This is a genomic window from Mesorhizobium sp. WSM4837, from assembly GCF_055811435.1.
Genome location: NZ_JBVVQE010000012.1, coordinates 1 through 56167, shown reverse-complemented (window position 1 = coordinate 56167; position 56167 = coordinate 1). Strand labels below are relative to the sequence as shown.

Here is a 56167-nt window from a genome sequence, read left to right as displayed (position 1 = left end):
ATTGCCCCGTTCGCTTGCGCCGGCGGTCTTGACGGCGTCGCGGAGCGGCGTCCCGTTGGCGATCGCCTTGCGAATATCGCGCGCCAGAATCTCGAAATAGCGCCGCTCTCCCGTCAGCGCCGCCGGCCAGTCGGCCGGCACCGGGCCATGACCCGGCACGACGCGCGTGGCGCCAATCGCGGCGAGCCCATCCATCTGGCGGAGCCAGCCGAGCAGCGATCCGTCGAGCGTCGGCAAGGAACCGATGAAAACCAGATCGCCGGCAAACAACGTGCGGGTCGCGCTGTCGAAGACGGTCAGGTCGTTGTCGGTGTGAGCCGCCTTCCATGCCTGCAATTCGAGCACGCGTCCGCCGAGGTCGAGCTGCAGGCGATCGTCGACCAGCATCGTCGGCGGTATGATCTCGATCCCTTTGATAAGCGCGTCGCCGATCTGTTCGCGAAAGCTCTGCAGGTAGAAGGCACCGCGCGCCTCGAGGGCACGCGGCAGATTGTGGTGGCCGACGATGGTGGCGCCGATCTGCCGGAACGCCGCGTTGCCGAAGACATGGTCGGGGTGCATATGGGTGTTGATCAGGTAGCGAACCGGCTTGGCGCTTATCTTGCCGATCGCGGCGATGAGGGCGTTCGCCTCAATCAGGCTGCCGCCGCTGTCGATGACGGCGTCGTCGTCGGCGCCGAGGTTGGAGATCGCGCCCTGGTTGGCGGCGCTCATCAATTCATCGACGCCCTGGAAAGCGAAGACGCCGTCGGCGACTTTCCTGAGCTTGAATTCAAGGCCGTAGGCTGCGGCGACAGCGGCCCGCCCGAGGCAACAGGGCAGCATCGCGGCGCTGACCGCGGTGCAGGCGAAGCCGTTCACAAGCTTGCGTCGTATCCTGTCGATCGGCATGGCTTCCTCCCAATTCCGAACTGTAAGGCGATCAGGCCACGCCCGGAAATTTTTGCTGGAACGACCGCAAAAGGTCGCTCATCACCTGTGGATTGCGATAGTGCCGCGGCAGCCTTACGTCGAACATGCCGAGCACATGGGCCGGCCGCTGCGCGAGCACGATGATGCGGTCCGACAGCATCAGGGCCTCGCGCAGATTGTGGGTTACCATCAGGGCGGTCGTGGGCCGCGCCGACCACACGGTCAAAAGCAGGTGCCGAAGCCGCTCGGCGGTCCGTTCGTCGAGTGAGGCAAAGGGTTCGTCCAGGAACAGCACCGCCGGTTCGGTGGCGAAGGCCCTGGCAAGCGCTGCCCTGCGTGCAAGGCCGAGCGAAAGCTCGGCCGGATAGAGCGAGCGCATGCCGGCGAGGCCGAGCGTGTCGAACAGCCCGTCGAGGTTCTTCGTTCTCAGGCTTTTCGGCAGCGCCAGCCTGACATTCTGCTCCACCGTCCGCCACGGCAGCAAGACCGGCTCCTGGAACACGGCGGCGATCCGGTCGGAGCCGCCTTCAGGCAGCTGGAACGAGCCGGAAAAGTCCTTGTCCAACCCAAGCAGGATGCGCAGCGTCGTGGTCTTGCCGCAGCCGGACGGCCCCAGTAAGCAGGCGAATTCGCCTTGCCGGACCTCGAAGGAAAGGTCCTGGAGCGCCGTGATCGAGACGCCTTGCGCGGACCTGAAAGTCTTTTCGGCGATGTCGACCCTAAGCGGGACGACGGCGCCAACGGGTTGCATGTCGTTCAACGGGCTGCACCAGAAGGAGTTCGATGACAAGCATCACCGCCACGAAAGTCAGGGTGTAGGCAAGGATGGCGGCGACGTCGAAGAGCTGGAAATAAAGATAGATCTGGAAGCCGACGCCGTTGGAGCGGCCGAGCAGTTCGACCACCAGGACGATCTTCCAGATGAGAGCGATGCCGGATCGTGAGGCGGCGGCAAGATAGGGCTGCAGTTGCGGCAGCAGGACATGGCGGGCGCGGTCGAGGAGACCGAAGCGGTAGACGGCGGCCATTTCGGCGTAACTCGGATCAAGCGCTCTGGCGCCCTCGCGCATCGTCACCACGACATTCGGGATCTTGTTGACGGCAACCGCGCCAATGGCCGCCGCTTCGTTGAGGCCGAACCAGATGTAGGCGAGCACGATGACCACCAGCGCGGGAATGTTGAGGAACAGGACCACCCAGGGAGCGAAGAACCGGTCTGCGCTGCGGTGGCTGCCGAGGAGGACGCCGATGACCGAGCCAACAACCATCGCGACGACATATGCCGCGGCAACCCGGCCGAGCGTGGCGCCGAGATGGTAGAAAAGATCGCCGTTCGCCGCCTCTGCGAGCAGCACCTGCCAGACCTGTCCCGGCCCTGGAAAGGCACGGCTCGGCCAGGCATTTGCCGCAAGGCCCCACAGCAGGCCAAGCCCGAGCAGAGAGACCGCGACCGTCAGCACCGGTGTCAGCGCCGCTGCCAGGCCGACTTGGCTGGACATGCCGGCCGCAGCGCCAGGCGGGCGATCGCCGGTATCAGGTGCGCTCATTGCTTGGGTACCTGCCAGAACGTGCCGGGCGCCATCTCCGGCGCGCGGCCGACCAGCTTTTCGCCGCCGATCTCGGCCAGCACACGATAGAGCTTGCCGGCGTCGGCCGCATCCTCGGCGACCGGGCGTCTGGGAATGCCTTCGCGATAGCGGTCACGCAGTCTTGCCAGTTCCTCGCCTTGCGCGCGGATATCAGGCGCAAGGCGCAGCCACTCATCGTCGGATCTGGCCAGCAAGTCCTTGGACTGCGCCGAAGCCTTGATGAAGCCGCTGATAGCGTCCGGATGGTCGTTCGCCCATTTGTCATGAAAGACATAGCCGAGCGCCGATACGGCGCCCGCGGCCCCGAGCGCTTTCGCCGCAGCGTCGGCGCCGATCAGCCGACGAAAGCCGTTGGCCTCGAGCCGGGCGCAAAAATGCCAGAAATTGAGCACCGCATCGAGCTCGCCCTGCATCGCCTTTTCCGAAATCAGCGGCGGCGCGCCAAAGACGATGTCGCTGGTTGCCGCCAGGTCGAGGCCGTGATCGCGTCTGGCCAGCGCCTGGATCAGCAGCCAGCTTTTATCGAGAGGTCCGCCGGCGACGCCGAGCTTTTTTCCGCTGAGATCGGTGATCGTGCGGATCGGCGCTCCCTCCTTCACCATGATTGCCCCGACGGCGGTCGAATAGGGGACCAGTGTGAGGTCGACTCCTTCGGAGCGCTGGCGCGAGACCCACAGCCAGTCGGAGACGATCATGTCGATCGCGCCGGCCAGCATGGCGACGTTGGTTGCATCCTCGCCGGCGAAATCGAGGATCTCCAGATCGATGCCGTTGGCTGCGTCGAACCTGTGGTGCTTCATCGTGTCAAGCGCCCAGCTCACGGTGCCGAATTTCAGCACACCGATGCGAACCCTGTTCGTGGCGAAGGCGGGCGTTGTGGCGAAGGAGGGCTTTGGGACAAGTGCCGCGGCTGCTCCAAGAGCCGCCAGCCGGAGCGTTCCTCGACGCGAAATCATCATGATGTCTCCTCCCGGGGCCGCAACCGGCCGGGCGCCGATCAGATCGCACGGTCTTTGTTCGGGAACGCGCATTTCCAGCGCTTGACCTTGAGGGTCGGGTGTTCCTGCGACCATTTCGCGATTTCGGTGGGCGCCAGCATCATGCATTGGAACAGAGAGCCGCGGCTCTCGAAATAGAGATGTTCGTCTCGGCAATTGCCCGGATTGGCAATCAGGCAAACCGTCAATATGAGGTCGACCATATCCATTCAGCACCTCTTGCGCGCTTGAAGACGCCCGCTTTGACGAGTTCCGGCCCGATCCGCGAGCCTGGACAAAATCGCCAACTGCCGGAGTCCCGAGGTGCCCATGGAAAACCGGAATGGTTTGAGGCTACGCGCTCGCCCGATGGCCGTCAACAACGGGAATGGATTGGGTCTACCGGAGCCGAGCGCGCTCTGAACTTGGGGGGCGCCGATACCTGAAACAAAAAACCCGCCTCGATGCGGGTCATTGGCGCAGATCAGCGCAAAGACAATCGAGTCCGTTTGCGCTGCCCCTCATTGCCCTGCCGGGCATTTCTCCCCGTACAGTGACGGGGAGAAAGACGCCTTTGCAAAGGATTTCGCCAATCTCCAGCGTCGCAGAAAGGGCGCCGACGTTGCGGCCAGCCCCCCTTCGCCCCGTCCCTATACGGGGAGAAGGTGCCGGCAGGCGGATGAGGGGCAGCGCCGTCGTCGACAGTCGCCAATACGACTTGGACGCGCTCCTTTGTCCGAAACGATTGCCTGGTGCGAACCGCTGCATGGTTGACATCGCTCATCTGCCGGGTAGCTTCCAGGGTGCAGGCGCTGCAACTCCACAGGGGAGACGTTTTCGCTCTGCATAAAACGATGCATGCCGATGATCAGACAAAGGCATGCGCTAATCGTCCAGGGCACCTTGACGATCAATGAGGAAATGCCATGCGTGCAGTCGCATTTTTCGCCGTCGTGTCCGTTGCGACGTTTATTACAAACCAATCGCAGGCACAGGATGCCGCCGCGGGTGAGAAGGTCTTCGCCAAATGCAAGGCCTGCCATGTCGTCGACGAGGACAAGAACAAGATCGGTCCGTCGTTAAGCGGCGTTATCGGCCGGACGGCCGGCACGCATCCGGGGTTCAAATATTCCAAACCGATGGCCGAGGCGGGCAAATCCGGCGTCAAATGGGACGAAGCCACGCTGACGAATTATCTTCGCGACCCGAAGGGCATGATCAAAGGTACGAAGATGGCGTTTCCCGGTCTCAAGAAGGACGAGGATCTCGCCAACGTCATCGCCTATCTGAAGCAATACTCCAAATAACCCGGTTTTTCCGCAGGAGTAACGCGACTTCGCCGGCCGTTCGCAAACTGCGTGCGGCCGGCGCCCGCACTGGTTGGCGCCGGTCAAGCGGCGTCTTGCAGCCTGCGCATGGCGGAAGGCAGGTCGAGCAGGCCGTCGCAAACCAGGTCGGCGCCAAGCGCTTCAACGGCAATTTGGGTGTAGCCGCCACGCAGCAGGATAGCCGGCATGCCGGCGGCGCGGGCGGCGGCCACGTCGGCGCCGCTGTCTCCGACCATCAGTGCGTCACGAGGCTCGACCTGAAGCTGGTCGAGCGCCAGCAGCAGAGCGTCGGGCGCCGGTTTCAGGCAAGTTACCGCGTCTCCGCCGACGATCGCGCCGAGATGCTCCGTCAGCCCGAAATGCAGCAGGATTTCGCGAGCCGCCAGCTGCGGCTTGTTGGTCACCACGCCCATCGCTATTCCGCTCAAGTGGAAGTGGGTGAGAACCTCCCTGACGCCGGGCATCAGCGTCGTCAGGCCGGTCAGATGCCTGCGGTAGATCGGCGCCATGGCACGGTTGGCTTCATCGAGCGCGCTGCCGAGGAGCGGCGCGCCGGATGCCGCGAAGGCTCGCTCGATCAGTTTCCTGACGCCGCCGCCGATCATCGCCCTGACCTGTTCCAGGCGCAGCGGCGACAGATCGCGGCCGGCCAGCAGCTCGTTGACGGCGGCGGTTATATCGGGCGCCGAATCGACCAGCGTGCCGTCGAGATCGAACAGGATCGCCTTTGGCGATCGAAACGGCCTACTCATGCCGACGTTCATGCAGCATCCTTCCACTTGATCGAGCAGCCGATCGAAGCGATCTGGTCCAGCGGTCCGTCGCCGGTCCGGGCAGTTTGTCTCATCGCCTCGAAAAGGTCGCGTCTCAATCCGGGCGGTCCAGCGTCGCGCCGCGCCGCGTCCAGCCGGCCGCGATATTGCAGCGTCAATTCGCTGTTGAACCCGAAGAAATCCGGAGTGCAAACGGCTCCATAGGCACGCGCCACCGTCTGGCGCTCGTCGTGGAGGTAGGGGAAAGTGAAGCCGTTCGCCCTGGCGAAGAGCTTCATGTTGTCGAAGGAATCATCGGGATAGGCGTCGGCATCGTTGGAGCTGATCGCGACAAAGCCGATGCCTTCGGGCTTGAGGTCGCTGGCATCGCGGACGATGCGTGAAATCACCGCCTTCACATAAGGGCAGTGGTTGCAGATGAAGGCCACCACCAGCCCGTTCGGGCCGGCATGGCTGAAGATCGAATGCGATTTGCCGTCGACACCGGGCAAGACGGCATCGATGGCTTGCCAGCCGAAATCGCAGACAGGTGGGATTGCCCCCATGTCGTCCTCCGATGAAATGGTTTACGCGGCTTTCCGGATCGCGCCGTCGGCTGCCTGCCTGATGGCGCCGATATTGGCGCGATAGGCCGCCTCGCTGCCGCCCTTGAAGATAGCCGAGCCGGCGACCAGCACATTGGCGCCGGCCGCGGTGACCAGCGGGGCGGTCTCGGGGGTGATGCCGCCGTCGATCTCGATGTCGATCGGGCGATTGCCGATCAGCGCCTTGACCCGCCTGACCTTGTCGACGACCGCCGGAATGAAAGCCTGGCCGCCGAAACCCGGATTGACCGTCATCAGAAGCACCAGATCGAGCCGGTCGAGCACATATTCGATGACGCTTTCCGGCGTCGACGGGTTCAGCGACACGCCGGCCTTCTTGCCGAGATTCCTGATCGCCTGCAGCGAACGGTCGAGATGCGGCCCGGCCTCGGCATGCACGGTGATGATGTCGCAGCCGGCCTCGGCGAAGGCGGCGAGATAGGCGTCGGCCGGCGCAATCATCAGGTGACAGTCGAAGACCTTGTCGGTTCGGTCACGGATCGCCTTGATCACCGGCGGGCCGAACGTGATGTTGGGCACGAAATGGCCGTCCATCACGTCGAGATGGATCCAGTCGGCACCCGCCCGGACGACTGCTTCGACCTCGTCGCCGAGCCGCGAGAAATCCGCAGAAAGCACCGAGGGGGCGATGATTGTCTTGGTACCCATGGTCGGCTCCCATTCTGTCTTGCGTTCGATCGCTGCACGCCAACCGGCGTCTTGTCAGCGCGGCTTCGTCTCCGGTTCGCCTTCGAGCTTGCCTTCCGCGAACACGCGGCTGCCGCGAATATCGGATTCTTCAATGGTGATAAGGTCGGTCTTCGTCAATGCCCGGTCGCGCGACGTGAAAAGCCGGTTGGCCTGGCGAAGCCGCGCCCGGTCGAGCCCATTGCGGACCGAGCGAGCGTTGGAGAAATGCGGCAGCCGCATGCGGATCGGCAGATACTCTTCGAGCGCCTTGGCCGCCGCCTCGCTGAGACGGTAATTCTGTTCCGCCAGCATGATCTCGGCGATCGATTTGAGCTCGCCGACGCCGTAGTCGGGAAAATCGAGGTGGTGGGCGATGCGCGAGCGCATACCGGGATTGCTATTGAAGAAGCGGTCCATCTTGTCCTTGTAACCGGCAAGAATCACAACCAGATCGTCACGGTTGTTTTCCATGCATTGCAGCAGGATCTCGATCGATTCCTGGCCGTAGTCACGTTCGTTCTCGGGCTTGTAGAGATAGTAGGCCTCGTCGATGAAAAGCACCCCGCCCATGGCGCGCTTGATCACTTCGCGGGTTTTGGGCGCGGTGTGGCCGACATACTGGCCGACGAGATCGTCTCGCGTCACTGCGACCATGTGGCCTTCGCGGACATAGCCGAGACGATGCAGGATTTCGGCCATCCTGAGCGCCACGGTGGTCTTTCCGGTGCCGGGGTTTCCGGTGAAGTTCATGTGCAGGGTCGGCGCGCCCGAGGTCAGGCCGAACTTGCGGCGAAGCCGGTCGACCAGGAGCAGCGCCGCGATCTCGCGGATGCGGGTCTTGATGGGCTTCAGGCCAACGAGTTCGCGGTCGAGCTTGCCCAGCACCTCATCGATGTTGGACGCCTCGAACTCGGCCTGCAGATCGACCGGCGCGTCCGGCGCGGCAGTGCCCTTTGCTATCGCGTCCAGCATGGTTTCGGCTAGCTCCGCTCGCCTTCGGGCCTGTCGGTCGCATAAGGCACGATCGAATAGCCCTGGCTGCGGCCGTCGCGCTCCTGGCGCAGCAGCCGGAACCCGGGTTCGTTGGGCGGCCGGTTGACGATGAACGACATGCGCGGCGCTTCCCAGCCCTTGCTCGAATCGAAGGCGGTGACCCGGACATACATGTTGGGCATGGCTTTCCGGCAATTGTTGACTTCAAGCAGGATGCCCGCCGGGTCCTTCAGGTCGAACATCGGGTTGCCGTACATTTCCCAATAGGTGTTTCGCGGATGCGGATCGTCCGTGTACTCGACGCTGACCGCCCAGTGGTTTTTCAGCGCGTATTTGATCTGCGCCGAAATCTGCTCATCGGTCAGGTCGGGCAGGAACGAAAACTGTCCCTGCGTGACCTTGTTTCCCGGATTGGTCATCATGGCGACGGTTCCTTTCGTCTAGAAGCTGGGCGTTGCGGTTGGCACGAAGTCGGCCGTGTCGGTCGATTCGTAGTTGAAGGTGACGTCCTTCCATGTCTCCAGGGCAGCTTTCAGCGGCGTGCACCATCTGGCCGCCTGTTCGAGGATTTTGGTGCCCTCGCGCAGATAGTCGCGGCCCTCGTTGCGGGCGAGGATCATCGCCTCCAACGCGACGCGATTGGCCGTCGCGCCGGCCTGGATGCCGTCCGGATGGCCGATCGTGCCGCCGCCGAACTGCAGGACGACGTCCTCGCCGAGATAATGGATCAGCTGGTGCATCTGGCCGGCATGGATGCCACCCGAGGCGACGGGCATCACCTTGTTGAGCGAGGCCCAGTCCTGGTCGAAGAACAGCCCGGTTTCGAGGTTCTGCGGCGTGCGCTCCTCGCGCAGCGTGTCATAGAAACCCTTGATCATCAGCGGGTCGCCTTCCAGCTTGCCGACAACGGTACCGGCATGGATGTGGTCGACGCCGGCCATCCGCATCCATTTGCAGATGACGCGAAAATTCATGCCGTGGTTCTTCTGGCGCGAATAGGTCGAGTTGCCGGCGCGGTGCAGGTGCAGGATCATGTCGTTGCGGCGTGCCCATTTGGCCATCGACTGGATCGCCGTGTAGCCGATGACCAGGTCGATCATGACGATGCAGGAGCCAAGCTGTTTTGCGAATTCGGCGCGCTCGTACATCTCCTCCATCGTGCCGGCGGTGACGTTGAGATAATGGCCCTTGACCTCGCCGGTGGCGGCCGACGCCTTGTTCACGGCCTCCATGCAGTAGAGGAAGCGGTCGCGCCAGTGCATGAACGGCTGTGAGTTGATGTTCTCGTCGTCCTTGACGAAGTCGAGGCCACCCTTCAGCGCCTCGTAGACGACGCGGCCATAGTTGCGGCCTGACAGGCCAAGCTTCGGCTTCGTCGTCGCGCCGAGCAGCGGCCGGCCGAACTTGTCGAGCCGCTCGCGTTCCACCACGATGCCGGTCGCCGGGCCCTGGAAGGTCTTCAGGTAAGCCACCGGGATGCGCATGTCCTCGAGCCGCAAGGCCTTGACTGCCTTGAAGCCGAACACGTTGCCGATGATCGATGCGGTCAGGTTGGCGATTGAGCCCGGCTCGAACAGGTCGAGGTCGTAGGCGATGTAGGCGAAGTACTGCTGCTCGGTCTTGGTGCCGGGACCGGTGTTCGGCACCGGCTCGGATCTGAACGCCTTGGCGCGGTAGAGCTCGCAGGCGGTCAGCCTGTCGGTCCACACCACGGTCCATGTCGCGGTTGAGGATTCACCGGCGATGGCGGCCGCCGCCTCCTCGTGGTCGACGCCTGGCTGCGGCGTGATCCGAAACATGGCGATCAGGTCGGTCTCCTTGGGCCGGTAGTCCGGCTCCCAGTAGCCCATCTTCTTGTAGGGGATGACGCCCGACTTGTAGCGTTCCTTGCCTTCCTTGAGCGTGCCAGCTGACGGCATGTCGATCTTGTTCATGACAGGTCTCCTGTTTGCCGCTCAGGCGGCTTTCGCGGTTGCGATTTGCGGGTCGAGTTTTCCCGCGGCATAACGTTTGGCCATCTCGTCCATGGCGATGACCCTGATCTTCGAGGCGTTGCCCGCGGTGCCGAAGCGCTCGAAACGATCGCGGCAAAGGTCGCGCAGGGCATCCATGGCGGGTTTCAGGAATTTGCGCGGATCGAATTCGCGCGGGTCCTCCGTCGCGACTCGGCGGAACTGCCCGGCCATGGCCATGCGGCAATCGGTGTCGATGTTGACCTTGCGCACGCCGTACCGGATGCCGCGCTCAATCTCCTCGACCGGAACGCCAAAGGTCTGGGGCATCTCGCCGCCATATCGGTTGATGACGTCCTGCAGTTCCTGCGGCACCGAGGAAGAGCCATGCATGACCAGATGCGTGTTGGGCAGCTTTTCGTGGATCGCCTCGATCACCTGCATGGCGAGGATGCCGCCGTCGGGCTTGCGGCTGAATTTGTAGGCGCCGTGCGAGGTGCCGCAGGCGATCGCCAGCGCGTCGACCCGGGTGGCGGTGACGAAGTCGACCGCCTGATCGGGATCGGTCAAAAGCTGGTCGTGGGAAAGCACACCTTCGGCGCCATGCCCGTCCTCGGCCTCGCCCTGGCCGGTTTCCAGCGAGCCGAGCACGCCGAGCTCGCCTTCGACGGAAGCGCCGACCCAATGCGCCATGCGTGCGACACGTTCGGTGATGGCGACGTTGTAGTCGTAGCTCGCCGGCGTCTTGGCGTCCGCCATCAATGAGCCGTCCATCATCACCGAGGTGAAGCCGTGGCGGATCGCCGAAAGGCAGGTGGCTTCGTTGTTGCCGTGGTCCTGATGGATGCAGAGCGGTATGGCCGGATGCATTTCGGTCAACGCCTCCATCATCTTGGCCAGCATGATGTCGTTGGCATAGGAGCGGGCGCCGCGTGAGGCCTGGATGATGACCGGCGCGTCGCAGGCCCTGGCCGCCTCCATGATGGCAAGGCCCTGTTCCATGTTGTTGATGTTGAATGCCGGAACGCCGTAGCCGTGCTCGGCGGCATGGTCGAGAAGCTGGCGAAGGGTGATGCGGGCCATTTTTTGGGGTCCTTCCTAGATGATGAGCTTCAGCGCCGCTGCAGCGATGGCTTCGGGCGTGATGTCGAAATGCTGGTAGAGATCCGGGGCAGGGGCGCTGGCGCCGAAACCGGCCATGCCGACGAAAGCGCCGGTGTCGCCGGTCCAGCGGTCCCAGCCGAGCCGTGCTGCGGCTTCGACGGCGACGCGCGGCGCCGAGCCGAGGACCGCCTTGCGGGTGTCGGCATCCTGTTCCTCGAACAGCTCCCAGCACGGCATCGAGACGACGGCGGCGGCGATGCCGTGCTCGGTCTCCAGCCGTTCGGCGGCGGCAACGGCGATCTCGACCTCCGATCCGGTGGCGATCAGCGTCACGGCGCGGTGCCCGGCCGGCTCGCGCAGGACATAGGCGCCCCGGCTGGACAGGTTCTCTTCGCTATCTGTGTGGCGCAGCATCGGCAGGTTCTGCCGCGAGAGCACCAGCACGCTCGGCCGGTTCTTGCTCTTCAGCGCCAGTTCCCAGCACTCTGCCGTTTCGATGATGTCGGCCGGCCGGAAGACGTTGAGGTTCGGCGTCGCCCGCAGCATCGCCAGGTGCTCGATCGGCTGGTGGGTCGGGCCGTCCTCGCCGAGGCCGATTGAGTCATGCGTCATCACATAGATGACGCGCTGGCCCATCAGCGCCGACAGCCGCATCGCGCCGCGGGCATAGTCGGCGAAGCACAGGAAGGTGCCGCCATAAGGCACGAAGCCGCCATGCAGCGCGATGCCGTTCATGGCCGCGGCCATGCCATGCTCGCGGATGCCGTAGTGGATGTAGCGGCCGGCATAGGCACCAGGCGCTATGCGATCCATGCCCTTGGTGATCGTCAGGTTCGAATGCGTCAGGTCTGCGGAGCCGCCGACGGTCAGCTCGGTTGCGGCGTTGATGGCGCCGAGCGCCATCTCGGAAGCTTTTCGCGTTGCGACCTTGGTCGCCTTTTCGACATGCTCTTTGCGGAAAGCGCCGAGCGCTTCGAAGACCGCGTCGGGCAGGGTGCCGGCGACCGCACTCTCGAAGGCCTGGCGCTGCGGCGAGGCGGCAAACCGCTGCTCCCAGGCGTGCCGCGCCGCTTGCCCGCGCTCGGCAATTTCGCGCCAGGCGAACAGGATGTCGTCCGGCACCTCGAACGGCGCGCAGGCCCAGCCGATGTTCTCGCGCGTCGCGGCGATCTCGGCATCGCCCAGCGGCGCGCCGTGCGTCTTTTCCGAGCCGCCCAGATTGGGCGCGCCCTTGCCGATCACCGTTCGGCAGGCGATCAGTGACGGCCGGTCCGACTGCTGCGCCGCTTCGATTGCCGCAGCGACGGCTTCCGTGTCGTGGCCGTCCACCGACTGGACATGCCATCCGGCGGCTTCGAACCGTCCCGGCTGGTCCATCGATGTCGACAGCGACGTCGGTCCGTCGATCGAGATCGCATTGTCGTCCCAGAAGACGATCAGCCGGGCGAGCTTCAGGTGACCGGCAAGGTCGATCGCCTCGTGGCTGATGCCTTCCTGCAGGCAGCCGTCGCCGGCGATCGCGTAGGTGAAATGGTCGACGAGATCGGCGCCGTGGCGGGCAGCAAGCATGCGCTCGGCCAGCGCCATGCCGACGGCGGTCGAAATGCCTTGCCCTAGCGGACCGGTCGTCGTCTCGATGCCAAGCGCATGGCCATATTCGGGATGTCCGGCGGTGCGGCTGCCCAGCTGGCGAAACCGCTGCAGTTGCTCGATCGGCATGTCTTCGTAGCCGAGCAGGTAGTGCAGCGCATATTGCAGCATCGAGCCGTGCCCGGCCGAAAGCACGAAGCGGTCGCGATCGGGCCAGTTGGGCGCCGACGGATCGATGTTGATGAAGCGGCTGAACAGCACCGTCGCAACGTCGGCCATGCCCATCGGCATGCCCGGATGACCGGAATTGGCCTTTTGGACGCTGTCCATCGCCAGTGCGCGAATGGCGTTCGCCATGTCGCGCTCCGAGACGGCGGCGACGGGCTTCAGGGCTGCTGCTTGGCTGTTCATGGCGTCCTCCTCACGACACACGGTTCTTGCGTTCGATCAATTGCAGGATGAGCGGCGTCAGGATCAGCTGCATGGCAAGATCGAGCTTGTTGCCTGGCACCACTATGGAATTCGGCCGCGACATGAACGAGTCGTGGATCATCGAAAGCAGGTAGGGGAAATCGATGCCGCGGGGATTGGCGAAGCGGATGACCAGCATCGATTCGTCGGGCGTCGGGATCCAGCGCGCGATGAACGGGTTTGACGTGTCGACGATCGGCACCCGCTGGAAGTTGATGGCGGTCTGCGAGAATTGCGGGACGATGTAGCGGACATAATCCGGCATGCGGCGCAGGATGACGTCCATCACCGCCTCGGTGGAATAGCCGCGGGTTGCCCGGTCGCGATGGATCTTCTGGATCCATTCGAGATTGATGACCGGCACCACGCCGATCCTGAGGTCGGCATGCCTGGCCAGGTCTATCTTGTCGGTGACGACGCAGCCATGCAGGCCCTCGTAGAAGAGCAGGTCGCTCGGCGGGAATTCGCGCCATTCGGTAAATTGCCCCGGCGGCGTGCCGTACTGCTTCTCCTCGTCCTCGTCATGGATGTAGGTGCGGGTCTTTCCGGTTCCGCGGCGGCCATATTCCTCAAACACCTCTTCGAGGATTGCGAGCTCGTTGGCCTCGGCATGGAAGTGGGTGAAGTTCGGATTGCCGGCCTTCTCCTCCTCGGCCACCTTGATCTTCATCGTGGCGCGGTCGTAGCGGTGAAAGGCATCGCCTTCGATGAAGGCGGCGTCGATGTTCTCACGCCGGAAGATCAGCTCGAAGATGCGCTTGACCGAGGTGGTGCCGGCGCCTGACGACCCGGTGATGGTGATGATGGGGTGCTTTGCCGACATGATGTTCAGGCCCTGAACAGGCCGCGGCGGCTGAACAGCGGCGCACGCTCGCCGATCGCGCTGGGCTCGGTGTGGTAGCGGGTGATGCGTGCGACTTCGCGCGCCGATCCGAATACCACGGGCACGCGCTGGTGCAGGCCCTCGGGCTCGATTTCGAGGATGCGGGTGATGGTGTCGGTGGCGGCGCCGCCCGCCTGTTCGATGAGATAGGCGATCGGGTTGGCCTCATAGACGAGGCGCAGCCGTCCCTGGCGGTAACCCTTGCGCTTGTCGCCTGGATACAGGAATACGCCGCCGCGCATCAATATGCGGTAGCAGTCGGCGACGAGGGAGGCGATCCAGCGCATGTTGAAGTCCTTTCCGCGTGGGCCTTCAGTGCCTTCGAGGCAGTCGTCGATGTAGAGCCGCACCGCCTCGTCCCAATGCCGGTAGTTGGCGGCGTTGATGGCGAACTCCTGGGTACGCTGCGGGATGATCCGGCTCTCGTAGGCCTGGACGAAGGTGCCGAGCCTGGTCGAGAGAACGAAGACATGCGTGCCGCTGCCGAGCGACAGGACCAGCGCCAGCTGCGGCCCGTAGATGAAGAAACCGGCGCCCAGCTGCTTCACGCCTGGCTGCAAAAAAGAGGCGGCCGGATTTTCGTCCGGCGCGCCAGTTGCAGGGAGGAGCGAGAAGATCGTTCCGATCGACACGTTGGTGTCGATGTTGGAAGAGCCGTCGAGCGGGTCGATGGCGATGGCGAGAGGCGCCTGGCTGTCGAGCAGGACCGGCTGCTCCAGTTCCTCGGAGGCGTAGAGCGCGACCGGAGCGTGGCGCATGGCGTCGAGGAAGATGTCGTCGGCGAAGATGTCGAGATCCTTCTGGATGTCGCCGTCGGCATTGGCGCTGCGGGTCCCGGCAAAGGCGGTGCCGAGCACCCCCTGATTGATGGTGTTGCGGACCTTGGTGGCGGCCTGCGTCAGCTGACGGACGGTCGCGACGACTGCCGAACGCAGTTCGTCGGGCGGGCCGAGATAGGAATTCAGAAATGCGTCGAGCGTTGCCGCTGGCATCGTAACCTCCCGATCCAGCCGCAACTCCTCCGGCCGGATTGGGGAATGAGAACAAACTGCCATGGATAAGTAAAATTCAATAACTTTACTTTCATGCTAAAAAAAATTTAGTATGGCGCATGAGAAACCTCACGCTCAGGCAATTCAAGACCGTCCAGGCCATCATCAGCCATGGAAAAATTGTTAGCGCGGCCAAGGTGTTAGGCTTGTCTCCTCCAGCGGTGACGATCCAGTTGCGGCAGGTCGAGGAGGAGTTCCAGCTGGCCTTGTTCGACCGGACGTCGGACGGCATGCGTCCGACTGCCGCAGGTCTGGCCTTCGTCGAGACGGCGCAGGCGATCGAGGAGCGGCTTCGCCTGCTCGAAGACAAGATGGATGCGATCAAGGGCGTGCGTATCGGCAGCTTGCGGCTCGGCGTCGTTTCCACCGCCAAATATTTCGCGCCGCGGCTGATGGCCGGCTTCATGAAGGAACATCCCGACATCGACATGCGGCTCGCCATCGGCAACCGCGCCGAAACCATCAACAGTCTGAAGAACCACGACATCGACATCGCGCTGATGGGACGTCCGGCGAGGGAAGTTCCGGTGCGTGCCTCGGTCTTCGGCGATCACCCGCTGGTCATCATCGCGCCGCCCGACCACCCGCTGGCGTCGGCGCGCGAGATATCCAAGGAGCGGATCGCCGAAGAGCATTTCCTGATCCGCGAGCCGGGCTCCGGCACGCGCATCTCGCTGGAAATATTCCTCAGCGACGTGCCCGGCCGCATCGACGATCTCGGCGTCGAGATGGGCTCGAACGAGACGATCAAGCAGGCGGTGATGGCCGGGCTCGGCATCGCCTTCATCTCTGCCCACACCATCGCCGCCGAAACCGAAGCCGGCCGGCTGGTCATCCTCGACGTGGTCGGCATGCCGATCCGCCGGCAATGGTTTTCGGTGATGCGCAGCGATCACGCGATCTCGCCGGCGATGGCGACGTTCCACGATTTCCTGATGCGCAAGGGCGCGATGTACCTGCCGCTGTTCGGCAAGCTCTATCCGCACGAACGACCGAACATTGGAGGTCGCGCCTGAATTGAGGGCGGAATGCGTCGCTGGCAGCCACCTGCCAGGGCGGCTAGTTCGATTTGCCGAGGGCTTTCAGGACAAAGCGAATCTGCGTGCGCAGGCCCGCTTCGGTGTCTTCGCCGTGTTGAACGCAGTGCTCGATCAGAATCGGGTGGAAGAACGGCGTGAACGCGGCGCCGCATCTGCCGGGTCCTCGACCTTGAGTTCGCCCGCCTCGGTCCCCTCACGAATGATCGCCTCAAGGATTTCCAACATTCGCTCGACATGCGCCTTGATGACCGCCCGATTCTCGCGCAGGGCGGCGACGATCAAGTCGTGCATGCTTCTTTCCTTGATCAATTTCGTCTTGTTGTGCTGGTGAACGGCGGTCAGGAGCCGGTCGAGCTTCTCCAAGGCCGGCGCGTTGGTGCGTGCGATCGCAACGGCGATGTCCGCGACCTCGTTCACGACCTGCCTGCACATGGATTCGTTGATTGCATCCCTGGAGGAAAAGAAACGGTAGACGTTCGCCCGGCTCATGCCGAGTTCGGAGGCGATGTCGGCTACCGACGTCTTATGGTAGCCGATGCGGCGAAAATGCGCCTCTGCCACCTCCAGGATGCGAGCCCGCACCTCGTCGGGATCCGTTCGCGTTCCGACCGGATGATTCATGGATGTCTCCAGAACTGATGATGGATCTGCCGGGCTCGCCCTGAACGATCATTTGCAAGCGGTAAGGTCGTGCGACTGGCCCTGCGTATATTCAGGCAAGGCCAGCGGCGAAATTTTGATCCGCCTGCTCGACAACAGGACCCTATTCAGCAGCAATTGCTGTTTGCTTTTCCAATTCATTCGTCGAGCCGGATGGTTCCTCACGGACCTCGTCAGCAGTCGGCTTGATGCCGAACCACGCGGCGTAGAGCGCGGGAAGGAAGAGCAGGATCAGCACCGTGCCAACCGCCGTGCCGCCGATCAGCGTATAGGCCATCGATCCCCAGAAGACGGAGTGCGTGAGCGGGATGAAGGCCAGCACAGCGGCGAGTGCCGTCAGGATCACGGGCCTCGTGCGTTGCACCGTCGCCTCGATCACGGCGTGATAGTCGTCAAGGCCGGCAGCACGGTTCTCCTTGATCTGTTCGGTCAGGATCAGCGTGTTGCGCATCAGGATGCCGGCCAGTCCTATCATGCCCAGAATGGCGTTGAATCCGAAGGGCTGGTTGAAGGTGAGCAGCATCGGCACGACGCCGACAAGACCAAGCGGCGCCGTCAGCATCACCATGGACATCGTTGAGAAGGATCGTACCTGCAGCATGATAACAATCAGCATGGCGGCTATCATTGCCGGAAAGACTTTAGCAAGCGCGGTGTTGGCCTTTTCAGCCTCCTCGATCGATCCGCCCAATTCGATGCGATAGCCGCCCGAAAGGGATGCAATCAGCGGCTGAAGGGCCTTCACGATCTCCTTGGAAACCTCTGGAGGCTGAGTCGCTTCGTTGATATCCGAGCGGATCGTGATGACAGGCGTGCGATCGCGGCGCTTCATGATCGGCTCTTCCAGACGGATTTCCGAATGGCCGATCTGGTCGAGCGGAATCGGGCGACCGTCCCGGCTCATCAGTGAGAAATCCGCCAACCGTGTCGGATCCAGCCGCTCGCCGCCGGCGCTGCGTGCGACGATGGGGACGTTGCGGATGTCCTCGCGAACCTGCGTAACGGGGATGCCGGTGAGCAAGAACTGGAGTTGCTGGCCCACCTCTGCCGGCGACAGGCCGATGAGGTTCAGTCGATCCTGATCCGGGACGAAGCGGAGCACGGGTGTGCGATTGCCCCAATCGCGGTTGGCCTGACGCACGTCCGGGACGCCCCGCATGATGTCGAGGGCCTTCTCGGATATGCTGTAGAGTTGCGCGGGATCAGGTCCGACAATCCGGAACTCGACCGGGAACGGCGTGTAGGGGCCGAACACGAGTTGCGTGACGCGGACATTGGCTTCGGGTGCAAGCCCCTCTGCCACCGCCTCGCGGAGGCGGTGCTTCAACACCTCACGCGCCTCGGCGTCCTGGGTCAGCACGACGATCTTGGCGAAGGCAGGATCAGGCAGTTCCGGCGCCATTGCGAAAAAGAAGCGGGGCGCGCCCTGACCGACATAGCTCGTGACGATCTTGGCTTCGGCTTGGTCGTCCAGCCAGCCTTCGAGCTTCTCGACCGTAGCGGTCGTCGTCTCGATGCTGGTGCCTTCAGGCAGGCGAATCTCCACCAGCACTTCGGGGCGGTCGGATGTCGGGAAGAACTGCTGTTTGAGAGAGCCCATGCCGACAACGGAAAGCACGAAGGCGATGCCAACGATACCGCTGATCATGAACTTGTGGCGCACGGCGAAGGTGATGAGCCGCCGCAAGCGCCGATAATTGGGTGTGTCATAGATCGCGTGGTGACCGCCTTCGACCGGTTTGATCGCGGGCAGCATCTTGACGCCGAGGTAAGGTGTGAAGACCACCGCGACGATCCAGGAGACGATGAGGGCGAACCCTACGACCCAAAAGATGTTGCCGGCGTATTCGCCGGCCGTCGAGCGCGCGAAGCCCACCGGCAGGAAGCCGGCGATCGTCACGAGCGTTCCGGACAGCATCGGCGCCGCAGTGTGGCTCCACGCATAGGCCGCCGCCTTGATGCGGTCCATGCCTTCTTCCATCTTCACCACCATCACCTCGATGGCAATGATGGCGTCGTCCACGAGAAGACCGAGCGCCAGGATGAGGGCGCCGAGCGTGATGCGGTCGAAGAACCGGCCGGTCTCCAGCATGATGAGGAACACGACGGCAAGCGTCAGAGGGACGGCAGCCGCCACCACGATGCCGACGCGCCAGCCGAGGCTCAACAGGCTCACCAAGAGCACCACACCGAGCGCCATCGCAAACTTCATCATGAATTCGTCGACCGCAGAGGTGATGTTGACGGCCTGGTCGGTCACCTTGTCGAGCGTCATCCCGAGTGGCAGTGTCTGTGCGATGGCTGCTGTCCTGTCCTCCAGCGCCTTGCCGAGCGCGAGACCATCCCAGCCCTCCTGCATGACAGCCGCGAGCATGATTGTGGGCTCACCCTGACGTCGAATGAGGTAGGTGGGGGGATCTTCATAGCCGCGCCGGACTTCGGCGATATCTGAGAGCTTCAGCGTCCGCCCCGCAGCGGCAATCGGCGTGTCGGCGATCGCCTGAACGCTGTCATAAGCGCCGTCCACCCGGATGAAGACCCGCGGCCCCTGGGTGTCGATGGAGCCTGCCGGCGTGAGGGTGTTCTGCCGCTGCAAGGCGGCGACGATGTCCTGTGCCGACACGCCGAGGGTGGCCAGCTTGGCGTAGGAAAATTCGACGAATATCTGTTCGGGACGTTCACCAAGGATGTTGATCTTCTTGACGCCGGGCACGTGCAGGAGGTCCTGGCGGATCGCCTCGGCCTGTCTCGCCAACTCACGCATCGGCATGCCCTTGGCCTTCAGCGCATAAAGGGCGAAGCTTACATCCGAATATTCGTCGTTGACGAAGGGCCCGAAGACGCCGGACGGCAGGTTGCGGGCTTCATCCCCGAGCTTCTTGCGAGCCTGGTAGAACTCCTCCTGCACGACAGATGGCGGTGTGCTGTCCTTCAGCGTGACCGTCATATACGCGTAACCCGGCCGAGTGGTCGTCTCGACCCGGTCGTACCAGGTCATCTCCTGAAGCCGCTTCTCCAACGGTTCGGCGACGAGGTCCTGCATCTCGCGCGCCGTTGCGCCCGGCCATGCCGTCGTGACCGTCAGGGTCTTGATGGTGAAGTTGGGGTCCTCCGCCCGCCCGAGCATGACGAAAGCGTAGGCGCCGGCGGCGACCAGCAGGAGTATGAAGAACAGGGTAACGGCGCGTTCGCGAACGGCGATCGCGGAAAGATTTAGGTTCATCATCAGTTGCCCCTGCTTTCGGACGCAGTCCTGACGCGAGTGCCCTCCTGCAGGAGATGGGCGCCGAGCGAAACAATCGGATTGCTGGAGTTCAGTCCGGAGACCACCGCGGTTTCGCTGGTCACACGAACAAGCTTGACGGGCTGAAACTTTACGGTCGAGGTGGCGTTGTCCAGGACCCAAACGCCTGTCTTCTCGCCGTCATCGAGCACGGCTCCCAGCGGCACCTGGACTTCCCGCTGGCGTGCCTGGCCTGCAAGCCGAATGGTTACCGTCGCACCAAGCGGTGCTGCCGCCGCCTCACCGTCGAGCACATAACGGGCCTCATAGGTACGGGTCTGGGCATCGGCGGAGTTCGATAATTGCCGGAGATGTGCCGTATAACGACGCCCTTCGCCGCCATACACGCTGGCCTCGGCCGCCGACCCAATCGCCGGCCGGATCGTTTCGGGAAGCGCGACCACCGCTTCGCGGGAGCCGGCCTTGGCGATCCGGGCCACTGTCTGGCCGGCGGAGACGACCTGCCCCGGCTCGCCAAGCGTTTCGACCACCGTTCCATCCGCGTCGGCCAGCAGGACCGCGTAGATCGCTTCGTTCTCGGCGACCCGTGCTTCGGCTTCGGCGGCGGCGAGTTGCGCCTCGGCCGTATCGACCGCGGCCTTCGCCTGCTCGTAGCGCTGTCGGGGGACCCATCCATCCCTGAGCAAACTGGCGTATCGCCGTTCATCCGGTTCCGTCTGAACGACTGTTGCGCGCGCTGCGGCAACGGCGTTGCGCTTCGCCGTGAGCGCGAGGCGAAGGTCGGTGTCGTCGATGCGCATCAGTGGCTGACCAGCCTTGACCTCCTGACCCACATCCACGAGCCGCTCCACGATTTTGCCGGGGACTCGAAAGCCGAGATCGCTCTGCACCCTCGCCCCGACAATACCGGTAAAGCCGCGTTCGGATCCGGTCACCGGCGCTGCCGTCACCAGTCTGACGATCGGCGGTTCCTGCCTCAGGTCGCCTACGGCGGAGGCTCCCTGCGTAGGAATAGCAAGTGTGGCAAATGCCGCCGCTCCTGACATCGCGATCAGCACGCCCCCCAGCACAACAGCGGGTCTCTTTTTCACGTTCGTCGCCTCTCAAGAAAGATTGCATTTGACCTTTACATCGGCCCGACGGACGCGAGCCCAGCAGCACGCAGGCTGCCGTCTGCAAGGCGGGTCGGTGCGCTGGCATCGGCGCGCATGCCGGTCTCGGACGATACCGTCACCTCCTCGCCGGACCGCGAGAACGCGTAGAGCGGGCCGCGGTGGCCCGGTATCGAAAAGGCCACGGAGTCGCCGTCGGCGAGGCCCATGACGACGCGCTGCGGATCGCCGCCGATCTTCGGCGCGAAGGTGGCGGTGACTTCCAGGCGGTCGCCCTCGACCGGGACGTAATAGACGACCATGTCGAGGTGTCCCTCGTGCAGGCTGCCGGCTTCGATCGGGCGTCCTATGGTGGCTTCTTCGGCAAATGCCGGGGCGGCAAGAAACAGCGCGGCCAGAACCGAGGCGCTCAGGGTTTTGCGGATCATCTCGTATCTCCTTCGTTTTAGATTGCGTTCGAACTCTATAACTGAGTTAGATTACGAATGCAATCTAAAAAATGAAAATTTATGATGCATGTGAGTCGCATGGCGCATCGCGCAGACAGAATGGAGGGCTGCCCGATTGACGTGCTCGGTTCGGATGCCGCCAGGCAGGGCGCCGACGTGAGGCATCATTCGAGGCCGGGGATCAGGGATTATTCTGGGACGCTCGGTAGCTGGGTTGGCGAGGGCAGGGGCAAGGAGCCCAGCTGCAAGGCCATTCTCTCGACAATATTCGGCGCGGTGCTCCTCTCGCGACCGTCAACGACGAGCGGCTGTCGAAGCGGTTCCCGCAAGCGGCCGCCGAGAGCGCGCGGTGCTCGAAACAGAACCAGTGCGGCGTCTGCCTTGCTTGGCAAAGCCCCATCCTGCATTCTTGTCCTTGTCGCAACCTGGATGCTCGCACTTATGGTGCTGAATGCCTGGGCGCGTGACGCTGGGCAAGGCTACCCGGCACAACATGCTCCTCAATGGCCGCCAAGACAGGTTGGTTTTATAGAGATAGATAGGAAATAGATGGCGCGAGCCTCTGAATTAAATTTTGCGATACCGCCAAATTGATAACCGCATCCGTCTTCTTCTACGTAATGTTTGCCGACGTCGTAAAAATTGAAATACAGTTTACAAGCATCGTGACTTACACATGGTGGCCCCGAAAATTCCCCGTCATTTAGGTTTGCTGTGAAGGTCGTTTCAATCGAACTTCTTACGCATTTCGCAATAGAGCCATACGCACAAGGCTCGGAGGATTCGAAAATTTTGTCGGGATATATTGTGCAAAACCTGTCGTTTTTTAACATCTCACTGCCATCTGCAGCCACGGACCGAGGCTCTCCGCCTTTTGATGAGCAATACTCTGTGATCCTTCGAATGTAACCGCCAGAGTCGCTCAAAGTGGAATGAGAGACAGTCGCGGGAAAACTCGTCCCGCTAGCCAGATGAGAGAGTGCGACAAGGATAACCCGGAACATTTGAGATATCCCTCTTCAGGCAGATAGTGCCACACATCTGGATGACAGAGCAAAATGTATTGAAGATCACGTTGCTCGAGGTTCACCCCGAGAATCCTCCTAAGCGGTAGATGATCCACAAGCCGATGAAGATCGACGGCAAGATCCGTTGGCACACCAAGCGATTCCGGGCTGACACGCAGACCCGAACCTGACCATCACATCTAAGCCCAAGAGCATGGGAGCAGCTAGGATATTTGGAATAGGTGTTTCGGTCGGGTAGGATGCCGCCCTTGACGATCAGGTCAAAAACTCATCTTTCGACCATAGACGTTCCAATCAAATTGCCGTTGCGCCGAGCGCCTATGTCCAATGCGGATTGCACTTCCCGATCGATCTGCTCCCGCCGCGCCATGAACCAATTCTTAGCGCCTGGATAGTCAGCCGCCGATACGCCGGAGTCCGAAAAACCTAGCGTATTTTGGGACAAGGCAAGGATACCTTGCTGCCCCAATACAACGAAAAGAGCGACACGTGTTTCGGCGGAATTGGTCTCAAGCCATCTGGCGACCCCGATACCGACCATATTGTTCTGTAGGTCTTTCATGATTTCCACGGTCGTGTCAGGCTTTCCGCGTTTCACGTAGAGTTCAGCAAATTCATTGACCAGTCCACACCGGACGACCACCTCTTCGGCCATTGCCTCCGAAAGCCCGAGAAGCCTCAGTCCGGAATAGAGATAGGAAGACGCTGAAGCATGCTTGAGGGCGTTGCGATAGGTCCCGTCAAGACCTTGCTCAGTCACGATCCGGCGGACGCTCACTTCGAACCAGCTGTAAAAAGCGAGCGGCGGCAAAGCGATCAGGAGCGCCAGCGCTAAGAGCTTCCTCATCCGTCAAAACTCATCTTTCGCCTTCTGGTAAGGGACCAACAGCGCTTTCGGATAGACGCGTGGCGCGCCAGGCTTAACGACCTCAACCCAGAGGCCTGGCTCACCGACGTGCTTGCCCGCATTCCCGACGGTCATCCAATCAACCGGATCGACGAACTGCTGCCGTGGAACCGGTCCCAGAGGCTCCCAGCTTGACGAGCTCATTCATCATTGGCTCGGCGCGAATGAATCAAGCGCGACACGCATCTGTTCCATCGACTGCGGTCCGCCATGCCCTTCGGATTCCAGTATGTTCAAGCGGCTTGCCGGCCATATCCGATGGAGACGCCAGGCCGTTATTGCTGGCCCGCTAATGTCGCGGCGACCATGAACCAGAACGGCGGGAATATGTCCAATTGCGGAGACGCCGCGGAGTATCTCCTTTCCATTCTGAAGAAATCCGTCGTTCGACCAGTAGTGCGTGACAAGGGTCGCGAAAGCCAAGCCCTGTTCTTCGTCAAAGCGACGGTCAATCGGCACCCAGTTCAGATCAAGCGAGATGTGCGTCGACTCCCAATCGTTCCAGGCACGTGCTGCCCGTAGCCGATCCTCAATGTCCCCAGTGGCAAGCCGTCGCGCATAGGCCTCCACGATGCGCTCCCCATCGCGCCTAGCGGAGGCCTGCTCAAACCGTTGCCAGGCTTCGGGAAAGATGCGCCCAACCCCCTCGGTGATCCAATTGACCTCCTCCCGGCTTGTCGTCGTTACTGCGACGAGCACCAATTCCGAGACTCTATCTGGATGCGCTTGGGCATAAGCGAGCGCAAGGGTCGTCCCCCAGGACACGCCCGACACTAGCCACGTGTCGATGCCGAGGTGTCTTCTGACCGCTTTGATGTCCCCGATGAGCGACTGTGTCGTGTTGCGGTGCAGTTCGCCGAGAGCGTCGGTGATACGGGGGCGGCTTCGGCCGCATCCGCGCTGATTGATCCCCACAATGCGATATTTTTGCGGGTCGAAGCGACGGCGATAGCTGCCCGAGCCAAGAGCGCTGCCGGGGCCGCCATGCAGATAGAGAGCGGGCTTCCCGTCGGGATTGCCCGATACTTCCCAATAAATTTCATTTCCGTCGGCGACGCTGAGAAGCCCAGTATCGAACGGATCGATCGGAGGGTTCATATTTTCGGTCATGGCGTGGTTCGATATACCAACACGAGAGATCTTCAACGGGGGCTAACTTTGCAACGTGTCCGAACCGGGCTTTTCACGATCGGTTCCTTTCGCGTCCGACGCCGAACGAAAAGAGAACATTTAGTCAAGCAGCCTGTCAGCACAGAACCTTGCACGCTATCTTGAATTGATCATCCGATTCGACGGGCGGGGAGATCCATGTGCAAGGATTACGAGCAGCATATCGCCTGGGCGGAATATTGCCGGATGATGCTATCGCTGGCACTCAACATCCCCAGCCATCAGACCGAGCTTGATCTGCCGCAGGCGGATGACATCCGGATCAACGATCCCGCCCCTGTAATGCGCTCCGCCGGCGACACTATTGAACTGGTTTCGATGACGTTCGGGCCAACGGGACCAAAGGGCGGACCCCTATTCAACTTCCGTTCTGAGGGCCGTCAATTCGGCGGCAGCAAGCATTGCGTTGCTCCGGCGTCTGCGTTCTTCGAATTCACGGGAACGAAGTATCCCAAAGCGAAACACAGGTTCGCGCTTAATGGCTCCCCGTTTATGGCGGTCGCTGCGTTATGGAAAAGAAAGCGCCGGCAACAAGCCGCCCACGTTCACCATGACGACTGAGCCGGGGCCGGACGTGGCTCCTTACCACAACCGACAAGTCGTTGTGCTCCAGCCGGAGGACTGGGCAGCCTGGATCCACCTAACAAAGCCCGAAGCTGAACTTTTGCGACCGTTGCCGAGAGGTCGCCTGACAAGCCCGCTGACTGCGCTTCTGCTAGCCTGCTATTGGTTCGGCGAAAGCTTCTTCAAGGCCAGTTGCCGCCTGGGCGGCAAGACCGCGGGCCGCTGCTTGTGAATCGTAGAATTCCTCAAGCGCATAGACCTTGCCCCACCGCAGCGTGAACACGTGGAGACCGCTGTTGACGTAGGATGCGTCGCCGTTGAGCAGCGTCGCGGTGCCGTCCCACTGGGCAAATACGGTGGTATGCCAGGGCCAGCCCGTCACCCAGACGCGGTTGACCGTGAGATGGAGATTGGGCAGGACGCGGCCGAGGCGCTCAAACCAGCGGCGCACGGCTTCCTTGTCGTGGCGCTCACCACCAAGCGCGTGGGCGCCGGAAACGCGGTGATGGACATGCGGCACGAGTGCTTTCACCGCCTCGTCCCAGCGATGGTTGTTGACGTGGTCGAAGCTCTGCCGGATCGATTTCTCGACGATATAACTGTATAGCATTTGACCTCTCCTCCAAATTTGTTCGATGCGTGGCCGGGCACCGTGTGCAGCCGAATTGGATTGCGTTCGTACGCTATACCTGCTATAGATGTCGAACGCAAGCTAAATAAGGAGGTCTACATGCGTGTGAGTCGCATTCAGGCGGCGGAAAACCGCGAAACCGTGATCAATGTGGCAAGCCGGCTTTTTCGGGAGCGCGGCTTTGACGGCATCGGCCTCAAAGACCTGATGCAGGCTGCCGGGCTGACCCAGGGCGCGTTCTACAAGCAGTTCGCCTCCAAGGACGATCTGGCGGTGCAGGCGTCGAGGCGGGCGATGGAGAGCGCCACGCTGCGCTGGTCGGCCGCGACTGCGGCAAAATCCGAGGATCCGCTTGGCGCGGTGATCGCATTCTACCTCAGTATGGGCCATCGCGGGGAAAAGATGGACGGCTGCCCGATTGTCGCGCTCGGTTCGGATGCCGCCAGACAGGGCAGCGAGGTGAAAGCGTCGTTCGAAGCCGGGATCAAGGAGCATCTCGAAATCCTCGGCCGTTTCATTGCCGACGCTAAAGCTGAGGAGCCCGACAGAAAGGCCATGGCCATTCTCTCGACGATGGTCGGCGCGCTGATGCTGTCGCGCGTCGTCAACGATCCGGATCTCGCCCAGGCCTTCCTGGACGCGGCGACCGGACAGGTTCGCGAAGCAGCCGGCGCTTGAACAGCGTGCGCAGCGCTGGCGACGCAGCCAACTCGATAGGAAAATAGATGCGACGGATTGTTGTTACAGGCATGGGAGCGGTCACGCCCCTTGCTGCCGATGTCGAAGCGTCGTGGTCGCGGCTGCTGTCCGGTCGCTCGGGCATCCGCAGGCTTCCGGACGATGTGGTGGCAGACCTCCCGGCCAAGATCGGCGGGGTGGTTCCCTCGCTGGAAGACGATCCGGAGGCTGGTTTCGATCCGAATACCGTCCTGGCTGCGAGGGACCAGCGCAAGGTAGACCGGTTCATCATCTTCGGGCTCGCCGCTGCACAAGAGGCCCTCGCGCAAGCAGGATGGACGCCCGCCTCGGAAGCGGATCGCCTGCGCACGGCCACGATCATCGCCTCCGGCATCGGCGGCTTCCCCGCCATCACCGAGGCGGTGCGCACGGTCGACCAGCGCGGCGTCCGCCGCCTCTCGCCGTTTACGGTTCCGTCCTTCCTGGTGAACCTCGCGGCGGGCCACATCTCGATCCGCCATGGCTTCAAGGGGCCGCTCGGCGCGCCGGTGACGGCGTGCGCGGCCGGCATCCAGGCGATCGGCGATGCGGCCCGCCTCATCCGCGCCAACGAAGCCGATATCGCCGTGTGCGGCGGGACGGAAGCCTGCATGAACATCGTCAGTCTCGGTGGGTTTGCTGCAGCACGCTCTCTTTCGACCGGCTTCAACTGGGCGCCGGCTCAGGCGTCACGGCCTTTCGACGTGTCGCGGGACGGCTTCGTCATGGGCGAAGGAGCCGGCGTGCTGGTCATCGAGGCGTTGAGCCACGCGCTGGCGCGCGGTGCGAAACCGCTCGCCGAGCTCGTCGGCTACGGCACGACGGCGGATGCGCATCACGTCACCTCCGGTCCCGAGGATGGCGACGGGGCGCGCCGAGCCATGCAGGTCGCAATTGCCCAAGCCGGCATTTCGCCGCGTGAGGTTCGTCACCTCAATGCGCACGCGACCTCCACGCCGGTCGGTGATCTCGGGGAAATCGCGGCGATCAAAACACTCTTCGGCGCAGATTCCACCATCGCCGTCAGCGCAACCAAATCGGCGACCGGACATTTGCTCGGAGCCGCCGGCGGGCTTGGAGCCATCTTCGCAATCCTGGCGCTCAGGGATCAGGTGGCGCCGCCAACCCTCAATCTGGGCTCGCCGGATCCAGCCGGCGACGGCATCGACTTCGTCGCAAACCAGGCCCGGCCGATGACAATGGACTACGCGATCTCAAACGGCTTCGGCTTTGGCGGCGTCAACGCCAGCGCGCTGTTCCGGCGCTGGACGGACGAACTCGCCGGTGCGAACGCCAGAGGCGTTCATAACTGATGCCTCCGACCTTTCGTGCTTCTCCCACGCCAATCCAAAATCAATCCAACCCCAGAGAAAGAGATGATTTCCATGAACAAGACCAATCCTGGCGTCGCCCTGGTGACGGGGGCGTCCTCCGGCATCGGGCGCGCGACGGCCATAGCGTTGCAAAGCGCCGGTTTCCGCGTGTTCGGCACCAGCCGTCGCGCAGCCGCCAAAAACTCTGACGGTCTGACCATGCTGTCCTGTGACGTGACCGATGACGCGTCGGTGGCGAAACTGGTCGATGACGTGCTGGCGGAGACCGGGCGCATCGACCTGCTCGTCAACAATGCCGGCATGGGTCTGTTTGGTGGCGCGGAAGAGTCGTCAATGGTCCAGGCTCAGGCACTGTTCGATGTGAACGTCTTCGGCGTGCTCCGCGTGACCAACGCGATCCTGCCGATAATGCGCCGTCAAGGCGAGGGTAGAATCGTCAATCTGAGTTCGGTGCAGGGGTTTATCCCAGCTCCCTATTTCGCGCTTTATGCGTCGACCAAACATGCCATCGAAGGCTATTCCGAATCGCTCGACCATGAACTGCGCCCGTTCGGGATTCGCGTTGCATTGGTCGAACCCGCTTATACCCGCACGTCCTTTGAAGATAATCTCGCCAGGCCGGACCAGTTGCTTGATATCTATGACGCTGCGCGCGCTGGCATGAACGCAGTCGTGCGGAAAGCAATGGAAAAAGGCGATTCGCCCGAATTGGTCGCCAAGACCGTTTTGGCGGCTGCGACCGATCCCGTTCCGAAGAGGCGCTATGCTGCGGGAAAAATGGCGCGCCAGGTCAGTCTCCTGCGCCGTTTCGTCCCCGCATCCGCATTTGACAAGAGCCTGCGCAAGCAGAACGGGCTGCCGGTCTGACGACATCGAAGACACTCCGTGAAAATCGGAATCATCGGCCCTGGAAACGTCGGCGCCGCATTGGCGCAGCGCAACCTGAAGCAATTGCCTAGAACGCCCCGGCGGTTGTTGGTGTTAGATAAGCGATATGTTATATTGCAGTGCGAAAGAGTGGGGGCCACGTCCTTTCACACCCGTAAGCGATCTGTATGTGCGACCCCTGCAGTCTTGTCGGTATCTCGGAAACCTCCCGGGCATGGGGTTCGGGAATTCGATGGGGGTAATGGGGCAATGCTTTACACGCTGGTTATGATGGTCTGCCTGACGGATGTGCCGCAGACCTGTGAACAACGCGAGCAGATGGTGGACGGCCTGGCGATGAACCCAGGGACCGCCTTCATGCAGGCGCAGCCGCTGGTAGCCCAGTGGATCGAGACGCATCCCGGTTATTTCGTGCAGCGCTGGCGCGTGCTGCCCGGCCGGGGAACGTGAGATCCGCTGCGGAGATAGAGGTTCTACTTCTTTGCGGCGAGAGTTTCCGAGACGGCCTTGGACAATTGATAAAGCCGCTGCTCGATGATCGTCGGCACTTCACAGACGTAAGTCAGTGATTGGACGCGTTCATTGAAAATTCGCGTTGCGAATTTCAGCTGTTCGGTGCGCCGTTCGATGTCGTCGGGATTCGCATCCGGCTTTGCCCGCAACGCATCGACGTCGGACGCTGCCTTGCGCAAGGCGGCGGCCATTTCGAGCTGCTTGTGGGCGTACCGAGAAATGCCTGAGATCACCTGCGAACGCTCGGCGTCCATGTGATCGAACATGCCTTGCACCAGCATCGCCATCTTCGGCGCAAGCTGCTCGGCCGGCAGCGAGGCGGCGAAATTCTTGATCTTCTTCTGGGCTTCGGCGATCGGGATCCGCCGGGCCGCCACCTCCTCGACCAGGGTGGAGACGGCAGGGTCCTTCGAAAAGTCCTTCGCCGCTGGCGGAAGCTCCGGCCCGTTCCAGATCTGGCCGAGCGAGAGTTGCGGCACCTTGCGCTGTATGCAGGGCCAGTCCGGATCGGTATTCGCCGCCCTGGCGTTCACGCTCGGCGTGAGCATGGCAACCACAGCCAGGCTGCGAACAAGGCTCATTCGTGCCATCAGGCATTTCCTCCGGTGTCTTGTTTGCGGGTCACCAGGCCGCGCGAAGGGTCGTAGGCGATGATGGCGGCGGCAAGGAACAGAACAGTGCAGCCGGCAACGACGCCCAGCGACAGCCACTCGATCTGGCCGTAGAAGGCGAAGCGGATCAGTTCGACGGCATAGGTGAACGGGTTGGCGAGGCAGATCTTGTGGAGCAGCGGACTCGCCTCCTGGATGCGCCACAACGGATAGAGCGCCGGAGAGGCGAAATAGCCGGGAAAGATGACGAAGTTCATGATGCCGGCGAAATTTTCGAGCTGCTTGATCATCGACGACAAAAGCATGCCGAGCGCGCAAAGCATCATTCCCGACAGGAACAGCGCCGGCAGCACCATGAGATAGCCGATCGGCGGCGCCTTGACGCCCCAGAACCAGGCAACGATCAGGAACGCATAGACCTGCGCGATCGATACGGAGACGCCGGCGAGCATCTTCGACACCAGCAGGAACCAGCGCGGGAAGGGGCTGACCAGCAAGGTGCGCATGTTGCCCATCTCGCGGTCATAAACCATCGACAGCGAAGACTGCATGCCTGAGAACAACAGGATCATGCCGCACAGCCCCGGCGTGATGTAGACCTCGTAGAGCACGTAGGTCTTGTAGGGCGGGATGATCGACACGCCGAGCACCTGCCGGAATCCGGCGGCAAAGATGAACAGCCAGATGAGCGGCCGAACCAGCGAGGATATGAAGCGCTCGCGCTGGTGCAGGAAGCGCAGGCATTCCCGCAGGACGACGCCCTTGAGGCAGATGAGATAGTGGCGCAGGCCGAATTTTTCGAACTTCACCGGGATGATGCCGGCCACTTTTTCGGGCATTGAAGGAGCGCTCATGGCGATATCCCCGCGGTGCCGGCCGCCTCGATGCGGCTGAGCCTGGAAAAGGCGTCGCGGATCGAGCCGGCGCCGCTCGTCCTGACGACATCGGCCACCTTGCCCTTGGCGACCAGTTCGCCCTGGCGCAGCACGACGACATGGTCGCCGTCGTCAACCTCGTCGATCAGATGCGTTGCCCACAGCACGCCGATGCCCTCGGTTTCGACGAGCTTGCGGATGGTGGCGAGAATGCCGGCGCGCGACTGGATGTCGAGACCGACCGTCGCCTCGTCGAGCAGCAGCAGCGACGGGCGGTGGAGCAGCGCCCTGGCGATCTCGATGCGCCGCATCTGGCCGCCGGAAAGGCTGCGCGCCTTGTCATGCTGACGGCCCGGCATGTCGACGATATCGAGCAGCGCGGCAATGCGCTGCCGGGCCTCGCGTCCGCCGATGCCATGCAGCGCGGCGTGGTAGGAGAGGTTCTGGTAGACGCTGAGATCGAGGTCGAGCGTGCGCGCCTGGAACACGATGCCGACCCGCCTGAGCGCCTCGCCCGAAGCGCGGCTGACGTCATGGCCGAAGATGCGGATCGATCCGCGGCGCGTGTCGTAAAGATGGCTGATCAGCGAGAACAGGGTCGTCTTTCCTGCGCCGTTGAGACCGAGAAGAACGGTGAACGTCGCCGGCGCGATCGAGAACGAGACGTCGTTGAGCGCCGGCTTCGAACCATAGGAATGGCTGACGGCGGCGACGTCGAGCGCCGCCACCTGATCTCCCGGTCCGCTTGTCCTCACATGCTGCACGCCGGCTGGCTCCCTTGTCGTCGACAACAGTCTGGCCCAAGTCTAGCCCACGGGGCGCGATCGCGCAGGTCCTGCTTTTCAAACCTTACTTGATCGTGATCGTGCCCTTCATGCCCTTGTCGGCGAGGTCGGGCACCGACCATGTGTAGATGCCGGGCCTCACGGTGGTGAACTGCACCTGGATGGTGCCGTCGGCGTCGAATTCGAGCCATGCGGGTGCGCCGTTCATGTGCACCTCGAGGTCGTTGATGACGATCTGGTTGTTCCACACATTGCGGAACAGGTCGGTGTGGAATTTGTACTCCAGCCCGCCCGCCGCGGTGATCTTCCAGCGATAGCCCTGGCCGGCGATCAGCTCAAAATCCTTCTGGCTGGCGGTGAACTGGTCTTCCTTGCTGCCGAGGATAAGTTCCGGCACGTCCTTGCTGGCCCGGGTCGCCTTCTCGGCTTTCGGATTGGCCTCCGTGCTGGCCGCTCCGGCGGCGGCGTCATCGTCATCGCCGTCCTGCGCCGAGACCTGGCCCTGGATGAGCGCCATGCCCACCAGCGCGGCGAAAGCGACTGCCCGAAATTTCCGCATGATTTCCTGCCCTTCTGCTGTTTTTCTGTCGGTTTGATTCACTTGGTTTATTGAATGGTTCATGTGGCGGGATTCATTTGGGAGAGACGACGACGCCCCACGGCAGCGCGCCGACGGTCACCGACTGCACCGGCTCGTCGGTCGCCACGTCGATGAAGGTGATGTCGTTCGACACGCCGTTGGTCGAGATGATGGTCTTCTGGTCCGGGGTGAAGGCGAGCTGCCAGACGCGTTGGCCGACCAGCACGTATTTCTCGACCTCGTATGTCTGTGTGTTGACCACCGCGACGCGGTTGGCCGGTCCGAGCGCCACATAGGCTTTCTTGCCGTCGGCGGTGATGCGCACACCGACCGGCTGGATGGATTCGGGCCTCAGGCCGGCAACCTCGAAGGTGATCTTCTGGACGACTTCGCGCGTTTGATTGTCGATCACCGAAACCGTGCCACCGATCTCGGCACTCACCCAGGCCTGCTTGCCGTCGGGGGTGAACTCGACGAAGCGCGGACGCGCATCCACCAGCACGTTGTCGGTGATCTCGTGCGTCGACGTATCGATGAAATGCGCCATGTTCGTCGTTTCCGACGTGTTGACCATGGTCTTTCCGTCCGGGCTGACACCCATGCCCTCCGGTTCGACGCCGACCGGGATTTCCGCCAGCACCTTCTTGCCCTCGATGTCGATGACGGTGACGAGATTGTCGTCCTCATTGGCGACATAGAGCGTCTTGCCGTCAGGCGACAGCACGAACAGCTCCGGGTCGGGCCCGGAAGGCAAGGTGTCGACGATCTCCAGCGACGCCGTGTCGATGACCTCGATCGAATCATCGTCGCTGGCGCAGAGATAAATGTGCTTGCCGTCGTGCGAGATGGTGATGCCGCGCGGACGCTGCCCGACATTGACGGTCTTCACCACCTGCATCGTCGCGGTGTCGACCACGGTCATCGTGTTGTCTTTCTCGTTGGAGACATAGGCCATGTAGGCCGACGCCGGACCGGCCATGAAGCCGGTCGTAACTATGGCGAGTGCGCAAGCTCGTCTCTGCACTGAAATTCCTCCCGAACTTTTCTACTTAAGCACGCATTTTGTTTCCGGCTCATCGACCCCGAGCGTATCGAGCTCCGACAGCTGGTGCAAAAATCCCTCCTGCGGCGATGTCGAGACGACCGACCTGGTGTCGCCGAGGAAGATCGGCTGCCGCAACTGCTGGTTCCATTTGCGGAAGGTCAGTTTCTGCCCTTTGAAGGCGGCGATCGAAAAATCGTCGGAGCGGATGAAATCGGCCATCTTGCGCGGGTCGGCGCCCTGCGTGCGGGTCGCCGCCTCGCCGAGGATGCGCACCGCGGTCCACGCCGCCATGTCCTTCGACACCATGCGGCGGCCGTTTGCCTTGGCGAAGCGGTTCTGGATCTGGGTGCCGCCCCATTGCTCGCTGGCCGGATGCCAGGCCAAGGGGGTGAGGCCGGCGGTGCCGGCGACCGGCCGCGGAACCCAGGTGCGGAACGGAACGTAGGTGCCGAACACCTCGCTTTCGTCGGCGACCAGCAGCACATCGTGCTCCGGCAGGTCCTGGGTGAAGACAGGCATCTGCCGCTGGATCTGGACGACGCCGGAATCGGTCCGCCGCGCCGTGCCGGTATCCTCGAACAGTTTTTCGCCGACGATCTCGCCGCCGAAGCGCGTCGCCGCCCGGCGCAGCGCCTCGGCAAAAAGCTGGTCGCGCTCGTGCGAGCCGTAGATCAGTACCCAGCGCCGCCATTGCTTCCAGATGAGATACTGCGCCAGCGCGTCGGCCAGCATGCTGCGCGTCGGGATGGTGTGGAAGATGCTGGCGCGGCATTCCTCCTCGCGAAGACTGTCGTCGGTGGCGCCAGCGTTGAAGATCAAAACGCCGTTGTCGCGAGCAAGATCGGCGATCGACAGCAACTGCCTGGCCGAGAGGTCTGCGACCACATAGCGGTTGCCTTTGGCGATCATTTCCTGGAAGGCCGGGACGACATCGGCATCCGGCTTCACCTCGGTCACGTCGAGGCTGAATTTCTGGCCGAGGAAGCTGCCGGTCGTGTTGTTGTCGGCAATCGCCACATTGCCGCCGGCAACGCCTTCATCGCGCGGCGGGACGTCGAGCACCGACAAGGCCAGCTGCGGCGCATAGGCGCGCAAATAGCCTATCTTGATCTCGGTCACCTTTTTTTCCGGCTTGGCCGTTGCGGCCGGCTGCTTGCCCGTCGCTTCCTGGGCGAGCGCGCCCGCAACGTTGACGGTCAGGGAAAAAAAGCACAAAAAGGCCGCCAGAGTGCCCGGCACCGCGCTCGTCATCGATAAAATTACCCGTTCTTGCGCTAAAGTCCGATTGTTGTCGGAGCGGCGCGAAGTCAAGGTGCCCGTGATGAGCTTAGCTGACCCGCAAATTTTATCAAACCCTGAAAGTGGACTGCTCACGTCTGCTTTAGTGCCATGCCTGCTCGCCCGAACGGCGGCCGAGCGGATTCTGGTATTCGGGCCCAAAAGCGTCCTTTTCCTCATGCCGGAGAAAGTCCGTCAATGACCAGAATGCTGGCCAGCATCACCGGCGTCGACGAGGCGGAGATCGCGCTTTCAGGCGGTGCCGACATCATCGACCTGAAGGATCCGAAGGCGGGAGCGCTGGGCGCGGTGTCCACGCAGACCATCCGCCGGACGATTTCGCTGATCGCCGGCCGGGCGCCGGTCAGCGCGGTCTGCGGCGACCTGCCGATGGAACCGGAGACGATCCGCGCCAGGGCCGAAGAGATCACTGCCGCCGGCGCCGATTACGTCAAGATAGGTTTGTTTCCGTCGGCAAATGTTGCGGCTTGTGCGGCGGCGCTCGCGCCGCTCGCCCCGCGAACGAAACTGATCGCCGTGCTTTTCGCCGACCTGGCGCCGGATTTCGAGCTTCTGCCGATGCTTGCCAAACATCGCTTCCATGGCGCCATGGTCGACACTGCCAACAAGGCCAACGGGCGGCTGCTCGACCATCTGCCGCCCGAGCGTATCCCGGGATTCATCGATCGAGCGAAATCGCTCGGCCTCATGGTTGGGCTGAGCGGATCGCTGGAAGCCCCTGATATTCCACGCCTGCTGCCCTTCGCTCCCGATTTTCTCGGCTTTCGCGGGGCGCTGTGCGGCGATTCCGGCCGCGTGGGTTCGATCAGCGCCGAGGCGGTTGCGCAGATCCGCGAGTTGATCCCGGAAGCATCCCGGGCCGGCGGCGCGTCGAGCATCGACTACCGCCTGCTGGCGGCGAGGGGCTATTCGCCGGGCACCGACCCGACACTGGGCACCGACAAGATCTTCGTGCGGGACTTTGTCCTGCCGGTCCAGATCGGCGCCTACAGTTTTGAGCACGGCCATACCCAAAAAGTGCGTTTCGACGTGACCGCCGACGTGCTGCAGGTCACCGACCATCCCGAAGACATGCGCCATGTGTTCTCCTACGACATCATCATGGACGGCATTCGCACCATTGTTGCGCGGGGCCACGTCCAGCTTAGCGAGGCCCTGGCCGAGCAGGTGGCGACCTACATCCTGGAGAACCCGCGTGTCGTGCGGGTCACGGTAAGGGTGGAAAAACTCGAGCTCGGCCCAGGCGGCGTCGGCGTCGAGATCGAACGCAAGCGCCAATCGGCAGGCCGCGGCGTTGCCTCCGGCCCTGCCGGCCGAAAAGACCCAGGCGCTGTTTCCCGGCCGCGACAGGAAAGGCCTGAGGCGATCAGGCGAGCCGTGGTCAAGCCGTCCATCGTCAAGCTTGGCGGCAGCACGGTCCATGCGGCGGAACTGGAAAGCTGGATCGCGGCGCTGGCGGGTTCCAAGCTGCCGATCGTCATCGTGCCCGGCGGCGGCCTGTTCGCCGACCAGGTGCGCGAGACGCAGATTTACATGGATTTTTCCGACACCGCCGCCCACGCCATGGCGATCCTCGCCATGGAGCAGTTCGCCCAGGTCATCCTCGACCGTGACGAAAGGCTGGCGCCGGCACGGTCGCTGGAAGAAATGCGGCGGGCGCTGGACGCGGGGAAGATCCCGGTGTGGCTGCCGTCGTCATTGGCGCTGCCGGCGCCGGACATTCCGGCGTCCTGGGATGTTACCTCCGATTCCCTTGCCGCCTGGCTTGCCGGCAAGCTCGGCGCGAACGCGCTGCTCTTGATCAAGCAGACCGGCGCCTTCTCCGGCAGCGACACGATCGACAGCCTGGCGGTCAGAGGCATCGTCGACGCCGGCTTCGCCGCCATGCTGCCCGACGGTGTCGATGTCCACCTCGCTGGCCCGAAAGATGCCGCCGAGGCCGGGGCGCTGCTCGCGGCGGGCAATCTGCCCGGCATTGCGATCGCGGCTTCGATCCGGTCGGCAAGAAAAGCAGGGTAGGCGATGGCGACGCTGCATACGCCGCGCTGGGCATGGGTTTTGACCGGTTCCGGTCATTTTTTTACGGAGAGTTTTGCACTCATCCACCAGATCGAGCATTGCGATGTCTTCGTGTCGAAAGCCGCCAACGAAGTGCTGCACATGTACAAGCTCAAGCTCGATTTCCCGGAGACGACGCGCGTGCTGCACGACAAGACGGCGAGCGCGATCCCGGTCGGCGAATTCTATCACGGCGTCTATCACACGGTGGTGGTGGCGCCGGCCAGTTCCAACACGGTCGCCAAATGCGTGCACGGCATTTCCGACACGCTCGCCACCAACGTCTTTGCCCAGGCCGGAAAATGCCGGGTGCCGGCCATCGTCTTTGCCTGCGACACCGCGCCGGAACTCGAAACCATGGCGCCGCATGGGCTGGTCAAGGTCTATCCGCGCAGGATCGACCTGGAGAATACCAACCAGCTGAAGAGTTTTGAGCGAACCCAGGTGGTCGAGTCGCTTGCCGATCTCGAAGCCTCGGTCAGGCGGCGCCACGCCGAACTCGCAAGCCATGGCTGAGCGGCTGGTCTTTCTTACCGGCCATCTGGCCAAGGTCCGGCTGGAAAGGCTGCTGGCCGGACTGGGCGAAACCGAATTTGCCTGGGAGACCATCGACATAGGCGTCAAGGTCGCGGCGCTGATGAGCGAAGAGATCATCAAGCGGCGACTCAGCCTCGCAGGCGGCACCGACCGCGTCATCCTGCCCGGCCGCTATCGCGGCGACATCGAGCATCTGTCGAACCATTTCGGCGTGCCCTTCGTCCGCGGGCCCGACGAGATCGCCGATCTGCCGGCCTTTCTCGGCCGCGCGGGCGAGCCGCCTGACCTTTCGCGTCACGACATGCGCATCTTCGCCGAAATCGTCGATGCGCCGATGCTGTCGGTCGAGGCGCTGGTGGCGAGAGCACGGACGCTGGCCGCGGCCGGCGCCGACGTCATCGATCTCGGCTGCCTGCCGGAAACACCGTTTCCGTTGCTGGACGAGGCGGTGCGCGAACTGAAGGCACAGGGATTTCTGGTCAGCGTCGATTCGGCCAGCACCGACGAACTGTCGATCGGCGCGCGCGCCGGTGCGGACTATCTTCTCAGCCTCGATGAGAACACGCTGCCGCTGGCCTTCGATTGCGGGGCCGTGCCAGTTTTGATCCCGGCCACGCCCGGCGACCTGGATTCGCTCGGCCGGGCCATCGAAGCGGCGCAACAGGCCGGCGTCGCCTTCATCGCCGATCCGGTGCTCGACCCGATCCATTTCGGCTTTGCCGCCTCACTCGGGCGTTTCATCGAGGCGCGCCGCCGCTGGCCTGAGGTCGAGCTGCTGATGGGCACCGGCAATCTCACCGAATTGACCGACGCCGACAGTTCCGGCGTTACTGCGGTTCTGGCCGGGCTCTGCTCGGAACTTCAGATCCGAAACGTGCTTGCCGTGCACGTCAGCCCGCACACGCTGCGAACCATCGAGGAGCACGACATTGCCCGCCGCATCCTGTTTGCCGCCAAGAGTGACGGTGCGCTGCCGCGAAGTTACCATCCAGGACTGCTGCAGGTTCACGACCGCAAGCCGTTCACCGCCTCGACCGAGGATATCGCCGCACTGGCGGCGGAGGTGCGCGACACCAACTTCCGCATCATGACCGCCGAGGACGGCATCCATGTTTTCAACGGCAAGGGGCACGCGGTTGCCACCGATGCGTTCGAACTCTTTGCCGGGCTTGGCGTTGAGGCGGATGGAGCACACGCGTTCTATCTCGGCGCCGAACTGATGAAGGCCGAGATCGCGTGGCGCCTCGGCAAGCGCTATGTGCAGGACGAGCCGCTCGCATGGGGCGTTGCCGCGCCGGCTCCCGAAACCGACCGCAGCCGTCTTGCCGAAGCGGGCCCCACGCTTCGCGCGAAGAAAGAGCGCTAAACCATGCCGTTCATTCGCGAATCGATCATCACCACGGTCAACGAAGCCGGCGACGTCCACATCGCGCCGATCGGCATCATCGCCGAGAAGGACGGCTGGGTCATCGCGCCGTTCCGGCCGTCGATCACGCTCGACAATCTCGCCGAAGTGCCGTTCGCCATTGCCAATTACACCGATGACGTGCGCCTCTTTGCCGGCTGCCTGACCGGCCGCAAGTATTGGCCGACCGTTGCCGTCGACGGGTTCCCGGTACCGCGGCTCGCAGCGGCGCTCGCGCATTCGGTCCTCGAAGTCGAAAGCGTGGATGACGACGCCATGCGGCCTCGCCATTTCTGCCGCGTGGTGCAGGAGGAAACGCATGCGCCGTTCACCGGCTTCAACCGCGCCAAGGCGGCGGTGCTGGAACTGGCCATCCTGGTCAGCCGGCTCGGCATGCTGCCGCGCGACAAGATCGAGGCGGAAATCGCCTACCTTTCGATCGCTATCGAAAAAACTGCGGGCGAGGGCGAAAAAGAAGCCTGGGACTGGCTGATGCAGCGGGTCGGCGATCACCTTGCGGCCGAGGATGCCAGCGGCGAGGATGCGCGGGGCTGAACCGGATATGCTGAACCTGGGTAAGCGTCCGGGCCGACGTGGTTTAGCATAGTACACGGTGGCGGTGATCTCAAACGGCGGTGTTCGACCCTTTGCGGTCATTGAGCCCGGTATGCACGATGACCGGAATGGGCACGAATGCTGACTGGCAGCTTTGAGGCTCGGATTATAAGAAGCGGCCCTTCAGCCCCCCGCGGGTACCGACGTGATCTGACCCCAATCCGACCATTCCCGCCGCACGATGCCGCCCGAAAGCCGACATTCAAAGGATCCAGCGGCCAAGCGCAGGTTCCCGGAACCGACTCATGAGTGCGCGCGCCGTTTATCCAATCATGTGAGCCACTGGCATGCCCCCAGCGCCGGGCTTGGCCATCAATTCGCAATGAGGTCAGAGATCGAGGCAAACGGTGCCTAGCGGCCGGCTGCAGCAAGCCAGCACATAACCAGCCGCCTTCTCTTCAAGGCTGAGTCCTCCAAGGTCGTCGATCACGACGTCACCTGAGAGCTTGACCGTCCGACAGGTTCCGCAAATGCCCTGCTGGCATGCGGTAGGGATGTAGAGGCCGCTATTGCGCGCCGCATCGAGCAGAGTCTCTCCAGGCGCACACAGGTGCTCCACGCCAGACCGGGCGAAACGGACACAAGTCGGGCCAGCGGCAGCCGATTGAGGAGCCATGGAATTGCCCACGGCGCCGCCGAAACTTTCCTCGTGATACTGGGAGGGTGCGATGCCGATCTCCGCGACACAGGCCCGAACCGTCTGCATAAACGGCTCGGGGCCGCAAACGTAAGACGTGCGCTGGTGAAGGTCCGGAGCCAGCCGCAAGAGCATGGGGCCGTCGATCCGACCCTTAGGGCCCTGCCACGCCGAACCTTCCTGGCTGCAGATGAAGCTTACTTCGACATTGGAGAATCGCGCGGCGAGCGCCTCCAACTCGGAGCGGAAGGCGATGTCGTCCGCCGTCCGAGCGCAGTGAATGAAACGGATGTCATGGCCAGATGCCCGGTCGGTTAGCGCCCGCAGCATCGACATAACGGGAGTGATGCCGCTGCCGCCCGAAAGGAAAAGCGGCTTCTCGGATGGTAGATCGTCGAAGTTGAAACGTCCGACCGGCCCTTCGATTTCAATGTTGTGGCCCGGCCGGAGATTGTCGTGAAGCCAGTTGGAAACAAGCCCGCCCTTCACCCGCTTCACCGTGATCTGCAGGTCGAGCGGTCGAGTCGGCGGCGACGACACCGAGTACGGTCTCGTTACCCGGGTGCCGTCGATTGTCAGGTTCAGCACTAAATACTGGCCTGCACTAAAGCTGAACATGTGGCCAGAAGCAGCTGAAAAGACGAATGTCTTAACGTCGTGTGTCTCATCGATGACGCGCCGGCAGCGCACGAACTGTCTTGAGCTCTCCGCCCATTGCCGTTGACGCAGCGCTGGAGCGAAATCGGTGGCCGAAAAGGGAGCGTGCGCGTTCATGATTGGACTCTGCTTGACCCGACCAGAATGGCAGCCGGGATACTTTCAAAAAAGCGGCAGATGTCGGCTTTACAATCGGATATTTCGATCTAGCTTTCCATGGACATAACGGCCAGATGGAGCGCGCGAATCCCTCTACGGATGATCGGCTCGTGTTTGCGGCGCGCCAAAATAGCGGTGTGAACCGGCTGTTGAAGCGCGGGCGCGCCCTCGACCACAAAAGACGGCCGCTCGGCGGTATACCGCCGAGCATCGTCACTGCGCATATAGCAAGTGCCACCCATGCGCCGCAGCATCGCTTCGGCGAGCGTTTCCGAGCCCATCGAAAGACGGCCTATCGCCAATTGCGGCAGCGCCTCGGCGTGGGCTTTTTCAAGCGCGACCGTGTAGCCCGGCCGGATATACGTATCCGCGTTGACCTCCGACAGGATCCTGGCCGTCGTAGACACCATCACATATTCTTCAACCATGAGAGGATCGTAGGAGATTTCAGGGAGGTATCGGGGCGCGTAGACCACAGCAATATCGAGGTTTCCCAAGCTCAAGTCGGAAATCATCTGCGGCGAGTAGTCGGACTCTACGTGAATTGACGATTTCGGCAGCACCTGGAACAGAGTTTCCACCCAACCCGGCAATATCGATCGCGTCATCCCGACCTGCGCAGCGACGCGCAAGGTGCCCTCGAACCGGTTGAATGCCCGAACGTCATGGCGGGCCTGAGACCATGTCGACAGCATCGCGCGCGCATAGGCTTCGAAACGTCGCCCCGCCGCGGTCGGTTCGGCGCCGGCGCGTCCCCTCAGGAAGAGCTCCGAACCGATGGCCTGCTCTAGGTTCCTGATGCGGGTACTGACCGTCGACTGCGTAACCCCAAGACGATCGGCCGTACGGTTGAAATTTCGCGACTCCATAATGTCGAGAAAGGTCTCAATGTGATCCAGCTGCATGTGGCCTCGCGATCGAAAAATCCGATCGTATTACCTCAGATCACAAGCTTGATCAAATAATTCCCAAGGCGGAAGCTGCGGTTGAAGAAGCCGGCTGGGTTAGCCGGCCTGCCGCGCCAGGGGAGTTGGTTAGGGTGTTCATAGTCGATTGCGATTGTCACAATTACTGGTCGAGCGCTACGGTGCTCGAGCCATATCTTTCCGGCGTCTGGAAAGACATGTTCACAGAAGGCGAAAAAACTGGTCCGAGAGGCGCCTTCCCCCACGGTCACCGTCCGTGGTTTCACCCGCAGGATTTCTCCCGGAAGGACGTCAGGCCCGAGACGGAGGCCGACAACTATCTCGTCATGAAAGAAAAGCACCTCGACAAATACAATATCGGAGCCGCTATCCTCACCGGCGACGAGCCGATCGAAGCCTCCACGCTAGCCAATCCCTATTACGCAAGTGCACTGGTCAGCGCCTATAACGACTACCAAATCGCCGAATGGCTTCCCAAAGACAGTCGTTTTATGGGCTCCATCATCATCGCGCCGCAGGATCCGAAGCTCGCAGCAGCCGAGATCCGCCGCCTCGGCAACCATCCGCGTATGGTGCAGGTTCTGGCCTCCCAAGGCTCGGTCAAACCCTACGGTGATCCGTTCTACCATCCCATTTTCGAGGCTTGCGCCGAAGTCGGGCTGCCATTCGCGATCCACCTGGGCGGCCATGGCGGCATCAACTGGAACGCGGTGGCACCGGCTCCCACGACCTTTTTCTGGGAGACGCACGCTATTCTTCACATGTCGGCCTTGTCGCATGTGGCTAGCATGATCGCGCATGGCGTTTTCGAAAAATGGCCGGACCTGTATTTCGTGATCATCGAGTGCGGTGTGGCCTGGGTTCCATCGGTATTATGGCGTCTGGACGCAGATTACAAAGCGCTGCGCAAGGAAACGCCGTGGCTGAAGATGCTGCCCTCGGAGTATTGCCGGCGCAATATCCGCTTTTCCACGCAGCCGCTGGAGCAGCCCGCGAACATACAGCATCTCTGGTCCACTCTCGAAGCGATGGACGGCGAGAACACGCTGATGTTTGCCTCCGACTACCCGCATTGGGATTATGACGATGCCAACACGCTGCACATCCCGCCTGCCTGGAGGAGCAAGATCCTGGGGTTGAATGCGCTCGAGGTCTATAAACGCATTCCCCGCACGCAAGCGGCTAATGCCGCCTGACGGGAGCAGACAATGGCTGAGAAAACATACATCTGCCGGGTCGACGAAATCGAGACCGGAACTCCCTACATCGCCAAAATCCGCAGCCTTTCAGTCGGGGTTTTCCGCATCGGAGATTCATTCCATGCGTTGCTGAACGTTTGTCCGCACCGAGGCGCTCCGCTTTGCGAGGGACCGCAATGCGGAACCACGGCGCCGGTCGACCAAGCGCAGTTCATCTATCACCGCGAGAACGAGATCGTGCGCTGCGCCTGGCACGGTTGGGAATTCGACATAAAAACCGGTGCGGCCCTGGTCGATCCGGGCGTACGTGCCCGAACATTCCCGGTCACGGTGGAAGCTGGTGAAATCTATGTAACGGCGTAAGATTTGTGTCGAAAACGCTGAAAATCGAAAGGAGGCAAATCGGCTGAATCCGCCAGATCTGCTCGATAATGCCAACAACAAGAATGCGGGAAATCCGCAATGGGAGGAAGCAGTGTCAGAATCTGAATATAAACTCCGCCTGGCGCAAAACCTGATCGGCCGCGGCAAGGTTTCGCGCCGTGATTTCATCCAGCTCGGGCTGGCGGCCGGCCTGACGGTCGCCGCCGGCGACAAGCTCTTCGTGACCGTGGCGCGGGCCGAACCGCAGCGAGGCGGCTTCGCCAAGCTCGGCATGGCACATGGCGCGACGACGGATTCGATCGATCCGGCCGGCTATCTCGACACCTTCACGCAAACCGCCTTTTCGGGTGCCATGTCCAACAGCCTGACCGAGGTCGACGCGAAAGGCAGCATCCAACCGGACCTTGCCGAGAGCTTCGAGACCTCGGACGACGCGACGACATGGGTCTTCAAGCTGCGCAAAGGTGCGACCTTCCACAACGGCAAGACCGTAACAGCGGACGACGTGGTCGCCTCGATGCAATACCACATGGGAGTCGACACCAAATCGGCGGCGAAGTCGCTGCTGGAATCGGTGACCAATATCAAGGCGGACGGTCCGGAAACGATCGTTTTTAAACTAAACAGCGGCAATGCAGACTTTCCCTACATCATGAGCGACTATCACCTTGTCGTCATGCCTGCCAAGGACGGAAAGGCGGACTGGGAATCGGGCGTCCGGACCGGTGCCTTTATGCTTGAGAACTTTCAGCCCGGCGTCTCGGCCAAGCTCAAGCGCAATCCCAACTACTTCAAGAACGGCAAACCCTATTTTGACGAGGTGGAGTTTATCGCCATCACAGACCTCGCAGCGCGTATGGCGGCGCTGTCAACCGGCGAGGTGGATTATATCGGCCGCGCCGACCTGAAAACGCTCGGTATGCTGAAGCGCAAGCCGAATATCGAAATCCTCGAGGTCACCGGATACGGCCATTACACGCTGCCGATGAACGTGACGGTGGCGCCATTCGACAACCCCGATGTGCGCATGGCGTTGAAATGGGCCATCGATCGCGAGGAAATCGCGCAGAAGATCTTCCTTGGCCATGCAACCGTCGGAAATGACAACCCGATCGCACCGGCGATCAGGTTCGCCATCAATCCGGAGCCGCAGCACAAGTTCGATCCGGAAAAGGCGCGCTTCCATCTGAAAAAAGCGGGAATCGAAAATCTCAAGGTCGACCTTTCCGTCGCCGACGCCGCTTTCGCCGGCGCCGTGGACGCAGCCGCCCTCATCCGCGAGACGGCGGCCCAATGCGGCATCGATGTCAATGTGGTGCGCGAGGCCGAGGACGCCTATTGGGACAATGTCTGGCTCAAGAAACCGTGGTGCGCCTCCTATTGGAGCGGTCGTGCAACGGCCGACTGGATGTTCACGCAGGCCTACTCGGCCGATTCCAGCTGGAACGACACGTTCTGGAAAAATCCTCGCTTTAACGAACTGCTGATCCAGGCACGCGCGGAGACCGACGAGGCCAAGCGCTCCGCGATGTATGCAGAAATGCAGCAGTTGACGCATGACGACGGCGGCGCCATCGTCCTGGTATTCAACAATTTTGTCAGCGCCAAGTCCAAGAAACTGGCGCATGACGAGGTGGCGCCGAACTGGGAGAATGACGGACTGAAGATGGCCGAGCGCTGGTGGATAGCCACCGCGTGACGCTCGCCAGGCGAACTGCCCGCGGCGCGGGCGGTTCCCTGTTTTCAGGGGAAAGGCTCGAAGGTACCGCCCATGAACCCGGTCGTTAGAACGGTTCTGCAGCGCCTGGGCCTTGGCCTGATCACGCTCTTCATCGTCTCGATCATCATATTTTCGGCGATTGCCATGCTTCCGGGCGATTTCGCCAAGGCGATGCTTGGGCAATCTGCGACGCCCGAGACGGTCGCTGCCTTCCAGCGCGAGATCGGCATCGATCGTCCGCCGGTCGAGCGCTATTTCGCCTGGGTCGGACAGATCGTGCAGGGGGATTTCGGCTCTTCCTTCGCAAGCCGCACCGGCTACCGGCGCACGGTCGCCGAGATCATTGCGCCCCGGCTCTACAATACGATGTTCCTCGCCGTGATGACCGCCCTTATAGCGGTCCCTCTCGCGCTGGGACTCGGCATTCTCGCCGCTCTCTATCGCAACAGCTGGTTCGACCGTGTGGTGAACACGGTGACGCTGACGACGATTTCGTTCCCCGAATTCTTCGTCGCCTATATGCTGGCCTATCTCATCATCTCGCGCGACACGTTCATCGGAACCGAATTTGCACAATCCCTACCCGAGTGGCTCGCGTCTTCGATCAACTGGGTCCTGAACCTGGTTCCCAAATTTCCGACACTGGCGAATATCAGTGACCAAACGCCGTTCTGGGAGCACGTCTGGCGCGCAGCGCTGCCGTCCATCACCCTGACGCTGGTGATTGTTGCCCATATGATGCGTATGACGCGAGCGGCGATTATCAACATGCTGGCAAGCCCCTATATCGACATGGCGCGGCTCAAGGGAATGTCGCCAATGGCAATCGTTCTCAGACACGCCCTGCCTAATGCCTGGGCGCCCATCGTCACGGTAATTGCTTTCAACCTCGCTTATCTCATCGTCGGCGTGGTCGTGGTCGAGGTGGTGTTCGTCTATCCCGGCATCGGCCAATTGATGGTCGATGCGGTCAAGTCGAGGGATGTTCCGGTCGTGCAAGCCTGCGCCTTGATTTTCGCGGCAACCTACATCCTGCTCAACCTGACCGCCGACATCATTTCCATCGCCACCAATCCGAGGCTTTTGCACCCGCGATGACCAGTATCGAACACGCCGTGGCGGTTCCGAGACAAAGGCGCACGCGCGCCTCGCGGGTAAAAACCGCACTCAGAAAGGCTCCCTTCAGCGCCTGGTTCGGCATCGTGGTCATCCTTGGCTATGTCTTCGTCGCGCTGTCGGCGCCCTGGATAGCGCCCTACGGGGAAACGCAGGTTTTCAGCGAAGCCTTCGCGCCCTGGAGCCAGGAATTCATCGTCGGGACCGACCAACTCGGCCGCGACGTGCTCACCCGGCTGATCTATGGCGCGCGCAATACGGTCGGCATCGCTCTCGCGACTACGCTTCTGTCCTTCGCGGTCGGCGTCACTCTCGGCTTGCTGGCCGCGATGTACCGGGGTTGGCTCGACCAAATTTTGTCACGCGCGGTAGACGTGCTGATGTCGATCCCGAGCCTCATCTTCGCGCTGGTGTTGCTATCCATCTTCGGTTCCTCGGTCACCAGCCTGATCCTCATCATCGCCCTGCTCGATTCAACCCGCGTATTTCGGCTGGCGCGTGCGGTCGGGCTGAATGTTGCCGTCATGGAATATGTCGAAGCCGCGCAACTGCGTGGCGAAGGGCCGAGATGGATTCTGACTAAGGAGATCCTGCCCAACGTGCTGCCGCCGCTGATCGCGGAATTCGGTCTGCGCTTCTGTTTCGTTTTCCTCACCATCGCCGCGCTCTCCTTTCTCGGCGTCGGCATCCAGCCCCCGACAGCCGACTGGGGCTCGATGGTGCGGGAAAACGCCACCCTCATCACCTATGGCGACATTACTCCGCTCTTGCCGGCAGGCGCGATCGCCCTTCTCACTGTTTCTGTGAATTTCGTTGTCGATTGGTTCCTGCACACGACAAGCGGGTTGCGCGATGAAAAGTAAGGATTCTGGCCCACGCGAAAAGGGAACGAAACTCCTCAGCGTTCGCGACCTTCACGTCGAAGGGTTTTCCGACGAGCGCTGGCACCCGATCGTTCGCGGTGTGGATCTCTCGCTAAAGCGCGGTGAGGTTCTCGGCCTCATAGGCGAGTCCGGCGCCGGAAAATCCACCATTGGGCTTGCCGCGATGGGATATGCCAAGCCAGGTTGCCGGATAACGCAAGGATCGATCCTGTTCGACGGGATCGACCTCCTCGCCATGAGCGAAACCGCACGGCGGCGGCTCCGAGGCTCGCGCATCGCCTATGTCGCGCAAAGCGCGGCCGCCTCCTTCAACCCGGCCCACCGGCTCCTCGATCAGACCGTCGAAACGGTCGTGGCGCACGGGATCGCCAGTCGCGAGGCAGCGAATCGGGATGCCATCGAACTTTACCGGCGTCTTCACCTGCCGGATCCGGACAGCATCGGCTTCCGCTATCCTCACCAGGTCTCCGGAGGGCAGTTGCAGCGGGCAATGACCGCGATGGCGATGGCCTGCCGGCCCGACCTGATCATCTTCGACGAGCCGACGACGGCGCTCGACGTGACCACACAGGTGGAGGTCCTCGCCTCGATCCGCAAGATTGTCGAAGAGTTCAACACTGCCGCGATCTACGTCACGCATGATCTGGCGGTGGTTGCGCAGATGGCGGACCGGATCATGGTTCTGCGCCATGGCCGTACTGTGGAGGAGGCCGAAACACGCCAGATGCTTGCGGCGCCGGCCGAAGACTATACGAGGACGCTCTGGGCGGTGCGAAAGCTAGCCAAACCCGAAGTGCCGGCCGCGGACCATCTGCTCACGATCGATAACATCACCGCCGCCTACGCAGGGAAAGTCAAGGTTCTGCAGGATGTATCGATCAAGGTGCCGCGCGGACGGACGGTAGCGGTCGTCGGTGAATCTGGTTCCGGTAAATCAACGCTCGCCCGCGTCATCACCGGCCTGCTGCCGCCGGTCTCGGGCTCGATCTCATTTGCGGGACATCGTTTGCCAAGAACACTGAAAGAGAGGCCCAAAGACATTCTGCGCCGCATCCAGATGGTCTATCAGATGCCTGACAACGCGCTCAATCCGCGTCAGACCGTCGAGGAGGTCATCTCCCGGCCACTTGAGTTCTATCTCGGCCTCAAAGGGGCGGCGTGCGACCGCCGCGTTGGCGAACTCATGCACATGATCGAGATGGACGAAAGCTTCCTCGACCGTCTGCCGGGCGAACTCTCGGGCGGTCAGAAGCAGCGCATCTGCATTGCCCGGGCGCTGGCTGCTAATCCGGAGCTCATCATCTGCGACGAGGTGACCTCGGCCCTCGACCAGATCGTACAGGAAGAGATCCTGAAGCTTCTTATGCGGCTCCAACAAGAATTCGGAGTCAGCTACATTTTCATCACGCACGACATCGCGACGGTGCGGGCAATCGCAGACGAAATTGTCGTCATGCATCAAGGCAAAGTCGTCGAGCAGGGGCTCAAGACCGAAATCCTGACGCCGCCGCATGCTCCGTATACCGAACTGCTTCTCTCCTCCGTGCCGGAGATGGATCCAGACTGGCTGACGAAGCTGCTGGAAACCCGGGAGCGCAAGCGGGTCGGCGCGGCGAACTGAATCCCAACGTATTGACCGCTTGGCTCCAGTTCTCGCGCGAACGTCGGTTATGCCGCAACCGCGACGTCCAGAATGGTCGCAACAATGTCTGCTTTCAGGCAGTAGCAACGGCCATCTCAATGGTCGAAGTGAGGCGATCCACGCCGACTAACTCGTGAACCGCGCGGCATGCTGCCGGTGCACGAGTGGGGCAATGATCGAAATTCTCATGCCGCGTTGGTAACCCGGTTGGAACTAAAGACGCCACCCGCCATGCCCCAACCCAACGCGGTTGATGTCGTTCGACCAGCCATCTTGCTGGTCGGGCTCTTAGTCGTATTGGCACTCGTGGTGGGCCACTAGAGCCCCCGATGAGATGTCCGGCAGATGAGGGGCTCATCACTCTTGATACCACGATGCAACAGCAGCTAGGACCGGCCATATTTGTTACGAATGGTGTCGATGTCGGATTGATCGCCCCGGCCTCGTCGTTCCAGAAAATGAAGGAGCAACGATATGTCTGAAAAGGAAGTCTTGTCTGTCATCCGGGGCCAGGAAGACGCAACTGCCAAGGGGGACGCCCGCGCCAACGTCGATGCCATGGATCCGGATGTCGTGGTTTTCGATCTGCCGCCGCCGCTTGCCTATCGAGGCGAACAGGCACGCGACATCGAAGGGATAAATGCTTGGTTTGCAACTTGGCGCAACGGCGTCACCGTTCACATGGCTGACCCGCAGCTCATGATCGACGGCGATCTTGCAGTGGCCTTCGGCCTGTCGCGCATGACTGGCATCAAGACCGATGGCACAAAGGTCGACTCCTGGAGCCGGCGAACCATCGTGCTAAGGCGCATCGCCGGTTCTTGGAAAATCATCCACGAACATGCCAGCTTCCCTATGGCAATGGACGGAAGTGGGCGCGCTGTGACGGATCTCTTGCCTAGTTCCGGAACGCCTAACGTCCTCAACAGGGATGTCGGCTTTCACGCGGCAAGGGTTCGTAGGTGAACGGTCGATTTGGCGGCGCGTTGCTGACAGTCAGCCTTGCGGCCGTTGGCGGACTTGCGGCTTAGAGGCTGAATGTCAGAAGCGTTCGGGAGCCTATATCCGTTCCCAAAATCGCACATTGAGCGCAACCAGCGGTTCCGACCCTAAGCTGCCGTTTCACCTTGGAAGTTCGGGCCGGGTGGGACAGCGGACGTTCCGCGATATCCAAGTCAGATCTTGCAGGAAAATGACAAAAGCCCGGAAGCAGTCGATCCTGGGTCGATCATGTCCTTGTCTGATCAGGGATTATGATGACATCGCTGCGTCGGCCGCCTCGGCGGCGCGCCGCCTCAACAGGGCATGTTCCCGCCTGTTGCCCGCCAGCGCCGCGGCTGCTTCGAACGCGGCGCGCGCCTCCTCGTAGCGGCCGAGCTTGTGGAGGAGGTCGCCGCGAACGCTCGGCAGCAGGTGATAGCCTTTGAGCGCCGGCTCGCGCGCAAGGCGGTCTACGATCGCCAGCGCCACTTCTGGCCCCTCGGCCATGCCGACGGCAACCGCGCGGTTGAGGTCAATGATTGGCGAGCGCACGACAGCCGCCAGTTCCGCATAAAGTCCGGCGATGCGCGACCAGTCGGTATCACTTGCCGTCCTCGCCTGGGCGTGGCAGGCGATAATCGTCGCCTGGAGGACGTAAATGCCGCCGGCTCCGCCTAATTCGCGTGCTCGCCCGAGCGCCTGCATCCCGCGCCGGATCTGGAGCTGGTCCCAGAGTGCGCGGTTCTGGTCCAGCATGAGGATTGGCTCGCCCCCTGCATCAGTACGCGCCGCCGTGCGCGAGGCGTTCAGCTCCATCAGAGCGAGCAGTCCATGGGCTTCGGGCTCGTGCGGCACGATGGAGGTGAGCACGCGGCCCATGCGAAGCGCTTCATTGCAGAGCTGGGGGCGCAGCCAGTCCTCGCCGCTCGCCGCGGTGTAGCCTTCGTTGAAGATGAGGTAGACGACCTCCAGCACCGAGGAGAGCCGCTTTGAGAGCTCCTCGCCGCTTGGGGTCTCGTAGGCCAGCCCCGATTCCGAAAGAGTCCGCTTCGCGCGCACGATGCGCTGGGCGATTGTCGCCTCCGGCAGCAGGAAGGCCCTGGCGATCTCCTGTGTTGTCAGACCGCAGATCATCCGCAGTGCCAGCGCCGCGCGCGCCTCGTGCGACAGTCGCGGGTGACAGGCGGTGAAGATGAGCCGAAGCAGTTCATCGCCTATGTCGTCGTCCAGGGCCGAGTCGAGGTCGGGCATGGCCTGCTGCTCCTCCTCCATATCCCAGGCGATAATGTCGTGCTTGCGCTCGAGCATCCGGCTGCGGCGCAGATGATCCAGGGCCCGGCGCTTGGCGGTCGCCATCAGCCAGGCGCCGGGTTTTTCCGGAACGCCTGTGGCGGGCCACCGCTCAAGGGCGGCCAGCAGGGCTTCCTGCGTCAAATCCTCGGCCAACGGCACATCGCGCAGCATCCTCGCCAGACTGGTGATCAGCCGGGGCTGCTCGATCCGCCACACGGCGAGGATCGTGCGATGGGCGTCGGCGACCGTCATGGCCGCCGACGCCGTCTGCAGGAACCTCGCCTCAAGGGCCGGCAAACGCGCGGACCTCGCACGTGCCCTCCCAATCCGGCATGAAATCCTTGTGGAGCTGCATGAACTCGACCGCCGACGCCACAGCCTCTTCCTTGTTCCGGAACTCCATGATTGCGTAGCCCCCGATGACCTCCTTCGCCTCGACGAACGGACCGTCGATGACGCTGAGCTTCCCCTCGGCGATGCGCACCTGCGCGCCCATCGCGACCGGCGTGAGCCCGCCCATGTCGACCATGCGGCCGGCCTTGATTTCCCGGTCGGCGAGCTTGTTCATCGCCTCGATGAGTTCCGCCGTTGGCGGTCCGGCGTGGGCGGAAGTGACGAACGACATGAAGCGCATTTGAGAACTCCTCCTGAGGCGAGCCGCGGACGTGGTGGCCGCTGAACAGTCTCGCAAATAAGTCGACGAACCAGCCCCCGGCGGATCGACATGCGCTTTGAATAAAATCACGCCCGGGCTCTAAAGACGATGGGCGAGTGAACAGGGTCGATTGGCCAACCCCATCTAACGTCCAACGTCGTGAGTTCCGTTGCCGCGTTATTTTGGCGCCTAGGAGGCTGGTACTAACTTCCGCCAAGGGGTCGACTTCCGCCGTTGGACGTCCGTCAATTTAACGGCCGGTTCTGACCCATTCGAGACCTTCATTCTCGGCGTTGCGAATGGCAGCAACGCGCCTAATCTCAGCCGTTCGTCGACGCTCAGCTCGATCCCGAATCCCGCCTTTCGCTCAGTCGTTGTGATGGGCTCGAGTCAATACGTGCAATCCAATGGATTGGCGGCTATCCGCCGGCATGATCCCGCCGCAGGAGCGAAGTCCGCCTCACGCAAGAAACGCGCCGGCCGATGAAGGCTGAGTTGCATTCGAACCAACGGCCGCTTGATGAACAGTCGAGATCTCTACCGGTGAGCTATCGGGGAGCTGCTGATACCAAACTCAACTTAATTTCGGATTGGGCTATAAGGCACTTGCCGAATATGGTGGCGACGTGCTTGCCGCCCTATTTCACCAAAGACGGGCCCGCCGGAATGAAGGCCAGCTGTCGGGGACCGGCAGGGAGCCAGTCAGCGACTGACGTTGGGTCGTTTGCCGGAATGCCGCCGTCGAGGAACGAGAAGGCACTGGCTGGGTGTTGATGGCCACATCGGGAGGTGAACCCATGGAACCGCGCGCCAAGAAACAGGAGAACCTTTCCCGACTCGAACGGGCCGCGCAACAGACTGCTGACCCAAAAACTATGGAACAGAAGGCGAAAAAGCCCGAGGAAAAATTCCGCTTCAGCCTACGCAAGGAAGACGTCTGGTGGACGGTTGGTTTCGCTGCCGCTGCCTTGCTGCTTTTTGGCATCCAAGTCCTGATCAATTGGCGCTTAGAATGGCTTGACGCGCCTTTGCGCGTTCGCGTGCTGAACTACGTCAGGGGCGGCCTTCTCATTTTCGTTATGCTGGCCGTTGCGAATGTTATCGAAGTCTTTCTCATTGGCCGAATTCCCAATCGTGTTTCGCGCTTCAACTTGCAACGCATTTTTCGATTAGTCGTCGTCGTCGCCATCGTCTTCGTGGCCATTTCAATCTTATTTGTGAACTGGTATACTGCGGTTGTTTCACTCGGCCTGATTTCACTGATTCTCGGCTTTGCCCTGCAAATGCCGATCTCCAGTTTCATCGCGTGGATTTATATTTTGGCCAGGGCGCCTTATCGCGTTGGCGACCGCATTCGCATCGGCGATGCCCATGGCGATGTCATTGATGTCAGCTATCTCGACACGACATTATGGGAATTCGGCGGCGAACATCTTTGGACCGATCATCCGAGCGGACGCGTCATCAAGTTTCCGAACTCCACCGTGTTTGACACGCCGGTCTTCAACTATTCCTGGCCGCTGTTTCCCTATGTCTGGAACGAAATCAAGTTTCAGCTCGCTTATGAAAGCGATCTGGAATTCGTAGCGAAAACCATGAGAGAGGTCGTCGACGAGCAGATCGGCGACATCATGAGCCAGAAGGTGAAGGTCTATAAGCACATCCTGTCGCAAACGCCGGTGGACGAACTCGAAGTGAGGGAGCATCCCGCGGTTCATTTTCGCGTCAGTGAAAACACCTGGCTCGAGGCCATCGTGCGTTACCTCGTGCCGCCGAAGGAAGCGGGGCGCACCAAAACACGCTTGATCAAGGAAATGCTGGCGCGAATGAATGCAAAACCCGATCGCGTGCTGTTTCCGAAGAGCAATTTGAGGTGAACTTCCTCAGGCCACGCCGCGCGGAGCCACCCCGCCCGCATCGCGGCAGGCTGATGCATCTGGAGCGCCTATGATGAAGCCGACCGGATCCACCGAGGCAGTGAGGATCGAGGACCTTGACGACGCGGGGCTGGTTGAACACGCGCGACAGCGTGACCCCGCCGCATTCTGGTTAATCATCAAGCGTCACAATCAGCGGCTTTACCGGGTCGCCCGCGCCGTCCTGAACGACGACACCGAGGCCGAGGACGTACTTCAGGAGACCTATATCCACGCCTTCACCCATCTGGCCGAATTCCGCGCGGAGGCGCAGCTGTCGACCTGGCTCACCCGGATCGCGCTGAACGAGGCGCTGGGACGCCGCCGGAAAAGGCGGCCCACCGTCGACGTGAAAGCCATCGAGGGCATGGTCGCTCCGTTCAGCGCCCACAAGCCTGATCCCGAAGAGGCGGCCGCTCTCGCTGAAATCCGCAACCTCCTGGAGCGAGCCGTCGGTGGCTTGCCAGAGCCCTTTCGCATCGTCTTTGTCATGCGAGACGTCGAGGAAATGAGCATTGAGGAAACTGCTTTTCTCTTGGCATTGCGACCTCAGACGGTGAGCACCCGTCTTTATCGCGCACGCCGGCTGCTCCGCGAGGCGCTGCGGGACAAGCTCGCCACCGTGTTCACGGATACGTTTCTCTTCGCTGGCGTCCGTTGTGACCGCCTCGCGCAATCAGTCTTTGACCGGCTCGCAATCCGCCTGGTTCGAAAGGATACTCATCCGTTGAACACGGCGACTGAGCGCACGTAGACGCCGTTCACGCCGAGATTACGCCGGCTCCTTTCGCGGGGATGTTGTAGCGGGACGCGGGAATATTTTGGCGGCCCGGACCATCTAATCATCAGGCAAATGCACTCGGCGCCGCGGTGCTGACAGCGGCGTTGAATCAACAAACATAGGAGACCGCCATGCAGGGCGCACTTCACCTATCCCGGCGTCAGTCGCTTCAGGGACTTGTCGTACTCGGTGCCGGAGCGGCACTCGGCGGAATCGCACGGTCTTCTCCGGTATTGGCACAGGACATATCGGACGAGGACATTTTCCGCTTTGCGCTCAACCTCGAATATATGGAGGCTGAATACTACCTCCGCGGCACCACCGGAATGGGCATCGACGCAGCCGATGTTGGTTCGAAACCCGGCGACGTCGTTGGCGGCAAGCAAGTCTCCTTCGAGACGCCGGCCATCGGCGAATTCATGCAGGAAGTCGCCGAAAATGAACTCGCGCACGTCCGCTTCTACCGCAAGACGCTTGGAACGGACGCTGTTGACCGGCCGGCGATCGATTTCGATGCCGGTTTCAAGGCCGTCGCGGAAGCGGCGGGCCTCGGGTCGGACTTTGACCCCTTCGGCAACGAAACGAACTTCGTTCTCGGCGGGATGTTGTTCGAGGATGTCGGCGTCACCGCATATGCCGGGGCGGCGACAGTTCTGAAAAACAAGGACTTCCTCGCCGCCGCCGCAGGCATCCTGGCGGTCGAGGCCTACCACATGGGCATGGCGCGATCGACGCTATACCGGAAGGGAGAGGAAGCCTGGAAGGTCGCCAACGCCGTTTCCGACGCCCGCGACAAGATCGACGGATCGGAAGACAAGGACCAGGGAATCCAGGTGGACGGAAAAGCCAACATCGTTCCGTCGACGCCCGATGCGATCGCGTTCACCAGAACGCCGCAGGAGGTGCTCCGGATCGTCTACCTCACCGACAAGGACGGAGTGAGCAAGGGCGGCTTCTATCCGGAAGGGATGAACGGCACGCTCAAGAGCACCTGAGCCAACTGCGACGAGGGCTGCTCTTGGAGAAAGACCATGAGTAAAGATGATGATGTGAACCACGGATCGGCAGCTTCAAGCCGAGCGCTGTCTCGCCGCAATTTCCTGAAAGTCTCTGTGACCGGTGCGGCGATTGCCAGCGCCGGCGGCCTTTCAGCCTGTATGACTGGACCGATGGCAGCCGGAAAGACAACCAAGGCGCTGGCGCTGTACCAGGACACCCCAAATCGTGGCCGACGCTGCGGTGGGTGTACTCACTTCCGAGAGCCAAACGGGTGCGAGATCGTTGCCGGTGCAATCAGCCCAAATGGCTGGTGCCGTTTCCACAAGCCGCTGCCGGCTTGATGCAACAAATTGCGGTCTCCCGCCTTATGTCTCGGGCGGGAGCAACGCGACGTCAGCTTCCACGTCCAGAGCGGACGTTGGCCGGCCGGCGGTAAGGCGTCTGCCTAGGGTCATGGGCGTGAATTCGTTCTCGGAGAGCGAACGTCCGCATTGGGTCGATCAGCGGAATGGTCGCTTGTCTGTAACTTCGTCCCGAAAGCGGAAGGGCAGGTTTCGGCCCCATTGCGGTCATCCGCGAGTATGAATCTGGCTGACTGGTATTGGCGCAACTACGACCTCCAGCGTGATCTCCGGCAAGGTCTGCTTTCAGGAAGCTGCGAAGCCGATCTCTACGGCTGAGATGGGCCGCAAACCGGACATGCGCCGAGCGGGTGCCGAACGCGAACCTTCCACCCTGTTGCGACCTGCGCTGGTACGGGTCGGGATCTTCGAGCCGGGGGAAATATCTCATCGATCCGACTGATCGGACGGCCATGATGTAGCGCCTACAAGTGCGATCCCGCCAGCAGCGCCACCGCTGACGCGGGCGCGACGCTGCTGGCTTCGCCGCGAACGGCGTCATCTGCGGGGATGATCTCGGCGAAATCGACGAAGCGGCGTTCCATGCGTTCGGCCAGCCGCCTGATCTGCCAGCGGCCGGTTCCGGCGCCGACGATTGGCACATCCGGGACAAGGGACCCGGCAACCAGGGACGCTGCGTCGTGGATCTTGCGCAACTGCTGTTCGCTGAACCAGCGCGCGATTTCATGCCATTCCGGCAGGGTCAGCTCGGCGGCGTCGCGCCCGATCATGCGCGCCAGCCGCGCGATCGAGCCATCGATCGTCTTTTCCTTGCCGTCGGCGGAAGCGTGCCTGTCGTCCTTTTCGTCGAGCACCCCCAGGATCCGGTGCGCATCGGCGATCGAGGCGAAA

Annotated in this window: 54 protein-coding genes and 3 pseudogenes (1 of these 57 cut by a window edge); 24 read left to right on the top strand and 33 right to left on the bottom strand. The window is 62.1% G+C overall.

Translation table 11 applies throughout. The annotated features are described in order from the left end of the window. The 5 genes in view from AC0L3D_RS09455 to AC0L3D_RS09435 are tightly spaced (at most 44 nt apart) and all read right to left on the bottom strand, a layout consistent with a single transcriptional unit that may run on beyond the window. Positions 1 to 891, bottom strand: the 5' portion of a protein-coding gene (locus AC0L3D_RS09455; protein ID WP_473643998.1) for a quinoprotein relay system zinc metallohydrolase 2. The gene continues 69 nt to the left of window position 1, outside the view; only the first 891 of its 960 coding nucleotides appear in the window; it begins with the start codon at positions 889 to 891; its stop codon lies off the left edge, out of view. 31 nt (positions 892 to 922) lie between these two features. After that, a complete protein-coding gene (locus tag AC0L3D_RS09450) occupies positions 923 to 1663 on the bottom strand; it encodes an ABC transporter ATP-binding protein (RefSeq protein WP_128173417.1) in 741 nt (246 codons plus the stop codon). Then, positions 1632 to 2411, bottom strand: coding sequence for an ABC transporter permease (locus tag AC0L3D_RS09445; protein WP_473644035.1), 780 nt, complete (start codon positions 2409 to 2411; stop codon positions 1632 to 1634). The genes AC0L3D_RS09450 and AC0L3D_RS09445 overlap by 32 nt, the downstream gene beginning before the upstream one ends. Before the next feature lie 44 nt (positions 2412 to 2455). Further along, positions 2456 to 3460 carry an ABC transporter substrate-binding protein gene (locus AC0L3D_RS09440; protein ID WP_473643996.1) on the bottom strand — a complete coding sequence of 335 codons (1005 nt, stop codon included), beginning with the start codon at positions 3458 to 3460 and terminating at the stop codon, positions 2456 to 2458. A gap of 38 nt (positions 3461 to 3498) precedes the next feature. Beyond that, positions 3499 to 3708, bottom strand: a complete 210-nt coding sequence (locus tag AC0L3D_RS09435; RefSeq protein ID WP_027151301.1) for a hypothetical protein — start codon at positions 3706 to 3708, stop codon at positions 3499 to 3501. 696 nt (positions 3709 to 4404) lie between these two features. Between AC0L3D_RS09435 and AC0L3D_RS09430 the strand changes: the two genes are divergently transcribed. Beyond that, on the top strand, positions 4405 to 4785 hold the full coding sequence (locus tag AC0L3D_RS09430; protein WP_027151302.1) for a c-type cytochrome: 381 nt from the start codon (positions 4405 to 4407) through the stop codon (positions 4783 to 4785). An 83-nt stretch (positions 4786 to 4868) separates the two neighbouring features. On the opposite strand, the gene gph is transcribed toward AC0L3D_RS09430, so the two are convergent. From gph to AC0L3D_RS09380, 10 genes are read right to left on the bottom strand one after another with little or no spacing between them, the layout of a single operon-like run. Then, entirely contained in the window at positions 4869 to 5570 is a 702-nt protein-coding gene (gene gph / locus AC0L3D_RS09425; protein WP_473643994.1) for a phosphoglycolate phosphatase, read from the bottom strand. Beyond that, positions 5567 to 6124 (bottom strand): thioredoxin family protein, encoded by a 558-nt coding sequence (locus AC0L3D_RS09420; RefSeq protein ID WP_473643992.1) that lies wholly within the window; start codon positions 6122 to 6124, stop codon positions 5567 to 5569. The genes gph and AC0L3D_RS09420 overlap by 4 nt, the downstream gene beginning before the upstream one ends. Positions 6125 to 6145: 21 nt before the next feature. After that, on the bottom strand, positions 6146 to 6832 hold the full coding sequence (gene rpe, locus AC0L3D_RS09415) for a ribulose-phosphate 3-epimerase (protein ID WP_473643990.1): 687 nt from the start codon (positions 6830 to 6832) through the stop codon (positions 6146 to 6148). Between the two features lie 54 nt (positions 6833 to 6886). After that, positions 6887 to 7825 (bottom strand): CbbX protein, encoded by a 939-nt coding sequence (cbbX, locus tag AC0L3D_RS09410; RefSeq protein ID WP_023797689.1) that lies wholly within the window; start codon positions 7823 to 7825, stop codon positions 6887 to 6889. Between the two features lie 8 nt (positions 7826 to 7833). After that, a complete protein-coding gene (locus AC0L3D_RS09405; protein WP_023797690.1) occupies positions 7834 to 8268 on the bottom strand; it encodes a ribulose bisphosphate carboxylase small subunit in 435 nt (144 codons plus the stop codon). An 18-nt stretch (positions 8269 to 8286) separates the two neighbouring features. Continuing rightward, a complete protein-coding gene (locus AC0L3D_RS09400; RefSeq protein ID WP_023797691.1) occupies positions 8287 to 9780 on the bottom strand; it encodes a ribulose-bisphosphate carboxylase large subunit in 1494 nt (497 codons plus the stop codon). Positions 9781 to 9801: 21 nt separating this feature from the next. Next, positions 9802 to 10881 carry a class II fructose-bisphosphate aldolase gene (fba, locus tag AC0L3D_RS09395; protein ID WP_023797692.1) on the bottom strand — a complete coding sequence of 360 codons (1080 nt, stop codon included), beginning with the start codon at positions 10879 to 10881 and terminating at the stop codon, positions 9802 to 9804. 15 nt (positions 10882 to 10896) lie between these two features. After that, positions 10897 to 12903 (bottom strand): transketolase, encoded by a 2007-nt coding sequence (gene tkt / locus AC0L3D_RS09390; protein WP_473643988.1) that lies wholly within the window; start codon positions 12901 to 12903, stop codon positions 10897 to 10899. Between the two features lie 10 nt (positions 12904 to 12913). After that, positions 12914 to 13786, bottom strand: a complete 873-nt coding sequence (locus tag AC0L3D_RS09385) for a phosphoribulokinase (RefSeq protein WP_287171229.1) — start codon at positions 13784 to 13786, stop codon at positions 12914 to 12916. A 5-nt stretch (positions 13787 to 13791) separates the two neighbouring features. Next, positions 13792 to 14838, bottom strand: a complete 1047-nt coding sequence (locus AC0L3D_RS09380; protein WP_023797695.1) for a class 1 fructose-bisphosphatase — start codon at positions 14836 to 14838, stop codon at positions 13792 to 13794. Between the two features lie 119 nt (positions 14839 to 14957). Here AC0L3D_RS09380 and AC0L3D_RS09375 point away from each other — a divergent pair, with 119 nt between their 5' ends. Continuing rightward, positions 14958 to 15914, top strand: a complete 957-nt coding sequence (locus AC0L3D_RS09375; RefSeq protein WP_473643986.1) for a LysR family transcriptional regulator — start codon at positions 14958 to 14960, stop codon at positions 15912 to 15914. Between the two features lie 135 nt (positions 15915 to 16049). On the opposite strand, the gene AC0L3D_RS09370 is transcribed toward AC0L3D_RS09375, so the two are convergent. The 5 genes from AC0L3D_RS09370 to AC0L3D_RS09350 all read right to left on the bottom strand — a co-directional run bounded on the left by AC0L3D_RS09370 (position 16050) and on the right by AC0L3D_RS09350 (position 23278). Then, a complete protein-coding gene (locus AC0L3D_RS09370) occupies positions 16050 to 16499 on the bottom strand; it encodes a TetR/AcrR family transcriptional regulator (RefSeq protein ID WP_473643984.1) in 450 nt (149 codons plus the stop codon). A gap of 202 nt (positions 16500 to 16701) precedes the next feature. Then, on the bottom strand, positions 16702 to 19821 hold the full coding sequence (locus tag AC0L3D_RS09365; protein ID WP_473644033.1) for an efflux RND transporter permease subunit: 3120 nt from the start codon (positions 19819 to 19821) through the stop codon (positions 16702 to 16704). Between the two features lie 2 nt (positions 19822 to 19823). Further along, positions 19824 to 20933, bottom strand: coding sequence for an efflux RND transporter periplasmic adaptor subunit (locus tag AC0L3D_RS09360; RefSeq protein WP_473628273.1), 1110 nt, complete (start codon positions 20931 to 20933; stop codon positions 19824 to 19826). A 35-nt stretch (positions 20934 to 20968) separates the two neighbouring features. Then, positions 20969 to 21382: a hypothetical protein gene (locus AC0L3D_RS09355; RefSeq protein WP_473643983.1), complete on the bottom strand. Its 414-nt coding sequence runs from the start codon at positions 21380 to 21382 to the stop codon at positions 20969 to 20971. Between the two features lie 1317 nt (positions 21383 to 22699). Beyond that, a complete protein-coding gene (locus AC0L3D_RS09350) occupies positions 22700 to 23278 on the bottom strand; it encodes a hypothetical protein (RefSeq protein WP_473643981.1) in 579 nt (192 codons plus the stop codon). A 66-nt stretch (positions 23279 to 23344) separates the two neighbouring features. On the opposite strand from AC0L3D_RS09350, the pseudogene AC0L3D_RS09345 reads away from it, so the two are divergent. Further along, positions 23345 to 23473: pseudogene (locus AC0L3D_RS09345) on the top strand (transposase domain-containing protein); the annotation flags it as partial. Positions 23474 to 23485: 12 nt separating this feature from the next. Here the strand turns inward: AC0L3D_RS09345 and pip are convergent. Next, positions 23486 to 24448, bottom strand: coding sequence for a prolyl aminopeptidase (pip, locus tag AC0L3D_RS09340; protein WP_473643979.1), 963 nt, complete (start codon positions 24446 to 24448; stop codon positions 23486 to 23488). A gap of 198 nt (positions 24449 to 24646) precedes the next feature. Here pip and AC0L3D_RS09335 point away from each other — a divergent pair. Next, positions 24647 to 25304 (top strand): annotated as a pseudogene (locus AC0L3D_RS09335) (SOS response-associated peptidase family protein). Here AC0L3D_RS09335 and AC0L3D_RS09330 read toward each other — a convergent pair. Then, positions 25224 to 25682 (bottom strand): nuclear transport factor 2 family protein, encoded by a 459-nt coding sequence (locus tag AC0L3D_RS09330; RefSeq protein ID WP_473628267.1) that lies wholly within the window; start codon positions 25680 to 25682, stop codon positions 25224 to 25226. The pseudogene AC0L3D_RS09335 and the gene AC0L3D_RS09330 overlap by 81 nt on opposite strands. Positions 25683 to 25802: 120 nt before the next feature. On the opposite strand from AC0L3D_RS09330, the gene AC0L3D_RS09325 reads away from it, so the two are divergent. The 4 genes from AC0L3D_RS09325 to AC0L3D_RS09310 all read left to right on the top strand — a co-directional run bounded on the left by AC0L3D_RS09325 (position 25803) and on the right by AC0L3D_RS09310 (position 29092). After that, entirely contained in the window at positions 25803 to 26381 is a 579-nt protein-coding gene (locus tag AC0L3D_RS09325; RefSeq protein WP_023797706.1) for a TetR/AcrR family transcriptional regulator, read from the top strand. Positions 26382 to 26428: 47 nt separating this feature from the next. Continuing rightward, positions 26429 to 27733 (top strand): beta-ketoacyl-ACP synthase II, encoded by a 1305-nt coding sequence (gene fabF / locus AC0L3D_RS09320; protein WP_473628265.1) that lies wholly within the window; start codon positions 26429 to 26431, stop codon positions 27731 to 27733. Between the two features lie 72 nt (positions 27734 to 27805). Then, on the top strand, positions 27806 to 28621 hold the full coding sequence (locus AC0L3D_RS09315) for an oxidoreductase (protein WP_473643977.1): 816 nt from the start codon (positions 27806 to 27808) through the stop codon (positions 28619 to 28621). Between the two features lie 270 nt (positions 28622 to 28891). After that, positions 28892 to 29092 (top strand): hypothetical protein, encoded by a 201-nt coding sequence (locus AC0L3D_RS09310; protein WP_023797709.1) that lies wholly within the window; start codon positions 28892 to 28894, stop codon positions 29090 to 29092. 23 nt (positions 29093 to 29115) lie between these two features. Here AC0L3D_RS09310 and AC0L3D_RS09305 read toward each other — a convergent pair whose 3' ends face one another. From AC0L3D_RS09305 to AC0L3D_RS09280, 6 genes are all read right to left on the bottom strand, one after another. After that, positions 29116 to 29745, bottom strand: coding sequence for a hypothetical protein (locus AC0L3D_RS09305; protein WP_473628263.1), 630 nt, complete (start codon positions 29743 to 29745; stop codon positions 29116 to 29118). Next, positions 29745 to 30605 carry an ABC transporter permease gene (locus tag AC0L3D_RS09300; RefSeq protein ID WP_165848585.1) on the bottom strand — a complete coding sequence of 287 codons (861 nt, stop codon included), beginning with the start codon at positions 30603 to 30605 and terminating at the stop codon, positions 29745 to 29747. The genes AC0L3D_RS09305 and AC0L3D_RS09300 overlap by 1 nt, the downstream gene beginning before the upstream one ends. An 11-nt stretch (positions 30606 to 30616) precedes the next feature. Next, positions 30617 to 31405 carry an ATP-binding cassette domain-containing protein gene (locus tag AC0L3D_RS09295; protein ID WP_128173332.1) on the bottom strand — a complete coding sequence of 263 codons (789 nt, stop codon included), beginning with the start codon at positions 31403 to 31405 and terminating at the stop codon, positions 30617 to 30619. Between the two features lie 85 nt (positions 31406 to 31490). Beyond that, positions 31491 to 31985, bottom strand: coding sequence for a cupredoxin domain-containing protein (locus AC0L3D_RS09290; protein WP_473643975.1), 495 nt, complete (start codon positions 31983 to 31985; stop codon positions 31491 to 31493). A 73-nt stretch (positions 31986 to 32058) separates the two neighbouring features. Beyond that, the gene (locus AC0L3D_RS09285; RefSeq protein ID WP_287137524.1) at positions 32059 to 32985 is read right to left on the bottom strand and encodes a YVTN family beta-propeller repeat protein; all 927 of its coding nucleotides are present in this window, start codon (positions 32983 to 32985) and stop codon (positions 32059 to 32061) included. A gap of 66 nt (positions 32986 to 33051) precedes the next feature. Continuing rightward, the gene (locus tag AC0L3D_RS09280; RefSeq protein WP_473628259.1) at positions 33052 to 34170 is read right to left on the bottom strand and encodes an ABC transporter substrate-binding protein; all 1119 of its coding nucleotides are present in this window, start codon (positions 34168 to 34170) and stop codon (positions 33052 to 33054) included. Here AC0L3D_RS09280 and AC0L3D_RS09275 point away from each other — a divergent pair. From AC0L3D_RS09275 to AC0L3D_RS09255, 5 genes are read left to right on the top strand one after another with little or no spacing between them, the layout of a single operon-like run. Then, positions 34157 to 34531, top strand: coding sequence for a hypothetical protein (locus tag AC0L3D_RS09275; protein WP_473628257.1), 375 nt, complete (start codon positions 34157 to 34159; stop codon positions 34529 to 34531). The two genes, AC0L3D_RS09280 and AC0L3D_RS09275, sit on opposite strands and share 14 nt — an antisense overlap. After that, complete coding sequence (locus AC0L3D_RS09270; protein WP_473643973.1) at positions 34528 to 36369, top strand: (5-formylfuran-3-yl)methyl phosphate synthase; 1842 nt, start codon at positions 34528 to 34530, stop codon at positions 36367 to 36369. Before AC0L3D_RS09275 ends, AC0L3D_RS09270 begins: the two co-directional genes overlap by 4 nt. 3 nt (positions 36370 to 36372) lie before the next feature. Further along, the gene (locus AC0L3D_RS09265; RefSeq protein WP_473628253.1) at positions 36373 to 36924 is read left to right on the top strand and encodes a flavoprotein; all 552 of its coding nucleotides are present in this window, start codon (positions 36373 to 36375) and stop codon (positions 36922 to 36924) included. Continuing rightward, positions 36917 to 38311 carry a DUF6513 domain-containing protein gene (locus tag AC0L3D_RS09260; RefSeq protein WP_473628252.1) on the top strand — a complete coding sequence of 465 codons (1395 nt, stop codon included), beginning with the start codon at positions 36917 to 36919 and terminating at the stop codon, positions 38309 to 38311. Before AC0L3D_RS09265 ends, AC0L3D_RS09260 begins: the two co-directional genes overlap by 8 nt. A gap of 3 nt (positions 38312 to 38314) precedes the next feature. After that, positions 38315 to 38905 (top strand): DUF447 domain-containing protein, encoded by a 591-nt coding sequence (locus AC0L3D_RS09255; RefSeq protein WP_473628251.1) that lies wholly within the window; start codon positions 38315 to 38317, stop codon positions 38903 to 38905. Positions 38906 to 39293: 388 nt separating this feature from the next. Here the strand turns inward: AC0L3D_RS09255 and AC0L3D_RS09250 are convergent, their stop codons facing one another. Next, positions 39294 to 40376, bottom strand: coding sequence for an FAD-binding oxidoreductase (locus AC0L3D_RS09250; RefSeq protein WP_473643972.1), 1083 nt, complete (start codon positions 40374 to 40376; stop codon positions 39294 to 39296). A gap of 89 nt (positions 40377 to 40465) precedes the next feature. Beyond that, complete coding sequence (locus tag AC0L3D_RS09245; RefSeq protein ID WP_128166462.1) at positions 40466 to 41323, bottom strand: LysR family transcriptional regulator; 858 nt, start codon at positions 41321 to 41323, stop codon at positions 40466 to 40468. Between the two features lie 134 nt (positions 41324 to 41457). Between AC0L3D_RS09245 and AC0L3D_RS09240 the strand changes: the two genes are divergently transcribed. From AC0L3D_RS09240 to AC0L3D_RS09210, 7 genes are all read left to right on the top strand, one after another. Continuing rightward, complete coding sequence (locus AC0L3D_RS09240; RefSeq protein WP_473643970.1) at positions 41458 to 42540, top strand: amidohydrolase family protein; 1083 nt, start codon at positions 41458 to 41460, stop codon at positions 42538 to 42540. Positions 42541 to 42552: 12 nt separating this feature from the next. Further along, a complete protein-coding gene (locus tag AC0L3D_RS09235; protein ID WP_023797723.1) occupies positions 42553 to 42906 on the top strand; it encodes a Rieske (2Fe-2S) protein in 354 nt (117 codons plus the stop codon). Between the two features lie 112 nt (positions 42907 to 43018). Further along, the gene (locus tag AC0L3D_RS09230) at positions 43019 to 44626 is read left to right on the top strand and encodes an ABC transporter substrate-binding protein (RefSeq protein WP_473628247.1); all 1608 of its coding nucleotides are present in this window, start codon (positions 43019 to 43021) and stop codon (positions 44624 to 44626) included. A gap of 72 nt (positions 44627 to 44698) precedes the next feature. Next, positions 44699 to 45745: an ABC transporter permease gene (locus AC0L3D_RS09225; protein ID WP_023797725.1), complete on the top strand. Its 1047-nt coding sequence runs from the start codon at positions 44699 to 44701 to the stop codon at positions 45743 to 45745. After that, positions 45742 to 46626, top strand: a complete 885-nt coding sequence (locus AC0L3D_RS09220; protein WP_023797726.1) for an ABC transporter permease — start codon at positions 45742 to 45744, stop codon at positions 46624 to 46626. Before AC0L3D_RS09225 ends, AC0L3D_RS09220 begins: the two co-directional genes overlap by 4 nt. After that, positions 46616 to 48268, top strand: a complete 1653-nt coding sequence (locus tag AC0L3D_RS09215) for an ABC transporter ATP-binding protein (RefSeq protein WP_473643968.1) — start codon at positions 46616 to 46618, stop codon at positions 48266 to 48268. Before AC0L3D_RS09220 ends, AC0L3D_RS09215 begins: the two co-directional genes overlap by 11 nt. A 495-nt stretch (positions 48269 to 48763) precedes the next feature. Further along, the gene (locus AC0L3D_RS09210) at positions 48764 to 49255 is read left to right on the top strand and encodes a YybH family protein (RefSeq protein WP_473643966.1); all 492 of its coding nucleotides are present in this window, start codon (positions 48764 to 48766) and stop codon (positions 49253 to 49255) included. Between the two features lie 285 nt (positions 49256 to 49540). Here the strand turns inward: AC0L3D_RS09210 and AC0L3D_RS09205 are convergent, their stop codons facing one another. Then, positions 49541 to 50815, bottom strand: coding sequence for an RNA polymerase sigma factor (locus AC0L3D_RS09205; protein WP_473643964.1), 1275 nt, complete (start codon positions 50813 to 50815; stop codon positions 49541 to 49543). A gap of 31 nt (positions 50816 to 50846) precedes the next feature. Further along, a complete protein-coding gene (locus tag AC0L3D_RS09200; protein WP_023797731.1) occupies positions 50847 to 51197 on the bottom strand; it encodes a YciI family protein in 351 nt (116 codons plus the stop codon). Positions 51198 to 52015: 818 nt separating this feature from the next. Between AC0L3D_RS09200 and AC0L3D_RS09195 the strand changes: the two genes are divergently transcribed. From AC0L3D_RS09195 to AC0L3D_RS09180, 4 genes are all read left to right on the top strand, one after another. Then, on the top strand, positions 52016 to 53095 hold the full coding sequence (locus tag AC0L3D_RS09195) for a mechanosensitive ion channel family protein (protein WP_473643962.1): 1080 nt from the start codon (positions 52016 to 52018) through the stop codon (positions 53093 to 53095). 70 nt (positions 53096 to 53165) lie between these two features. Further along, entirely contained in the window at positions 53166 to 53888 is a 723-nt protein-coding gene (locus tag AC0L3D_RS09190; protein WP_128166473.1) for an RNA polymerase sigma factor, read from the top strand. A 158-nt stretch (positions 53889 to 54046) separates the two neighbouring features. Further along, complete coding sequence (locus tag AC0L3D_RS09185) at positions 54047 to 54910, top strand: ferritin-like domain-containing protein (RefSeq protein WP_128166475.1); 864 nt, start codon at positions 54047 to 54049, stop codon at positions 54908 to 54910. Positions 54911 to 54946: 36 nt separating this feature from the next. Continuing rightward, positions 54947 to 55255, top strand: a complete 309-nt coding sequence (locus tag AC0L3D_RS09180; protein WP_084833637.1) for a twin-arginine translocation signal domain-containing protein — start codon at positions 54947 to 54949, stop codon at positions 55253 to 55255. A 485-nt stretch (positions 55256 to 55740) separates the two neighbouring features. On the opposite strand, the pseudogene AC0L3D_RS09175 reads toward AC0L3D_RS09180, so the two are convergent. Beyond that, positions 55741 to 56167 (bottom strand): annotated as a pseudogene (locus tag AC0L3D_RS09175) (hydantoinase/oxoprolinase family protein); the annotation flags it as partial.

Coding starts and splice junctions, on each gene's coding strand:
- AC0L3D_RS09375 (WP_473643986.1), top strand. CDS start 14,958: ATGAGAAACCTCACGCTCAGGCAATTCAAGACCGTCCAGGCCATCATC.
- AC0L3D_RS09380 (WP_023797695.1), bottom strand. CDS start 14,838: ATGCCAGCGGCAACGCTCGACGCATTTCTGAATTCCTATCTCGGCCCG.
- AC0L3D_RS09310 (WP_023797709.1), top strand. CDS start 28,892: ATGCTTTACACGCTGGTTATGATGGTCTGCCTGACGGATGTGCCGCAG.
- AC0L3D_RS09305 (WP_473628263.1), bottom strand. CDS start 29,745: ATGGCACGAATGAGCCTTGTTCGCAGCCTGGCTGTGGTTGCCATGCTC.
- AC0L3D_RS09250 (WP_473643972.1), bottom strand. CDS start 40,376: ATGAACGCGCACGCTCCCTTTTCGGCCACCGATTTCGCTCCAGCGCTG.
- rpe (WP_473643990.1), bottom strand. CDS start 6,832: ATGGGTACCAAGACAATCATCGCCCCCTCGGTGCTTTCTGCGGATTTC.
- AC0L3D_RS09190 (WP_128166473.1), top strand. CDS start 53,166: ATGATGAAGCCGACCGGATCCACCGAGGCAGTGAGGATCGAGGACCTT.
- AC0L3D_RS09435 (WP_027151301.1), bottom strand. CDS start 3,708: ATGGATATGGTCGACCTCATATTGACGGTTTGCCTGATTGCCAATCCG.
- AC0L3D_RS09450 (WP_128173417.1), bottom strand. CDS start 1,663: ATGCAACCCGTTGGCGCCGTCGTCCCGCTTAGGGTCGACATCGCCGAA.
- AC0L3D_RS09285 (WP_287137524.1), bottom strand. CDS start 32,985: ATGGCCGGTCCGGCGTCGGCCTACATGGCCTATGTCTCCAACGAGAAA.
- AC0L3D_RS09270 (WP_473643973.1), top strand. CDS start 34,528: ATGACCAGAATGCTGGCCAGCATCACCGGCGTCGACGAGGCGGAGATC.
- AC0L3D_RS09195 (WP_473643962.1), top strand. CDS start 52,016: ATGGAACCGCGCGCCAAGAAACAGGAGAACCTTTCCCGACTCGAACGG.
- gph (WP_473643994.1), bottom strand. CDS start 5,570: ATGAACGTCGGCATGAGTAGGCCGTTTCGATCGCCAAAGGCGATCCTG.
- AC0L3D_RS09430 (WP_027151302.1), top strand. CDS start 4,405: ATGCGTGCAGTCGCATTTTTCGCCGTCGTGTCCGTTGCGACGTTTATT.
- AC0L3D_RS09325 (WP_023797706.1), top strand. CDS start 25,803: ATGCGTGTGAGTCGCATTCAGGCGGCGGAAAACCGCGAAACCGTGATC.
- tkt (WP_473643988.1), bottom strand. CDS start 12,903: ATGAACAGCCAAGCAGCAGCCCTGAAGCCCGTCGCCGCCGTCTCGGAG.
- AC0L3D_RS09290 (WP_473643975.1), bottom strand. CDS start 31,985: ATGCGGAAATTTCGGGCAGTCGCTTTCGCCGCGCTGGTGGGCATGGCG.
- AC0L3D_RS09405 (WP_023797690.1), bottom strand. CDS start 8,268: ATGATGACCAATCCGGGAAACAAGGTCACGCAGGGACAGTTTTCGTTC.
- AC0L3D_RS09180 (WP_084833637.1), top strand. CDS start 54,947: ATGAGTAAAGATGATGATGTGAACCACGGATCGGCAGCTTCAAGCCGA.
- AC0L3D_RS09385 (WP_287171229.1), bottom strand. CDS start 13,786: ATGTCGGCAAAGCACCCCATCATCACCATCACCGGGTCGTCAGGCGCC.
- AC0L3D_RS09200 (WP_023797731.1), bottom strand. CDS start 51,197: ATGCGCTTCATGTCGTTCGTCACTTCCGCCCACGCCGGACCGCCAACG.
- AC0L3D_RS09205 (WP_473643964.1), bottom strand. CDS start 50,815: ATGACGGTCGCCGACGCCCATCGCACGATCCTCGCCGTGTGGCGGATC.
- AC0L3D_RS09315 (WP_473643977.1), top strand. CDS start 27,806: ATGAACAAGACCAATCCTGGCGTCGCCCTGGTGACGGGGGCGTCCTCC.
- AC0L3D_RS09440 (WP_473643996.1), bottom strand. CDS start 3,460: ATGATGATTTCGCGTCGAGGAACGCTCCGGCTGGCGGCTCTTGGAGCA.
- AC0L3D_RS09210 (WP_473643966.1), top strand. CDS start 48,764: ATGTCTGAAAAGGAAGTCTTGTCTGTCATCCGGGGCCAGGAAGACGCA.
- pip (WP_473643979.1), bottom strand. CDS start 24,448: ATGACCGAAAATATGAACCCTCCGATCGATCCGTTCGATACTGGGCTT.
- fba (WP_023797692.1), bottom strand. CDS start 10,881: ATGGCCCGCATCACCCTTCGCCAGCTTCTCGACCATGCCGCCGAGCAC.
- AC0L3D_RS09220 (WP_023797726.1), top strand. CDS start 45,742: ATGACCAGTATCGAACACGCCGTGGCGGTTCCGAGACAAAGGCGCACG.
- AC0L3D_RS09365 (WP_473644033.1), bottom strand. CDS start 19,821: ATGAACCTAAATCTTTCCGCGATCGCCGTTCGCGAACGCGCCGTTACC.
- AC0L3D_RS09330 (WP_473628267.1), bottom strand. CDS start 25,682: ATGCTATACAGTTATATCGTCGAGAAATCGATCCGGCAGAGCTTCGAC.
- AC0L3D_RS09265 (WP_473628253.1), top strand. CDS start 36,373: ATGGCGACGCTGCATACGCCGCGCTGGGCATGGGTTTTGACCGGTTCC.
- AC0L3D_RS09355 (WP_473643983.1), bottom strand. CDS start 21,382: ATGATCCGCAAAACCCTGAGCGCCTCGGTTCTGGCCGCGCTGTTTCTT.
- AC0L3D_RS09445 (WP_473644035.1), bottom strand. CDS start 2,411: ATGTCCAGCCAAGTCGGCCTGGCAGCGGCGCTGACACCGGTGCTGACG.
- AC0L3D_RS09185 (WP_128166475.1), top strand. CDS start 54,047: ATGCAGGGCGCACTTCACCTATCCCGGCGTCAGTCGCTTCAGGGACTT.
- AC0L3D_RS09255 (WP_473628251.1), top strand. CDS start 38,315: ATGCCGTTCATTCGCGAATCGATCATCACCACGGTCAACGAAGCCGGC.
- AC0L3D_RS09350 (WP_473643981.1), bottom strand. CDS start 23,278: ATGAGGAAGCTCTTAGCGCTGGCGCTCCTGATCGCTTTGCCGCCGCTC.
- AC0L3D_RS09235 (WP_023797723.1), top strand. CDS start 42,553: ATGGCTGAGAAAACATACATCTGCCGGGTCGACGAAATCGAGACCGGA.
- fabF (WP_473628265.1), top strand. CDS start 26,429: ATGCGACGGATTGTTGTTACAGGCATGGGAGCGGTCACGCCCCTTGCT.
- AC0L3D_RS09420 (WP_473643992.1), bottom strand. CDS start 6,124: ATGGGGGCAATCCCACCTGTCTGCGATTTCGGCTGGCAAGCCATCGAT.
- AC0L3D_RS09215 (WP_473643968.1), top strand. CDS start 46,616: ATGAAAAGTAAGGATTCTGGCCCACGCGAAAAGGGAACGAAACTCCTC.
- cbbX (WP_023797689.1), bottom strand. CDS start 7,825: ATGCTGGACGCGATAGCAAAGGGCACTGCCGCGCCGGACGCGCCGGTC.
- AC0L3D_RS09245 (WP_128166462.1), bottom strand. CDS start 41,323: ATGCAGCTGGATCACATTGAGACCTTTCTCGACATTATGGAGTCGCGA.
- AC0L3D_RS09260 (WP_473628252.1), top strand. CDS start 36,917: ATGGCTGAGCGGCTGGTCTTTCTTACCGGCCATCTGGCCAAGGTCCGG.
- AC0L3D_RS09225 (WP_023797725.1), top strand. CDS start 44,699: ATGAACCCGGTCGTTAGAACGGTTCTGCAGCGCCTGGGCCTTGGCCTG.
- AC0L3D_RS09300 (WP_165848585.1), bottom strand. CDS start 30,605: ATGCCCGAAAAAGTGGCCGGCATCATCCCGGTGAAGTTCGAAAAATTC.
- AC0L3D_RS09400 (WP_023797691.1), bottom strand. CDS start 9,780: ATGAACAAGATCGACATGCCGTCAGCTGGCACGCTCAAGGAAGGCAAG.